The 57,671-nt window shown below is 44.3% G+C and carries 47 protein-coding genes and 1 tRNA gene (1 of these 48 only partly in view); 36 read left to right on the plus strand and 12 right to left on the minus strand.

The features are described from left to right. Together mukB and fdhF are read left to right on the plus strand one after the other, a co-directional pair. On the plus strand, positions 1–3,265 hold the 3' portion of the coding sequence (mukB, locus tag AACT19_RS19015) for a chromosome partition protein MukB (protein WP_076648154.1). The gene continues 1,196 nt to the left of window position 1, outside the view; 3,265 of the gene's 4,461 nt are visible here — the last part of the coding sequence; its start codon lies beyond the left edge, outside the window; it ends in the stop codon at positions 3,263–3,265. A gap of 367 nt (positions 3,266–3,632) precedes the next feature. Beyond that, positions 3,633–7,862, plus strand: coding sequence for a formate dehydrogenase subunit alpha (gene fdhF, locus AACT19_RS19020; RefSeq protein ID WP_076648157.1), 4,230 nt, complete (start codon positions 3,633–3,635; stop codon positions 7,860–7,862). A 128-nt stretch (positions 7,863–7,990) separates the two neighbouring features. Here fdhF and AACT19_RS19025 read toward each other — a convergent pair whose 3' ends face one another. From AACT19_RS19025 to AACT19_RS19050, 6 genes are all read right to left on the minus strand, one after another. Next, positions 7,991–8,971 carry an alpha-L-glutamate ligase-like protein gene (locus tag AACT19_RS19025; protein WP_004736463.1) on the minus strand — a complete coding sequence of 327 codons (981 nt, stop codon included), beginning with the start codon at positions 8,969–8,971 and terminating at the stop codon, positions 7,991–7,993. Between the two features lie 3 nt (positions 8,972–8,974). Next, positions 8,975–10,480: an inactive transglutaminase family protein gene (locus AACT19_RS19030; protein WP_004736464.1), complete on the minus strand. Its 1,506-nt coding sequence runs from the start codon at positions 10,478–10,480 to the stop codon at positions 8,975–8,977. A 17-nt stretch (positions 10,481–10,497) separates the two neighbouring features. Continuing rightward, positions 10,498–11,238 (minus strand): ATP-dependent zinc protease family protein, encoded by a 741-nt coding sequence (locus AACT19_RS19035; protein WP_004736465.1) that lies wholly within the window; start codon positions 11,236–11,238, stop codon positions 10,498–10,500. A 257-nt stretch (positions 11,239–11,495) separates the two neighbouring features. Next, a complete protein-coding gene (gene cmoB / locus AACT19_RS19040; protein WP_004736466.1) occupies positions 11,496–12,467 on the minus strand; it encodes a tRNA 5-methoxyuridine(34)/uridine 5-oxyacetic acid(34) synthase CmoB in 972 nt (323 codons plus the stop codon). Between the two features lie 182 nt (positions 12,468–12,649). Next, positions 12,650–13,378, minus strand: a complete 729-nt coding sequence (cmoA, locus tag AACT19_RS19045; RefSeq protein WP_017078176.1) for a carboxy-S-adenosyl-L-methionine synthase CmoA — start codon at positions 13,376–13,378, stop codon at positions 12,650–12,652. 139 nt (positions 13,379–13,517) lie between these two features. Beyond that, on the minus strand, positions 13,518–14,423 hold the full coding sequence (locus AACT19_RS19050) for a DUF72 domain-containing protein (RefSeq protein WP_076648160.1): 906 nt from the start codon (positions 14,421–14,423) through the stop codon (positions 13,518–13,520). A 314-nt stretch (positions 14,424–14,737) separates the two neighbouring features. On the opposite strand from AACT19_RS19050, the gene aspS reads away from it, so the two are divergent. The 18 genes from aspS to AACT19_RS19140 all read left to right on the plus strand — a co-directional run bounded on the left by aspS (position 14,738) and on the right by AACT19_RS19140 (position 32,575). Further along, entirely contained in the window at positions 14,738–16,510 is a 1,773-nt protein-coding gene (gene aspS, locus AACT19_RS19055) for an aspartate--tRNA ligase (protein WP_004736469.1), read from the plus strand. A gap of 211 nt (positions 16,511–16,721) precedes the next feature. Further along, on the plus strand, positions 16,722–17,243 hold the full coding sequence (gene ruvC, locus AACT19_RS19060; protein ID WP_004736470.1) for a crossover junction endodeoxyribonuclease RuvC: 522 nt from the start codon (positions 16,722–16,724) through the stop codon (positions 17,241–17,243). A 194-nt stretch (positions 17,244–17,437) separates the two neighbouring features. After that, positions 17,438–18,898, plus strand: coding sequence for a methyl-accepting chemotaxis protein (locus tag AACT19_RS19065; RefSeq protein WP_076648163.1), 1,461 nt, complete (start codon positions 17,438–17,440; stop codon positions 18,896–18,898). Positions 18,899–18,990: 92 nt separating this feature from the next. Further along, positions 18,991–19,602, plus strand: a complete 612-nt coding sequence (ruvA, locus tag AACT19_RS19070) for a Holliday junction branch migration protein RuvA (protein ID WP_017076435.1) — start codon at positions 18,991–18,993, stop codon at positions 19,600–19,602. Positions 19,603–19,705: 103 nt separating this feature from the next. Further along, positions 19,706–20,722 carry a Holliday junction branch migration DNA helicase RuvB gene (gene ruvB, locus AACT19_RS19075; protein WP_017083931.1) on the plus strand — a complete coding sequence of 339 codons (1,017 nt, stop codon included), beginning with the start codon at positions 19,706–19,708 and terminating at the stop codon, positions 20,720–20,722. Positions 20,723–21,274: 552 nt separating this feature from the next. Beyond that, on the plus strand, positions 21,275–22,861 hold the full coding sequence (cydA, locus tag AACT19_RS19080; protein WP_076648166.1) for a cytochrome ubiquinol oxidase subunit I: 1,587 nt from the start codon (positions 21,275–21,277) through the stop codon (positions 22,859–22,861). Positions 22,862–22,874: 13 nt separating this feature from the next. Next, the gene (cydB, locus tag AACT19_RS19085) at positions 22,875–24,011 is read left to right on the plus strand and encodes a cytochrome d ubiquinol oxidase subunit II (protein ID WP_017078181.1); all 1,137 of its coding nucleotides are present in this window, start codon (positions 22,875–22,877) and stop codon (positions 24,009–24,011) included. A gap of 31 nt (positions 24,012–24,042) precedes the next feature. Next, entirely contained in the window at positions 24,043–24,150 is a 108-nt protein-coding gene (gene cydX, locus AACT19_RS19090; protein ID WP_000270284.1) for a cytochrome bd-I oxidase subunit CydX, read from the plus strand. Then, positions 24,143–24,445 carry a cyd operon protein YbgE gene (ybgE, locus tag AACT19_RS19095; RefSeq protein ID WP_017055065.1) on the plus strand — a complete coding sequence of 101 codons (303 nt, stop codon included), beginning with the start codon at positions 24,143–24,145 and terminating at the stop codon, positions 24,443–24,445. Before cydX ends, ybgE begins: the two co-directional genes overlap by 8 nt. 172 nt (positions 24,446–24,617) lie before the next feature. Then, positions 24,618–25,055, plus strand: coding sequence for a tol-pal system-associated acyl-CoA thioesterase (gene ybgC / locus AACT19_RS19100; protein WP_017078182.1), 438 nt, complete (start codon positions 24,618–24,620; stop codon positions 25,053–25,055). Beyond that, positions 25,045–25,728, plus strand: coding sequence for a protein TolQ (tolQ, locus tag AACT19_RS19105; protein WP_004736480.1), 684 nt, complete (start codon positions 25,045–25,047; stop codon positions 25,726–25,728). The genes ybgC and tolQ overlap by 11 nt, the downstream gene beginning before the upstream one ends. 3 nt (positions 25,729–25,731) lie before the next feature. After that, on the plus strand, positions 25,732–26,175 hold the full coding sequence (gene tolR, locus AACT19_RS19110; RefSeq protein ID WP_004736481.1) for a protein TolR: 444 nt from the start codon (positions 25,732–25,734) through the stop codon (positions 26,173–26,175). A gap of 13 nt (positions 26,176–26,188) precedes the next feature. Continuing rightward, a complete protein-coding gene (gene tolA / locus AACT19_RS19115; RefSeq protein WP_017089570.1) occupies positions 26,189–27,256 on the plus strand; it encodes a cell envelope integrity protein TolA in 1,068 nt (355 codons plus the stop codon). Between the two features lie 12 nt (positions 27,257–27,268). Further along, entirely contained in the window at positions 27,269–28,621 is a 1,353-nt protein-coding gene (gene tolB, locus AACT19_RS19120) for a Tol-Pal system beta propeller repeat protein TolB (protein ID WP_017078184.1), read from the plus strand. 111 nt (positions 28,622–28,732) lie between these two features. After that, positions 28,733–29,275: a peptidoglycan-associated lipoprotein Pal gene (pal, locus tag AACT19_RS19125; protein ID WP_004736484.1), complete on the plus strand. Its 543-nt coding sequence runs from the start codon at positions 28,733–28,735 to the stop codon at positions 29,273–29,275. A gap of 33 nt (positions 29,276–29,308) precedes the next feature. Continuing rightward, positions 29,309–30,097 carry a tol-pal system protein YbgF gene (gene ybgF, locus AACT19_RS19130; protein ID WP_076648169.1) on the plus strand — a complete coding sequence of 263 codons (789 nt, stop codon included), beginning with the start codon at positions 29,309–29,311 and terminating at the stop codon, positions 30,095–30,097. Positions 30,098–30,307: 210 nt separating this feature from the next. Continuing rightward, a complete protein-coding gene (gene nadA / locus AACT19_RS19135) occupies positions 30,308–31,369 on the plus strand; it encodes a quinolinate synthase NadA (protein ID WP_004736488.1) in 1,062 nt (353 codons plus the stop codon). A gap of 174 nt (positions 31,370–31,543) precedes the next feature. Further along, positions 31,544–32,575 carry a potassium channel protein gene (locus tag AACT19_RS19140; protein ID WP_076648172.1) on the plus strand — a complete coding sequence of 344 codons (1,032 nt, stop codon included), beginning with the start codon at positions 31,544–31,546 and terminating at the stop codon, positions 32,573–32,575. A gap of 77 nt (positions 32,576–32,652) precedes the next feature. On the opposite strand, the gene AACT19_RS19145 is transcribed toward AACT19_RS19140, so the two are convergent. Further along, complete coding sequence (locus AACT19_RS19145; RefSeq protein WP_017083925.1) at positions 32,653–33,222, minus strand: UPF0149 family protein; 570 nt, start codon at positions 33,220–33,222, stop codon at positions 32,653–32,655. 138 nt (positions 33,223–33,360) lie between these two features. On the opposite strand from AACT19_RS19145, the gene AACT19_RS19150 reads away from it, so the two are divergent. The 13 genes from AACT19_RS19150 (at position 33,361) to AACT19_RS19210 (ending at position 47,921) form a co-directional block, all read left to right on the plus strand. Further along, entirely contained in the window at positions 33,361–35,847 is a 2,487-nt protein-coding gene (locus AACT19_RS19150) for an ATP-binding protein (RefSeq protein WP_445286124.1), read from the plus strand. 248 nt (positions 35,848–36,095) lie between these two features. Continuing rightward, on the plus strand, positions 36,096–36,545 hold the full coding sequence (locus AACT19_RS19155; RefSeq protein WP_004736492.1) for an L-alanine exporter AlaE: 450 nt from the start codon (positions 36,096–36,098) through the stop codon (positions 36,543–36,545). A gap of 180 nt (positions 36,546–36,725) precedes the next feature. Then, positions 36,726–36,816: transfer RNA gene (locus AACT19_RS19160), tRNA-Ser, on the plus strand. A gap of 254 nt (positions 36,817–37,070) precedes the next feature. Beyond that, positions 37,071–38,285, plus strand: coding sequence for a sodium/glutamate symporter (gltS, locus tag AACT19_RS19165; RefSeq protein WP_076648178.1), 1,215 nt, complete (start codon positions 37,071–37,073; stop codon positions 38,283–38,285). 715 nt (positions 38,286–39,000) lie between these two features. Continuing rightward, positions 39,001–39,984, plus strand: a complete 984-nt coding sequence (locus tag AACT19_RS19170; protein ID WP_076648181.1) for an LPP20 family lipoprotein — start codon at positions 39,001–39,003, stop codon at positions 39,982–39,984. A 54-nt stretch (positions 39,985–40,038) separates the two neighbouring features. Then, complete coding sequence (locus AACT19_RS19175) at positions 40,039–41,052, plus strand: hypothetical protein (RefSeq protein ID WP_237296718.1); 1,014 nt, start codon at positions 40,039–40,041, stop codon at positions 41,050–41,052. Positions 41,053–41,058: 6 nt separating this feature from the next. Next, positions 41,059–41,670 carry a lipoprotein gene (locus AACT19_RS19180; protein WP_076648187.1) on the plus strand — a complete coding sequence of 204 codons (612 nt, stop codon included), beginning with the start codon at positions 41,059–41,061 and terminating at the stop codon, positions 41,668–41,670. A gap of 99 nt (positions 41,671–41,769) precedes the next feature. After that, positions 41,770–43,275 (plus strand): transglycosylase SLT domain-containing protein, encoded by a 1,506-nt coding sequence (locus AACT19_RS19185; RefSeq protein WP_076648190.1) that lies wholly within the window; start codon positions 41,770–41,772, stop codon positions 43,273–43,275. Between the two features lie 61 nt (positions 43,276–43,336). Continuing rightward, positions 43,337–43,507, plus strand: a complete 171-nt coding sequence (locus AACT19_RS19190; RefSeq protein ID WP_017062056.1) for a hypothetical protein — start codon at positions 43,337–43,339, stop codon at positions 43,505–43,507. 2 nt (positions 43,508–43,509) lie between these two features. Then, positions 43,510–44,316, plus strand: coding sequence for an ETEC_3214 domain-containing protein (locus AACT19_RS19195; protein WP_076648193.1), 807 nt, complete (start codon positions 43,510–43,512; stop codon positions 44,314–44,316). 59 nt (positions 44,317–44,375) lie between these two features. Further along, positions 44,376–45,353, plus strand: a complete 978-nt coding sequence (locus AACT19_RS19200; RefSeq protein WP_076648196.1) for a DHH family phosphoesterase — start codon at positions 44,376–44,378, stop codon at positions 45,351–45,353. A 138-nt stretch (positions 45,354–45,491) separates the two neighbouring features. Continuing rightward, positions 45,492–46,418 (plus strand): LysR family transcriptional regulator, encoded by a 927-nt coding sequence (locus tag AACT19_RS19205; RefSeq protein ID WP_017087671.1) that lies wholly within the window; start codon positions 45,492–45,494, stop codon positions 46,416–46,418. A 249-nt stretch (positions 46,419–46,667) separates the two neighbouring features. Continuing rightward, on the plus strand, positions 46,668–47,921 hold the full coding sequence (locus AACT19_RS19210; protein WP_017087672.1) for a D-amino acid dehydrogenase: 1,254 nt from the start codon (positions 46,668–46,670) through the stop codon (positions 47,919–47,921). A gap of 79 nt (positions 47,922–48,000) precedes the next feature. Here the strand turns inward: AACT19_RS19210 and AACT19_RS19215 are convergent, their stop codons facing one another. The 4 genes from AACT19_RS19215 to AACT19_RS19230 all read right to left on the minus strand — a co-directional run bounded on the left by AACT19_RS19215 (position 48,001) and on the right by AACT19_RS19230 (position 52,023). Further along, the gene (locus AACT19_RS19215) at positions 48,001–48,738 is read right to left on the minus strand and encodes a dienelactone hydrolase family protein (RefSeq protein WP_076648199.1); all 738 of its coding nucleotides are present in this window, start codon (positions 48,736–48,738) and stop codon (positions 48,001–48,003) included. Positions 48,739–48,953: 215 nt separating this feature from the next. Further along, positions 48,954–49,895: a pyridoxal-phosphate dependent enzyme gene (locus tag AACT19_RS19220; protein ID WP_076648202.1), complete on the minus strand. Its 942-nt coding sequence runs from the start codon at positions 49,893–49,895 to the stop codon at positions 48,954–48,956. Between the two features lie 155 nt (positions 49,896–50,050). Then, a complete protein-coding gene (locus AACT19_RS19225) occupies positions 50,051–51,349 on the minus strand; it encodes a sensor histidine kinase (RefSeq protein ID WP_076648205.1) in 1,299 nt (432 codons plus the stop codon). After that, entirely contained in the window at positions 51,346–52,023 is a 678-nt protein-coding gene (locus AACT19_RS19230) for a response regulator transcription factor (protein ID WP_004736501.1), read from the minus strand. Before AACT19_RS19230 ends, AACT19_RS19225 begins: the two co-directional genes overlap by 4 nt. 125 nt (positions 52,024–52,148) lie before the next feature. On the opposite strand from AACT19_RS19230, the gene AACT19_RS19235 reads away from it, so the two are divergent. From AACT19_RS19235 to AACT19_RS19245, 3 genes are read left to right on the plus strand one after another with little or no spacing between them, the layout of a single operon-like run. Beyond that, the gene (locus AACT19_RS19235) at positions 52,149–53,168 is read left to right on the plus strand and encodes a glycosyltransferase family 2 protein (protein WP_004736502.1); all 1,020 of its coding nucleotides are present in this window, start codon (positions 52,149–52,151) and stop codon (positions 53,166–53,168) included. After that, the gene (locus AACT19_RS19240; protein WP_076648208.1) at positions 53,165–54,652 is read left to right on the plus strand and encodes an ArnT family glycosyltransferase; all 1,488 of its coding nucleotides are present in this window, start codon (positions 53,165–53,167) and stop codon (positions 54,650–54,652) included. Before AACT19_RS19235 ends, AACT19_RS19240 begins: the two co-directional genes overlap by 4 nt. Then, positions 54,639–55,103: a GtrA family protein gene (locus AACT19_RS19245; protein ID WP_017093111.1), complete on the plus strand. Its 465-nt coding sequence runs from the start codon at positions 54,639–54,641 to the stop codon at positions 55,101–55,103. The genes AACT19_RS19240 and AACT19_RS19245 overlap by 14 nt, the downstream gene beginning before the upstream one ends. 112 nt (positions 55,104–55,215) lie before the next feature. On the opposite strand, the gene AACT19_RS19250 is transcribed toward AACT19_RS19245, so the two are convergent. Next, complete coding sequence (locus tag AACT19_RS19250) at positions 55,216–57,528, minus strand: YgiQ family radical SAM protein (RefSeq protein WP_241905758.1); 2,313 nt, start codon at positions 57,526–57,528, stop codon at positions 55,216–55,218. Positions 57,529–57,671: the final 143 nt, after the last annotated feature.

Here is a 57,671-nt window from a genome sequence, read left to right on the forward strand (position 1 = left end):
TGCTGATTACCAACAAGCGTTGGATGTTCAGCAGACTCGTGCGCTTCAATACCAACAAGCGGTTCAAGCATTAGAGAAAACTAAGCAGCTACTTGGTGATGAGTCTATTACTGCAGAAAGCGCATTAACTCTGGTTTCTGAGCTAAAAGCACAAGAAGAATCAAGCACTCAAACGTTACTGTCGACTAAGCATAAACTAGACATGTCTTCTGCTGCGTCTGCGCAGTTCGACAAAGCGCTCGCTCTTGTTAAAAGCATCGTTGGTGACGTTGAGCGTAAAGAAGCATCTAACAGTGCTAAGCAAGCTTTAGAAAAAGGCCGTAACGCAAAACACGTTGTTGAAAACGAACAACAGTGGCGTGCTCAGCACCGCGACATGGCTCGTGATGTGGCGCAGCAGCGTCAAGCAAAAGAGCTTGCGACTGAATACCAAAAGCAACACAACATCTCACTGACTGACGAAGCGGTTTTCGATGAAGAACGTGAACGCCATGCAATGCAGATCGAGTCTCTTGAGTACGCTCAAGAAGAGCTGCGTGAAGCGAAGAGTGAGCAGCGTCGTGTGCAACAAAACCACGACCAAGAGATTCAAAAACTTGAATCTATTGCTCCAGCGTGGATCACGGCGAGCGACGCACTTGAAGCCCTAAGAGATCAAACAGACGCTGAGCTAGAAGATAGCCAAGCAGTAATGACTCAGATGCAGCAAGTGCTTGAAGATGAGAAATCTCAAGCGGTTGCTAAAGATCAATTGGCGACGCGCCGAGCTGAACTTGAGCAAGAGATTGAGCGTTTAGCTTCTCCGGGTGGTTCTAACGATCCTCGTTTGAAAGGTTTAGCGGATACGCTTGGTGGCGTTCTGCTTTCTGAGATCTACGATGACATTACCATTGGTGATGCACCGTATTTCAGTGCGATGTACGGCCCGGCTCGTCATGCGATTGTGGTCTCTGATCTTGATGGTATTAAAGAGAAGCTGGTGGATCTTGATGATTGTCCAGATGACCTTTACATCCTTGAAGGCGATGTCGATGCATTTGATGACAGCTCATTCAATGCTGATGAGTTAGAGGGCGCGGTGTGTGTTCAGCTGAACGATCGCCAAATGCGTTATTCTCGTTTCCCTGAGATCCCATTGTTTGGCCGTGCGGCTCGTGAACAACGTTTAGAGAAATTGCGTGAAGAGCGTGATGTTGTTGTGGAAAACCACGCGAAAGCGGCGTTTGATGCACAAAAGCTGAATCGCCTATACCAAGCATTCAATAGCTTTGTTGCTAAGCACTTACACGTTGCATTTAACGCCGACCCTGAACAGGCACTAGTGTCTATTCGTGACAAGCGTAACCAGATTGTACGTTCTTTGGCTGAATTAAATTCTAAAGAGCAACAGCAACGTAGTCAGCTACAACAGAGTAAACAAGCGTTGGGTGCGCTAGACAAATTAGCCCCAATGGTTCGTATTTTAGAAGACGAAACATTGGCTGAACGCCTCGCTGAATTAGAAGCGCAACTAGAGCGCTTGAGCGAAGCTAAGTCGTACTTGAACAACCATGGCAAAGCATTGGCGTCTTTAGAACAGATTGTTTCTGCACTAGACGCAGACCCTGAACAGTTCGAGACACTAGAAGCACAATACCAACAAGCTGACCAAGCTCTACAAAGCCTGAAAGGTAAAGTGTTTGCTCTGTCTGACTTGATTGAACGTCGTCACTACTTTGCCTATGCGGATTCTGTTGATCTTTTAAACAAGAGCAGCGAACTGAGCGAGCAATTAAAAGCGAAATTGGTTCAAGCTGAACAAGCTCGAACTAAAGGTCGTGATGGCTTCAAGCAAGCTCGCGAACAGATGAACCAATACAACCAAGTATTGGCAGCACTGAAGAGCTCACATCAAGCGAAGCAAGAAACGGTTCAAGAGTTCAAGCAAGAGCTACAAGAGTTTGGTGTCAATGCTGATGAAGGCGCTGAAGAACGTGCTGTACGTCGTCGTGACGAACTGCATGAGCGTTTGCATACTTCACGTGGTCGTAAGAGTGAATACGAGCGTACCATTACGTCAACGGAACTTGAGATGAAAGCACTGGCTAAGCGTCTTAAGAAAGTACAGAAAGAGTACACCGAGCTTCGTACCTTCGTTGTTGCAGCGAAAGCGGGTTGGTGTTCAGTACTTCGTTTAGCGCGTGAGAATGATGTTGAACGTCGTCTGCATAAACGTGAACTGGCTTATCTAACGGCAGGCGAGCTTCGCTCTATGTCGGATAAATCACTGGGTGCGCTACGTCTGGCGGTAGCCGACAATGACGACCTGCGTGACTCGCTGCGTTTATCTGAAGACAACGCGCATCCAGAGCGTAAAGTTCTGTTCTACATTGCGGTTTACCAACACCTTCGTGAGCGTATTCGCCAAGACATTATTCACACGGATGATCCGGTTGAAGCAATCGAAGAGATGGAAGTGGAGCTAGCTCGACTAACAGAAGAATTGACGCAGCGTGAAAATCGCCTGGCAATCAGCTCTGAGTCAGTAGCAAGCATCATCAAGAAAACGATTCAGCGCGAGCAGAACCGTATTCGAATGCTGAACCAAGGTTTGTCTAACATTTACTTTGGTCAGGTTAAAGGCGTACGTCTGAACGTTAAGATCCGTGAAAGCCACGAGATCTTGCTATCAGGGCTAGCGACTCAACAAGAGCAACACAAAGACTTGTTTGAATCAACGCGCTTTACCTTCTCAGAAGCGATGGCGAAGTTGTTCCAACGAGTGAACCCGCATATCGATATGGGTCAACGTTCTCCACAAGTTCTTGGTGAAGAGCTACTGGATTACCGTAACTACCTAGAGCTGAGTGTTGAAGTTAACCGTGGTTCAGACGGTTGGTTACAAGCTGAATCGGGCGCATTGTCTACGGGTGAGGCGATCGGTACGGGTCAGTCAATCCTATTGATGGTTATTCAGAGCTGGGAAGAGGAATCTCGTCGACTTCGCAGTAAAGACATCGTTCCATGTCGTTTGTTGTTCCTTGATGAAGCAGCACGTTTGGATTCTAAGTCGATCTCTACGCTGTTTGAACTGTGTGACCGTTTGGGTATGCAACTTCTGATTGCAGCACCTGAAAACATTAGCCCAGAGAAAGGTACAACCTACAAACTGGTTCGTAAGGTCTTCAAAGACCACGAACACGTACATGTTGTTGGCCTGCGCGGTTTTGCTCAAAACAAACCAGCATCTCCGGTGCAAGATCTTATCGAAGAAACTGAGCAATAACTTTGATAGCCGAGTTATAGCCTTGATAGCCGAGCAATAACCTTGTTAGCTTAGCTATAAGCTCGAAAGCGACTCAATGATATTTGTTCAAAGCCCCTAGTCATTAGGGGCTTTTTTGTACCTTGAATCTAATTTCTTATTCCTTACTTCTACAACTGAACACCTTCCGCCTAATCCTCTCGTCGATACTGATAAGACCACTCATACCTTATGGTTATTATCAATGGAACTTGTTTGAGGTCACACGCACAAAACCACAAATAATGTATGGTAATGACATAGATTTAATAATATTAATAATATTGTATTACTTATATTTTAATTATTGATAACTCGCGTGTGCGAAAGGTAAAGGTAGGACTTAGGTATGATTCAAATCGTTATTGATGGGAAATATCGAATCGTCGAGCAAGGACAAACCGTTCTTGAAGCGGCAAAAACATGTGGCTTAGAGATCCCATCTTTATGTGGTTTGAACAAAACAGCGGATAAAGTACCGTGTGACTTGTGTGTTGTTGAAGTTGATGGCGTTGGTGTCACTCGTTCTTGTGAGCTTGAAGTGTCTAATGGGCTGAATATTACCACCCAGTCAAAACAGTTAACGACTCATCGGCAAGACGCGTTGAACCGCATCATGACCGATCATTACGCCGATTGTGAAGCGCCATGCCAAACGGCGTGTCCTGCTGGGGTCGATATCCAATCTTACCTACATCATATTGCTCAAAATGATCACATCAAAGCGATAGAGGTCATCAAAAAAACACTACCAATGCCCCTTTCGATTGGTCGAGTATGTCCTGCTTTCTGTGAAACGGAATGTCGTCGCAACTTGGTCGATGAATCCATCGCGATTCGTCAACTCAAACGACACGCTGCCGACGCAGATTTAGCCGCTCAAGAGAGCTACATGCCAACTAAGAAACCAATCAAAGGCAAGAGTATTGCGATTGTTGGTAGTGGCCCCGGTGGTCTTACAGCAGGTTATTACCTATCTAACGAAGGCTACGATGTCAGTGTTTATGAGTCGATGCCCAAAGCGGGAGGTTGGTTGCGTTACGGTATCCCTGAATATCGCTTACCTAAGTCGATTCTAGATAAAGAAATCGAACTGATGTGTCGTAATGGGATGTCGGTAGAGTGTGATAAAAAACTCGGTGTTGATTTTACACTGTCTGATTTGAGTAACGATTTTGATGCGGTTTGCTTAGCGGTTGGTGCATCGCAAGCAGTTGAAATGAATTATCCGGGCAGCGATCTTGGCGGTTGTTATCTAGGCGTCGATTACTTGAAAGATTACGTGACCGATCAGCAGTATGTCACTGGTAAAAAGGTTGCAGTGATCGGTGGCGGTAATACCGCGATTGACTGTGCTCGAACCGCGGTGCGTGATGGTGCGGATACCACGCTGATTTATCGTCGTACTCGAGATGAGATGCCGGCAGAAGATTACGAAATCGAAGAAGCTGAGCATGAAGGTGTGAAGTTCCATTTCTTAACCAACCCGGCAGAAAACATAGCCGGTGAAAATGGTCATGTATCAGAAATACGATTAGAGCGTATGGCTTTGGGTCCGGCTGATGCGTCAGGTCGTCGCAGCCCTAAACCAACGGGCGAGTTCTTTGTTGAAGCGTTTGATACCGTTATTGCTGCCGTGTCGCAAAAGCCGGATCTGAGCTTTATGGACAATGAAGCGATTGATATTCCTCTTACTCGTTGGAATACCGCTGATGCCGATCCGCAAACCATGCATACAGGTACCGGCAATATCTTTAGTATCGGTGATTTCCGACGCGGCCCTGCAACTGCAGTGGAAGCGGTGGGGGATGGGCGCATTGCTGCACAGGCGATTGATCGGTTCTTTCATGGCGACATGGATAACATTCCGGCCAAACCGTTTAATTCAAGAAAGCACAAGCAGCTCAAAGCGGTGGATCCTGAGCAATACAAATCCATACAGCGTATGGCGCGTAAGATCATGCCAGAGCTAACACCCGAGCAGCGTGAACAAAGCTTCGACGAAGTAGAAACAGGATTTGATAATGCCGATGCCATTGCGGAAGCAGCAAGATGTCTAGAATGTGGCTGCCAAGCCAATACCGATTGCGACCTACGAGACTACTCGACTGAATACAAGGCAACGCAAACACATCCAGAGTACAAAATCGATGTGGCTTCGAATGAGAGTTGGCAGGCGATTCGTGCAGAAGAAGCGAAGGTCGGTTTAACAAGACAAAAATTTGCTGTTGATGACAGTTCAGAATTTATTATCTTTGATGCCAACCGCTGCATCAGTTGCGGGCAGTGTATCCAAGCGTGCCGCGAACAGAATGTCCATGGCGTTCTAAGCTTCATGAATCAATTTGATGGCAAGCCTGCATCAAGACCCGAATGTCGTCCTAATTTTGGGGCAGACAAGACCTTAATGGGTGACTCAAACTGCGTTCAATGTGGATCTTGTATTCAGGCGTGTCCAACCGGTGCAATGGTGGATGCTCGTGATAGAAAGCAGGGAGACACAGACCTACTCAAGAAAGTCGATACCATCTGCACCTATTGTGGTGTGGGCTGTAAGCTAACCATGCATATCGATGAGCAGAAAAACAAAATCCGTTATATCGAAGGCGGTGACTCTCCGGTCAATGAAGGCATGTTGTGTGTTAAGGGGCGATTCGGCTTCGATTTTGTGGGCAGTGATGCGCGTTTAACCACACCATTAATTCGTAAAGATGGCTGGTTGCAACCTGCAAGTTGGGAAGAAGCGATTAAACTCATTGCTGATAAATTTACCGCAATTAAACAGGGCTTTGGTAGCAATGCTTTGGCGGGCTTCTCGTCGGCGAAAACCACCAATGAAGACAACTATGCCTTCCAAAAATTCATACGCCGTGAATTAGGCACTAATAACGTCGATCACTGTGCACGTCTTTGTCATGCTTCTACTGTTACCGGTTTAGAGGCTTCGCTGGGTAGCGGGGCGATGACCAATGATATTCCAAGTATCAAGCATTCAGATGTGATCTTTATTATCGGTTCAGACACGACTTCAGCACACCCAATTATTGGCTCGCACATCAAGCAAGCGGTGAGGCATGGTGGAGCACGATTGATCGTTGCTGATCCAAAACGAATCGATATTGCTGACCACGCTGAGCTTTACTTAGCGCACCGACCGGGCACCGATGTGATGCTGATTAATGGTGTGATGCAGCAGATCATCAAACACGGTTGGTACGATCAAGATTATATTGATGATCGTGTTGACGGCTTTGATACCTTATTGCAAGAAGTCATGTCACCAAGCTACTCACTTGATAAAGTCGAATTGGTGACTGGCGTGAAAGCGGAAGATATCTTCGCGATGGCTCGCTTGATTGGTACTGCAGAACGCACCGCAGTGTATTATTCGATGGGTATTACGCAACACACCACTGGCCACGACAACGTACGTTCAATCGCTAATCTACAACTATTGTGTGGCAACATTGGTATCGAAGGCGGTGGTATCAACCCATTACGTGGTCAATCCAATGTTCAGGGCGCGTGTGATATGGGGGCATTGCCGAACAACCTTCCAGGTTATCAGAAAGTGTATAACCCGATAGTTCGTCAAAAATTCGCGATGGAGTGGGGTGTTGCTGACTTACCAGCGGAAGCGGGGTTAACGCTCACCGAAATTATTGATGGAGCGTGCCATCGAGATGTTCGCGGTCTGTATGTCATGGGTGAGAACCCAGTGTTGAGCGACCCAAATCAAGCGCATGTGATTGAAGGCCTTGAAGCGTTAGATTTCCTAGTGGTTCAAGATATTTTCTTAACCGAAACCGCTCAGTATGCCGATGTGGTTTTGCCGTCTTGTTCGTTTGCTGAAAAGTCTGGCCACTTCACCAATACAGAGCGCCGAGTCCAACGTATTAATCCTGCTGTTAATCCGCCCGGTGACGCGAAAGAAGATTGGGTGATTATTCAAATGCTAGCCAATGCAATGGGCGGCGGTTGGGACTACAAAACCGTTGCTGATATCACCAATGAGATAGCACGTGTAACGCCGCAGTATGGTGGTTTACGTTGGGAGAATATTACGGTGAACGGCGTCCAATGGCCAAGTAATAAGAATAATCCTGACGGTACACGCATCATGCACCAGACTCAATTCACTCGCGGGCGTGGTCAAATGGAAGCGATTCCGTTTAGATACGCAGCAGAACTACCTGATGCGGAATACCCGCTAGTATTAACGACAGGTCGCATCCTAGAACAGTTCCACACCGGGACCATGACACGTAAAACCAAAGGGCTTGATAACTTGGCAGGACCACGTGCGATGGTGAGTGTTCATGATGCCGAAGCGTTAGGGATCTCGAATGGCCAGATGCTCAAAGTATCAACCCGTCGTGGAGAAATTGAAATCGCGGCATTTGTCACTAAGCGAATGCAAAAGGGGGTGGTATTTATTCCCTTCCATTTTGTCGAATCTCCAGTTAACCGCTTAACTACGACGGCAACCGATCCGCACGCTAAGATCCCAGAGTTTAAGGTGGCGGCAGTCCGCATTGACCCAATTCGTGAGTCTGAAGCAGAAACAACAGAAGTTTAGTTCCGAGCGTTAAGCTAATTAACGATAGGCATTAAAAAGCCGCGTAACTCTCAGAGTTATGCGGCTTAATTTATTGAGCTAGATTCAGTATCAATGACTGAGTCGTTTCGCTTTTAATTTAGATGAGCTTAGTTTGAAGCGAGTTCGTTACCGTGAACACCGAATTGCTTTGCGGCGTATGCCACGCGCTCGGCAGGTTTTGGATATTCAGCTGGCGTGCCTAGGTTTTCAATATGATGCAAGCGAGGCAATAAACCTGCGCCGTTTGCAATCTGTATTGCTAATCCTGGACGAGCGTTTAGCTCTAGTACCATTGGGCCTTCTTCTTGGTCTAAAACCATGTCAGTGCCCATGTAACCAAGGCCTGTCATTTCCCACGCGCTTGATGCTAGCGTAAGCAGCTTTTCCCAATGCGGTACTTGAAGTTGTGCCAACTCTTTGTCCGTGTCCGGGTGGTGAGTCACAGGGTGGTCAAATTGAACCGCACGAACGGCTTTACCCGTAGCGATACAGATGCCCACACCCACAGCGCCTTGGTGCAAGTTTGCCTTGCCGTCAGAAGCTGAAGTAGAAAGACGCATCATCGCCATCACAGGGTAGCCTTTGAATACGATAATTCGTACATCTGGCACACCTTCATAACTGAAGCCATCAAAACACTCGTCAAACTTGATGAGGTTTTCAACCACGGCTACGTCGTTCTTACCACCCAGTGAGAAAAGACCCGCGAGAGCGTTACTGATGTGACGCTCCACGTCTTCTTCATTGATAGTCGAACCCGATGGCTTGGTATAAACACCATCCTTGTGAGAAATAACAACAAGGATACCTTTACCACCACTACCTTGAGCGGGCTTGATTACAAACCCCGGCCACTCTTTAACCATCTTGTGGATTGTTTTTACTTCAGCTTGGTGACCAATAACGCCAATCAGTGTTGGTACGGTTGCACCAGCTTGTTCAGCAATAATCTTAGTCTTAAGCTTGTCATCAACGAGTGGATACTTGGAACGATCATTGTAGCGACCAATATAGCTATGGTTACGCTTGTTCATTCCCATTATGCCTTTGTCTTTCAACTTAAACGGTGAAGTAAATTGATCAAACATAACTTAGTCCTCCGCTAGCGGTTTAAAGCGACGAAGCTCGGTTAGACGGTAGCCTGTGTAGTTACCTAGTAGCAAGATGGTCGCTAGAATAACAAGCTGTAAACCAATAAAGTTAAACGTTAAATGCTGGATGAACGGGTTAGTCATGCCTAAGTAAACAAGAACAGCGGTAAATAGAGAACCACCACCTTGTAGCACCACCTCTTTCGCCCCTTCTTCTTCCCAAAGGATAGACATACGTTCGATAGTCCAAGATAGGATAATCATTGGGAAGAACGTAATCGATAAACCTTCAGTCAGACCGACTTTAAACGCCACTACAGTAAACACAGAGATAATCATGATTACCGTAATGATTACGGCGGATATCCTGGCGACCAGTAGCAAGTTGAGCTTGGATAAGTAACTTCGAATAATAAGACCTGTACCTACGATAAGTAGGAAGCCGACAATACCCGTTACCAATTGTGTTTGTACAAAGGCTACCGCAATCAGTACAGGCATGAACGTACCAGACGTTTTCAGACCGATGATGACACGTAGGAACACAACAATCAGAGCACCGATAGGAATCAGCATGATGGTTTTAAACATCGCTTGCTCTTCTAGCGGCAGACTATGAATGGAAAGGTTTAACAGTTGATCCGCAGAGACTTTACTGTTGGTTGCTTCAGTGGGAGTCACCTCCTGAGCAATCATAGAGAAGTGAACTTTACTGTTCTGACCGCCAACCACGTCTAATAGAGATACATTTGATTCATCCCAAATTAGCAGGTTTGGCTGAACTTGCTGTTCGCTTGATTCAGGAGAGAATAAAACCCATTGGTCGTTATCCCAGATCTGGTTCATTTGCTGGATAGATTGACGACGACGTCCATCTTCTAGCTCGATAACACCAACCACTTTATTGTGGATATTGGCTGCTGAAAGTAGCTTGTGTGTTGCTTCAACTTTGCTCATGTTATTCAGAATCAGTGCAGAGTTTTGGCTGTCTGGATCATTAAGCGTTTTGATAAGTTCACGAGTGAAGGTGATGTTGTCTGCTGAGCGCTTGGTTGCTCGGTCAATCAGTGCCAACGCTGCCGCTTCTTCTGGACCATCAAAGCTTGGTTGCGTAATTTCACCTTCTGGTGGTATCGCATCAATTTTTGCTTGGTTATCAACTAGGAATTGAGTCTTGTAGTAGATAGTTTGCGGGCCATCAGCGTGGCGAATAGACCATTCTGCACGACGACCTGACTCGGTGTTCAAGTAAGAGATGCCGTAACCTGGAGATGAAGCTGACTCACCAATAAGTGTGTAATTAGATTGAGTGTGAGGAGCAGCTAATGAAACTTTTGCTTCTTTACCAACCGCATTGAACTCGATACGAGCTTCAACGTCCCAAACCTGCCTGGTTTCCCCTGGAGTCCAAGGTACACCGTAGGTCGTATGTCTGAACATACTCAGTGTTATACCTGCCACGATGAGCAGGAAAATAGAGATATAAAATGGAATTCTTGACGTCATAGCTTACCCTACTATTGTTATTTAACTTCCGTTTGTACGTACTTTTTACTTACATCTACTAGCGCTATGTCTTTGATAAATTCGCGCCCTAGTAATACAGGGTGACTCATTTGAGAGCGATCCGCCAATGTAAATTGCGCTTTTTCATGGATATTTCCAACTTTTACCCATAATTCGATCACAGCTCGACGTTCTGTCTGGTCATTCGTTGACTGACGGATTTTTACATACCGCACAACGGGCGCTTCAATCCATTTTTGATCTTCTACAGCTTGTGCTTTATCGGCCAAATGGAATCTAACCCAGTCTTTACCGTTACGTTCGAATTCTTTGATGTCGACAGCATTTAAAGAAGAGGTGGTTGCGCCAGTATCAACACGCGCATCAAAGCTTTGTTTGATCGAGTCGATAGACACTTTTTCGATTCCGCCAAGGATGGTCGGTTGTAACGTAGTAGTGACAGGAGTAGCGGCAACGACGACGGGTTCTTCTTGCTCTAGTTCTTCAATTACCTTGTGTTCCATACTGGTCAGGTGAACATCTAATTGACTAGAAAGAGTGGTGATTTCGTCTTCTAAGCTTTCAATATAATCGCTTTGATTACTTAGTTGCAGTTCAAGATTTTGAACCTTATTTGCGATGTTTGTCTCTGAGCGGGCAATAGCGTCGAGAGTTTCTTGGTGGTAGGTAGCACCGTTCGTGAGGGTACAACCAGAGAGCAAACCAACCGCCACGATAGGCGATAATCGCTTAAACATATAAAAAACCTTTGAGAATTAGAGAATAGTTCAGACTATTTAGTAGTTTATCCCACAAAAAAGGACGCGTGAAGCATCCTATTGTAAGAGTCTGGTCATATTGAATCGCTATGTGAGCGCTACGAAAATTATTGTGATCTGAGTTCGTTCATTTGTTAAGCATGAGCGCGAATTTTATATAATTCATGCTCATGCTATTCAAAACTTACACATATAAATAACTAAGACTGAGTGACCACAGAGTGGTCCTATAGAAGTTACGGTTTCGTCGCGACAAGAACGGCACGTCTTGGTGCAGGGTGACCCTCAACCGTTTTACTTGGATCGTTCGGATCGAGGTAATCTGGAAGGGAGTTGTGTGTCATCCATTCTGTTGTGCGTTGTTCGCCAATCGTCGTGACATTTTCGTCAACGATACGCACGTCTTCAAAGCCAACCTGTTCGAGCCAGCGTTTCAGTGCGCGAGCAGAAGGGAAGAAGTACACATTTCTCATTTGCGCGTAACGGTCAACAGGGACCAATACCGCATTCTCGTCACCTTCAATCACCAAGGTTTCAAGAACCAGCTCACCGCCAGATGCCAATTGGTCTTTTAGCTGAATCAAGTGATCCAGTGGTGAACGACGGTGGTACAGCACACCCATGCTAAATACAGTATCGTAGGCTTCTAGTTTTGGCAGTTGCTCAATACCTAAAGGTAATAGGTGAGCACGTTGGTCATCGCCCATTAACTTACGAATTGCTTCAAACTGAACCAAGAATAGATGAGAAGGGTCGATACCCACCGTTAGGCGTGCGCCTTCACCTAGCATGCGCCACATGTGGTAACCATTGCCACAACCTACATCGAGTACTGAACGGTTTTTAAGCGGTGAGATATGTGGAAGGACACGGTCCCATTTCCAGTCACTGCGCCACTCCGTATCGATATGAATATCGTGAACGGTGTAAGGACCCTTCCTCCACGGGTGGAAGGTCTTTAGTAAGCTTTCTAACTTCTTAAGTTCACCTGTGTGAAATGGTGTCGAGCTACCAATGGTTACTGAGTTTTTCAGATCAACTTGGTCAGGCACGCCTTGAGGGATTTTATTCAGTGCACGTAACCAGCGGTCGAAGTCACCGTGCTCTGCATTTTGCCAATCCGTCAGCTGTTGAGGAAGAACATTGAGCCACGGCTGTAGGCGAGTGTCTTGGGCAATGAGTTGATAAAAATTGGCAAAATTAAACATAGTTTTTCACTGAGTTAATAGGGTCAATAAACCCTAAAATAAAAATTAAATTTGTCATTCCCTACAGTGAGGGACGAACATGATAGGGAATCTCGGTTTATCGTACTTGATAGAGATCCCCAACTCGCTCGTTCCTCGCTCTTGAGGATGACGTTTTAGTTCGAGCTGACTGGGTATGTGCGCTATTTAATCGCGAACATCGAACCAAAGTTGAAGCATTGGAACCACACTTCGCTGCTTGAGAAGCCTATCTTATCAAAGCGTTCCTTGTGGACAGGGATCGAGTCTGGACGCATCACGTTTTCGATTGCACTGCGTTTTTGGCTTACTTCAAGCTCACTGTATCCATTGGCACGTTTGAAATCATGGTGCAGATCGATAAGCAGTTCATTTGAACTTTCATCTTCGAATACGTATTTTTCTGACAGAATTAAGATCCCGCCCGGGCGCAAGCCTGCATAAATTCTCTCAAGCAGAGCGTATCGGTCGTCGGGAGACAGAAATTGCAGCGTAAAGTTAAGAACCACAACAGAGGCGTCTTTAATTTCTACTTCACGGATGTCGGCTTCAATGACTTCTACTGGCGTGTCACTGCGGTAAGCATTAACGTGCAACTTACAGCGTTCAACCATCGCTTGTGAATTATCAACAGCGAAAATGGTGCAGCCTTCTTGCTGAATATGGCGACGCATAGAAAGTGTCGCCGCGCCAAGAGAGCAGCCTAGGTCATAAATATTTGAATGTGGCTTTACAAAGCGCTCAGCCAGCATGCCGATTGCAGAGATGATATTGCTATAGCCAGGCACCGAGCGTTGAATCATATCCGGAAATACTTCAGCAACCCTTGCATCAAAGGTGAAATCACCAATTTTATCAATAGGAGCGGAAAAGATATTGTCTGTGTTGCTCATGGCATTTTCTCTCGACAGTCAGCGTAATTGGCACAAAATTCATACCAAATAAAAGGGGACGTATTTTACGTAAAAAAAGCGCGGCTGTCACGAAAACTGAGATTTAGCTCAAGGTTCGAAGTTACTGATAGGTGATGGGCTAAAACATCGAGATTTGATGATTGCCTTTCTGTGCTGGAAATTGAGCGAGATCAGGCAATATAAGTGATGTATTTTCAGACACTTGCTTTTGTAGCTGCTTATAAATAGCTATCGCAAGTTCAGGTGCGTGATTATTGTCTGGGGTGTGGATCATTAAATAGGGTTGTTTGCCTTCATTAAGCCAGTTTGGAATTTTGGCAAACCAAGGCCTAAAAAATTCAATATTAGGTTCTTGATCTGGGTGGCCAATAAATCGAATCATCGGGTTATTGGCGGTCGCAATCGCATGCACGGGAACGCGTGGTTTTTTCTGATGAGCATCGATAACGGCTTCCGTTGTTGGTGGTGCGGAGAAAACGGGACGGCTATCCATAATAATGCGATTGATCCCTTCTTCTATTAACCAATGATTGAAGCGCTTTTCCGCATCACCCTTATCAAAAAAACCAAGGTGACGAACCTCTACGCCAAGCTGCATATTTTTGGGGAACAAGGTACAAAACTTTTGCAGGGCAGGGAGCATACTAGGTTCAAAACTGTGTGGTAGCTGAATCGTCCATTGGCCAATACGGTCGTGCAGTGGCGACATGGTCATTAAAAACTCTTTGAGCTCGGCTTGGCAGTGCCTAAGTTGTTGCTGGTGGGTGATGAACTTTGGCAGCTTGAAGGTGAACCTAAAATCATCGTGACTGGCGGCTTTCCAGTTGTTAACGGTCGACATACTCGGTGTGGCGTAGAAGGTCGTGTTGCCTTCAACCGTATGAAAAACTTGTGTGTACTTTTCTAGGCGTTCGGCTGGCTTGGTTCCCTTGCCATAGAACTGACTTTGCCACTCAGAATGAGACCACATGGTTAATCCAAGTCTTAAAGGTAAAGTTTCTGTTGTTATTACACGATCATCCATCTATTACACCGTTATTCATCACGCGATCAGTCATTACAAAAAGTTTTTGGTTTGAAACGAAAATCTACTGTACGAGAGTTTTGCTGATTAAGGTACTTTCGAGATATAATTAGCGCAATTTTTTCGGTTTTGATGAATCTTTGCGCACTTGATGGGCTAAAAAGCAGCAAAGCCAGATAAAACACAATAAATTCGAATGTGGAAGGTCGATTTTAAACGAGTTTCCGCGTATAAATGTTCCTTTGCTCTGTTGTGTGGAATGACCACTGACAGCTTGGAAACTAGTAAATAATTAAGAGATTGGGAAATTCATTATGCGTACCCATTACTGTGGTAACCTGAACAAGTCCCTGGCGGGACAAACTGTAGAATTGTGCGGCTGGGTAAACCGTCGCCGTGATTTAGGCGGTCTTATCTTTATCGATATGCGAGATCGTGAAGGCGTCGTTCAGGTTGTTGTCGATCCAGATATGAAAGATATCTTTCCGATCGCTAACCAACTGCGTAATGAATTCTGTATCAAGTTTACTGGTGAGGTACGTGTTCGTCCTGACAGCCAAGTAAATAAAGATATGGCGACAGGTGAAGTTGAGCTTTACGCGACTGGCCTAGAGATCATCAACCGTTCAGAAGCGCTTCCACTAGATTTCAACCAAACGAACTCTGAAGAACAGCGTCTAAAGTACCGTTACATCGATCTTCGTCGTCCAGAAATGAGCGATCGTATTAAGCTTCGTGCACGTGCTTCTAGCTTCGTTCGTCGTTTCCTAGATGAGAACCTATTCCTAGACATCGAAACACCAGTACTAACGAAAGCGACACCTGAAGGCGCTCGTGATTACCTAGTACCAAGCCGTGTTCACAAAGGTAGCTTCTACGCACTTCCTCAATCTCCTCAGCTGTTCAAACAATTGCTGATGATGTCTGGTTTTGACCGTTACTACCAAATCGTTAAATGTTTCCGTGATGAAGATTTACGTGCTGACCGTCAGCCTGAATTTACTCAAATCGATATCGAAACATCGTTCATGTCTTCTCAAGAAGTACGTAACATCACTGAAAAGCTCGTTCACGATATGTGGAAAGAGCTTCTAGATGTTGAACTGGGCCAATTCCCAGTAATGCCTTTCTCTGAAGCGATTCGTCGTTTCGGTTCTGATAAGCCAGATCTACGTAACCCACTAGAATTAGTAGATGTTGCTGACTTGGTTAAAGACGTTGAGTTCAAAGTATTCTCAGGCCCTGCGAACGACGAAAAAGGTCGCGTAGCGGTTATCCGTGTACCAGGTGGCGCTAAGCTAACTCGTAAGCAAATCGACGGTTACGCAGAGCATGTAGGTATCTACGGCGCGAAAGGTCTAGCTTGGATGAAGGTTAACGACCGTGCTGCTGGCATGGAAGGTATCCAATCTCCAGTTGCTAAGTTCCTAAACGAAGACGTGATCAACGGTCTTCTTGAGCGCACTCAAGCTGAATCTGGCGATATCATCCTATTTGGTGCAGATAAAGCGAACATCGTTGCTGAAGCAATGGGCGCACTTCGTATCAAGCTAGGTGATGACCTAGAGCTAACAGATAAGAAAGCGTGGGCTCCACTTTGGGTTATTGATTTCCCAATGTTCGAAGAAGATGGCGAAGGCAATCTTCACGCTATGCACCACCCATTCACATCACCACTTGGTGTGAACGCGGAAGAGCTAAAATCGAACCCAGCAGCAGCTAACTCTGATGCCTACGACATGGTAATCAACGGCTACGAAGTCGGCGGCGGTTCTGTACGTATTCACAGCGCAGAAATGCAAACGGCTGTATTCGGTATCTTAGGTATTGAAGCTAAAGAGCAACAAGAGAAGTTCGGTTTCCTACTTGAAGCACTTAAGTACGGTACGCCACCACACGCAGGTCTAGCATTCGGTCTTGACCGTTTAGCAATGCTTCTTTGTGGTACAGAGAACATCCGTGACGTTATCGCATTCCCGAAAACAACAGCAGCAGCATGTCTGTTAACAGACGCGCCAAGCCTAGCAAACCCAGCATCACTGGAAGAGCTAGCAATCGCTGTTAACTTAGCGAAGAAAGAAGACTAATCAAACGATTAAGCTCAACTTTCTAATCAAGCAGTGAGTTTTCGATAGAGCTTAAGTCATAGATAGCACTTAAGCTTTCAACAAAACTTAGTTTTTGATAGAACTTTTTCTTTCGCAGAACAACGAAATGCCCGTTAATTTGACGGGCATTTTTTTTTGCGTTCGATATACTAAGCTCATAAAGCATGTATAAATAATCAGTATTGAAGTTATGTCTATTATCTTAGGGATTGACCCTGGCTCTCGCATTACCGGCTATGGCGTGATTCGTCAAAATGGTCGCCATCTATATTACTTAGGTAGTGGTTGTATTCGCACTTCCGAGAAAGAATTGCCAGGTCGCTTAAAGCAAATCTATGCGGGCGTTAGTGAGATCATTACTCAGTTTCAGCCTGACGTATTCGCGATCGAACAAGTGTTCATGGCGAAGAATGCCGACTCAGCACTTAAGCTTGGACAAGCTCGTGGTAGTGCAATTGTAGCAGCGGTGAATGCTGATTTGCCTGTACATGAATATGCGGCTCGTTTGATCAAACAAGCGGTGACAGGTAATGGTGGTGCTGATAAGTCGATGGTTCAGAACATGGTGATGAGCATGCTCAAGCTACCTGCCAAACCACAGGCTGATGCTGCTGATGCTCTCGGCGTAGCGATCACTCACGCTAACACCAATAAAACCTTGGTTGCACTGGCAGGTAAAGCGACAGGTGCGAGAAAAGGACGCTACCGTTAATCCCCCCATCGCTTTCTAGAAGTTTTCTTTCGATGAGCCTTACGCCCCGTTTGGCTCATATCAAAACAATACGCACCTAAATCCTTGATGAAATGAGATCTTTCGAACAGAACCCAGATAATAACATTGCGTATCATTTAACATGTTATTAACATTGGTCGGAGGTCTTACAAGTTAATCAAGGATGATCACTGATGAACCCAATCAAGCTGTGGCGCGCGCTGTTTCTCCCTAAAAGCAATGGGTGGAGTAACAACGAAGTCAGACAAGCCGATATCTTATTACTCTTCACTTTTATCGCATTCTTCGTGGGTGTCTATAGCTTAATCAAGTGGACTAAGCACGAAGAGCAACTTCTGATCGCCACATCTGTATTTCTTATCGTATTCGAACTGATTTCTGCACTGCTACTTCGTGTGACGAGTAAGCCGAGCCTTGCACTTAACTTTGGTTTTGTCGGCATGGCTGTCCACGCGTTGAACATCATTTACCAAAGCGGTGGGGTTGTGGCTTCCACTCAAGCTTATTGGGTGCCTTTGTTAGTGGTCGCTTTCTTCTTATCAGGAACACGAATTGTGGCTTTGGTGTGGAGTGGACTGGTTATCGGTGTTTCATTAGTGATGACCTCAGCACATCTCAATGGATTTGCATTTCCCCAGCTTGAGTTAACCCCTGATGCGGTAGTGGTAGAAACTTGGTCCGGTGTGATTATGCCGCTGGTGGTGATCTGCATTGCCCAAGCATTTACTGCGAAACAAAAAGAGGTGGCAATCGAAATGGCAGAGGATGCGATTTCAGAAAGCCAACATGTTGCCAACCAAGCGACGCAAAGTGAAGGTCAGCTCTCTATCGTGCTCGACCAAGCCAATTCGAATTCGGAGAGTCTTCAAGGTGTTTCGGTTCATTTAGATCAGCAATCACAAGACTTGCGTGCTCAAGTTGAGGTGTTGAATGTCAATTGTGAATCTCAAGCGAGCGCTGCAGAAGAGATGAGCCAACAACTCCATCAAATGACTCAAGGTATCGAAGAATCCAATTCATTTGTGGGTGAACTGAAAGAGCGCAGTGAAGCGGTTGGAACCAAAGCGCAAAAGAGCTCCGAGTCATTAGAAGCCTCAACCAGTGCAATCAGCCAGATCATTCAAAGTAATCAAGAGATCATGAAAGTCGCTGATTTGATTACTTCCGTAGCCGAACAAACCAACCTATTAGCACTTAACGCAGCAATTGAAGCCGCTCGAGCCGGTGAACAAGGACGAGGTTTTGCTGTGGTGGCCGATCAAGTGAGAGAGCTATCGGCGAAAAGCAGTCATTCAGCAATAGAAATTCGAACCTTGTTAGATCGCAGTAAAGAAGAAGTAGAAAACGGTCGAGCCATTATTGAAACTACGGCGAATGAAATGAACGGCATCATCTCTGAGGTGCAAACCATTTCTACTGATGTTAATCAACTGACCAATATTATGGCGATGCAGATGAGCTCATTGAAAGAGCTCGACCTTGCCAGTTCAGAAGTGGCACAGAGCGTTGCAGAAACCAAATCCGTGTCAGGTTTAGTCGCTAATTATGGTTCTGAACTGACCGGGCATGTCACCTCAGTAAAAGAACTGGTCGAAAGCCTGAATAGCGTGGTTTCCCAAGCTAAGCAAGCTTAAATAAATCACCTTAATAAACACAAAGAACTGGATAAGCATCCAGTTCTTTTATATTCTGTCCCTCAAATAATATTCCATCAAGAGAGTGAATTGTGATCGGACGCCTACGCGGTACATTAATAGAAAAACAGCCACCAGAGTTGCTAATCGAAGTCAGTGGTGTTGGTTATGAAGTACAAATGCCAATGAGCTGTTTTTATGAATTACCAAACGTTGGCGAAGAGGCAATTATCTACACTCACTTTGTCGTACGTGAAGATGCGCAGCTACTTTATGGTTTCAATACGGTAAAAGAGCGTGCTCTGTTCCGTGAAGTCATCAAAGCAAATGGTGTCGGTCCTAAGCTAGGCCTTGGCATACTTTCAGGCATGACCGCTAGCCAGTTTGTTCAGAGTGTTGAACGTGAAGATATCTCTACGCTAGTTAAACTTCCGGGTGTGGGTAAGAAAACCGCTGAGCGTCTTGTCGTTGAAATGAAAGACCGCTTGAAAGGGTGGGGAGCAGGTGATCTGTTTACGCCTGCAACGGATGCAGCGCCTATGGACTCTATGCCAACGGTTCACGATGCTGAAGAAGAAGCAGTAAGCGCACTACTTGCACTGGGTTATAAACCAACTCAAGCCTCTAAAGTTGTTGCTCAAGTGGCTAAAGATGGCATGACAAGTGAACAATTGATTCGCGAAGCACTAAAGTCGATGGTTTAATACCTCATATACTTGTTCTACAAAATAGACTCATTCACTTTGCCTTTACACTGAGTCAAGAAGCGCAGAGTCAGGAAGAGCAGAGTTAGGAATAACAGAATTTATGATTGAAGCCGATCGCCTGATTGCACCGGATAATCCGGTCTTTAAAGATGAAGATGTCATTGATCGCGCAATACGCCCTAAAGCACTTGCCGACTATCAAGGTCAGGACCACGTTCGTAACCAGATGGAGATTTTCATTCAAGCCGCTCAAATGCGAAATGAAGCTCTGGATCATCTGTTGATTTTTGGCCCTCCCGGTTTAGGTAAGACCACGTTGGCAAACATTGTTGCCAATGAAATGGATGTGAGCATCCGTACCACTTCAGGCCCTGTTCTTGAGAAAGCCGGTGACCTTGCGGCGCTACTGACTAACCTTGAAGAAAATGATGTGCTGTTCATTGATGAGATCCACCGTCTAAGCCCAGTGGTTGAAGAGGTGTTGTATCCCGCAATGGAAGATTACCAATTGGATATTATGATTGGTGAAGGCCCTGCGGCTCGCTCTATCAAGATTGACCTTCCTCCTTTTACTTTGATTGGCGCAACCACTCGTGCTGGCTCACTGACGTCTCCGTTACGTGACCGTTTCGGCATTACCCAGCGTCTTGAATACTACAAAGTAGAAGATCTTCAAAATATCGTTCAACGCAGCGCGGATTGCCTTGGCCTATCTCTGGAGTCTGAAGGTGCATTAGAAATTGCTCGCCGTGCGCGTGGTACACCACGTATTGCTAACCGTCTACTACGTCGTGTTCGTGACTATGCGGAAGTGAAAGGCGATGGACATATCTGCCCAGACGTTGCAGATAAAGCACTCAACATGCTGGACGTTGACGCCAAAGGCTTTGACTACATGGATAGAAAGCTTCTGCTTGCGATCATGGAGAAGTTTGGTGGTGGTCCGGTTGGTATCGACAACATGGCAGCTGCGATTGGTGAAGAGAGAGACACCATTGAAGATGTGTTGGAACCTTACTTGATTCAGCAAGGTTACTTACAAAGAACGCCAAGAGGTCGAATCGCGACCGACAGAGCGTATTTACACTTTGGAATAGATAAACCGTCTAATCGTTAAATTATTCATTTTCAAAGATCCCAGTTGCATAAGCGCTGGGATTTTTTGCTTTTTATTGAATAACAACTCTTTGAGCGATTCGATAAAAAGGCTGAATAGCCTCTGTCAAAAATGAAAACTTTGATTGCAGGTTTGATTTAGCTAGCAAAAAATGAAATAAGTTGTCATATTTTTTGTTAATACTTTATAGGTAGTTGTAATTTGTATGTTGAAGTGGTGCTGAGCTTTTGTCACAGATATCATGCGCTGTTATTAACAGAGGCTAAATTGGTGTGATTTTAATCATGATTGTACAAAAATAACTCTAATTTGCTCGAATAAAATTGATACAAATCAACGCAAGGTTCTCCTATAAACCTTTTGAAACATACTGATTTTACCAGTAATATTAGCGCCAGCTATATTAGCTCATGCTTAACAATAATCTAACTATAACGGTACGTTTTTGCTACAAATTTCAATTTGTAATAACAATTACACAAATTGTTTTAACATGGATTTTTGCGGTGAATAATCACACAAGTGTCATTCAGCCGACACAAAGGAGTTACCATGATTGATGTTGTTGATCTGTCGCGATTGCAATTTGCATTTACAGCGATGTATCACTTCCTATTTGTTCCACTGACTTTAGGTATGGCATTTCTACTTGCCATTATGGAGTCAGTTTATGTAATGACTGGCAAGCAAATTTACAAGGACATGACTAAGTTCTGGGGTAAATTGTTTGGTATTAACTTTGCTCTTGGTGTAGCGACAGGCTTAACCATGGAGTTCCAGTTCGGTACTAACTGGTCTTACTATTCTCACTATGTTGGCGACATCTTTGGTGCTCCGCTGGCTATCGAAGCGCTTGTTGCATTCTTCCTAGAGTCTACTTTTGTTGGTCTTTTCTTCTTCGGTTGGGACAGATTGTCGAAGCGTCAGCACTTAGCGGTAACGTGGTTAGTAGCTCTTGGCTCTAACTTCTCAGCGCTTTGGATCTTGGTAGCGAACGGCTGGATGCAAAACCCAGTGGGTGCGGAATTTAACTTTGAAACCATGCGTATGGAAATGGTGAGCTTCGCTGAAGTTGTCCTAAACCCAGTAGCGCAGGTTAAATTCGTACACACAGTAGCGTCTGGTTACACTACGGGTGCAATGTTCATCCTTGGTATCAGCTCATACTACATTCTTAAAGGTCGTGACCTTGCCTTTGCTCGTCGTTCTTTTGCGATTGCAGCATCTTTCGGTATGGCGGCGATCTTGTCAGTAATCGTACTAGGTGATGAATCTGGTTACGAGCTTGGTGAAGTTCAAAAAGTGAAGCTCGCTGCGGTAGAAGCCGAGTGGCACACTGAAGAAGCACCAGCCGCATTTACTGTTTTTGGTATTCCAAACCAAGAAACAATGAATACTGACTACGCAATTAAAATCCCATACGTAATGGGCATCATCGCAACGCGTTCGCTTGATACTGAAGTAACGGGCCTACGTGACTTACGTGATGATCACGTTGATCGTATCCGTACTGGTATGTACGCATACGAGCTACTTGAAAAGCTACGTTCAGGCGATAAGTCTGAAGAAAACATCGCAGCGTTCGACGAAGTGAAAGGTGACCTAGGTTACGGTCTGCTTCTTAAGCGCTACACAGACGACGTTGTTGATGCAACAGAAGACCAAATCCAAATGGCTGCGGATGATTCTATCCCAACTGTTTGGCCTCTATTCTGGTCATTCCGTCTGATGGTTGCTTGTGGCTTCATCATGCTGTTTGTATTCGGTGCGGCGTTTGCTCAAACGTGTCGTCAGAAGATCGAACAGAAACCATGGGTACTTAAAGCGGCGCTATTCTCAATCCCACTACCTTGGATTGCAATTGAAGCAGGTTGGTTTGTTGCTGAGTTTGGTCGTCAGCCATGGGCGGTTGGTGAAATCCTACCGGTTAACGTGGCTGCATCAGCACTGACTATTGAACAGCTTTGGACTTCTCTATTCGCGATTCTTGCACTGTACACAGTGTTCTTGATTGCTGAAGTTTACCTAATGCTGAAATTCGCACGTAAAGGTCCAAGTAGCTTAAAGACAGGCCGTTACCACTTCGAACAAAACGATAACTCTGTTGAAGACAAAGTTAGCCGTTCAGTCGAAGTATAAGTGAGGGAATATTATGTTTGATTACGAAAGCTTACGACTTATTTGGTGGGTATTGATCGGTGTTCTACTGGTTGGTTTCGCCGTAACTGATGGTTTCGATATGGGTGTTGCAGCTCTTTCACCTGTTATCGGTAAGAGCGACACTGAACGCCGTATTATGCTAAACACGATTGCCCCTCACTGGGATGGTAACCAAGTTTGGCTTATCACTGCGGGTGGTGCATTGTTTGCTGCATGGCCACTGGTTTACGCAACGTCGTTTTCTGGTTTCTACTTCGCAATGTACGCGACGTTAGCAGCGCTTTGGTTACGACCACTCGCTCTTGATTACCGCTCTAAGATTGAAGATCCAAAATGGCGTAAAACTTGGGACTACGCACTTTGCTTTAGTGGCACAGTACCACCAATCATTTTCGGTGTGGCATTTGGTAACCTACTACAAGGTGTTCCATTTGAACTGAACGAATTTATGATGTCTAAGTACCATGGTACGTTCTTCGCTCTGCTTAACCCATTTGCATTGCTTTGTGGTGTGTTGGCTCTGATGTTGTTCGTGATGCAAGGTGCAACATGGCTTCAAATGAAGACAACAGAAGAACTGCACAGTCGCGCTCGTAATGTTGCTCAGATCACTGGCCTAATTGCTATTGCTCTGTTCATTATTGGTGGCTTCTGGGTTCAGTCTATTGAAGGCTACGTAATCACTAGCACGATGGACACGTTTGCTGATTCAAACCCACTAAACAAAGAAGTATCACTTCAAGTTGGTGCTTGGATGACAAACTTCGAAACGTATCCAGCAATGTGGGCTGCACCGATTCTTGGTGTAGTAATGCCACTGCTTGCTGTGATTGCATCTCGCTTTGAGCGTGGTGGTTTCGCATTCTTGTTCTCAAGCCTATCTAACGCTGGTGTTATTTTAACGGCTGGTTTTGCAATGTTCCCATTCGTAATGCCATCAAGCCTGAACCCTAGCCATAGTTTGACTATGTGGGATTCAACAGCGAGTGAGCTAACGCTTGGTCTTATGACCGGAGTTGCGGCGGTAATGGTTCCTGTGATTCTTGGCTACACAACTTGGACATACTACAAAATGTTCGGTCGTCTAGATAAGAAACACATCGAAGATAACGACGTTTCAGCTTACTAAGCTAGAAGTTAAATAACTTAGGAGAAATTTTATGTGGTATTTCGCATGGATTTTGGGTGTACTTCTAGCATGTGCATTCGGCATCATCAATGCTCTATGGTTAGAGCATTCAGAAATGATGGATAAAGACAGTGAGTAATCTCGCGGAGCAAATCGCTAAACTGCATCAACCAATGGATAAGACTCTGTTAAGAGCTTTATCCCTCGTATTGGGTTTCATGCATGTTGGTTTAGTGATGTGGGATCCTGAAGCGTATGCGACAAGCATCGGTGGCTTTAACGCGATCATCGGGCCAATGTTTATTTGGGCAGTGTGCTCAAGCATGGTTTACGGTATCGGGTTTAAGCCTAGAGCTTGGATGTGGCAGCTACTGTTTAGCCCATACGTTTCACTCACAATTTTGCTCTACCTAACGGTGTTGCGCCTTTTATAAAAGGCAGAAGATTTAGGTTCATAACGACGTGAACCTTTATACTTGTTGGGTTTTTAGCCAAAAAGAGGTCATCTTATACAGATGGCCTTTTTTTTCGTCTATTAAATCAAAAAATTCACAGCGATATACTATTAATGATAAGGAGTTAGGTTATAGTGAGATCTTTATCGTTTTGGATTGTGGTATCAAATTGCAGGGAATATCTAAGCCATTTACGTGGCCAGTGACAGTGTATTACGAAGACACCGATGCAGGTGGTGTTGTATACCATTCAAACTATCTTAAGTTTTTCGAACGCGCTCGAACTGAGATGTTGCGCTCAATTGGCGTCTCTCAGCAAGTCTTGTTAGAACAAAATATCGGTTTCGTAGTCCGACATATGGACATTGATTTTATTCAAGGTGCGCGACTTGATGATTCTTTACAAGTCATTACAAATATTTACGAGTTGAAGCGAGCTACCTTGGTCTTCTGTCAAGAGATCGTAAATCCTGATGGCAAGGCATTGTGTAAAGCAATGGTTAAGGTAGCATGTATCGATAATCAAAAAATGAAACCCAAAGCAATGCCAACATTTATTCTCACGGAGCTAACGAATAGTGACTGCTGAAATCTCAATCTTAGGCCTAATTTTAGAAGCTAGCTTACTAGTTAAGATGGTCATGCTGATTCTTATGGGCATGTCTGTTGTTTCTTGGGCAATGATCATAAAAAGAAGTAAAGTATTATCTCAAGCTTCTAAACAAACTGACGTATTTGAAGATAAGTTCTGGTCAGGCGTTGATCTCGCAAAACTGTACCAAGAGAGCAATAAGCGCAAAGACGAGCTTTCTGGTACTGAAGAAATTTTCTACGCAGGCTTTACTGAGTTTGCTCGCCTTCGTAAATCGAATGCAACATCTCCTGACTTCATTATGGAAGGTACTGGCCGTGCAATGCGCGTAGCGGTTGCCCGTGAAGTAGACGAGCTAGAAACCAACTTACCTTTCCTAGCAACGGTCGGTTCTATCAGTCCATACATCGGCCTATTTGGTACGGTTTGGGGCATCATGCACTCATTCATCGCATTAGGTGAAGTGAAGCAAGCGACATTAGCAATGGTTGCTCCTGGTATTGCAGAGGCACTGATCGCGACAGCAATGGGCCTATTTGCAGCAATTCCTGCTGTTATGGCTTACAACCGCTTTAGCAGTCGAGTCGGTAAGCTAGAGCACAACTATGCGACTTTCTCTGAAGAGTTCCACAGTATTCTTCACCGTCAAGCGATGGCTGGCAGGGAATAATAGATGGCCGGATACCAACCTAAAAAACGCAAAATGACAGCAGAGATTAACGTTGTACCTTACATCGACGTTATGCTTGTTTTGCTGATTATTTTTATGGTGACTTCGCCATTCGTTACTCAAGGCGTCGACGTTGAATTGCCTAAGGCTTCAACGGCCCAGTCTGCACAAGATCTATTGGGTGACGACAATGCGAGCTTTATTATCGTTGAAGTGAACAAAGACGGTGAGCTTGGTTTGAGTGTGAACAACGAAGAAGTACAGCGTGGCTTATCAATGGAAGACATTATCGTCCGAGTGAAAGCCGAGCTGTCTCTTAAGCCAAACTCTCCAGTGGCGGTTGGTGGTGATGCCGCAACGCCTTACGCTGAAGTGGTTTTATTACTTGATGAATTAAGCCGTGCAGGTGTGCCAAAGGTTGGCCTATTAACGGATATAAGGGAATAGCTCCGTAGCATTCATGAAAGCGAATAATAAGAAATCCAATAATTTTAGATCACCGCTTCTTATCTCTCTTGGGCTGCACGTCATCTTATTCGTTGCGCTTATTTGGGGGGCGGATTTCACAATGTCGGAACCAAAGCCTACTGGGCAGATGGTTCAAGCCGTGGTGATTGATCCTCAGTTGGTTCGCCAACAAGCTCAACAGATTCGTCAACAAAGAGAAGCGGCGAGTAAGAAAGAGCAAGAGCGTCTAGACAAACTAAGACGCGAAAGCGAACGACTTGAAAAAAATCGTAAAGCTGAAGAAGAGAACATTCGAAAGCTGAAAGAAAAGCAAGCTAAAGAAGCGAAAGCCGCTCGCGAAGCGGAAAAGCGTCGAGTTGAAAATGAAAAACAACGTAAAGTTGAAGAGGCTCGTTTAAAGCAAGAACAAAAGAAAGCCGCTAAAGCAGAAGCTGATCGTAAATTGAAAGAAGCAGCGGTTGTGAAAGCGGAAAAAGAGCGCAAAGCCAAAGAAGTGGCGATAGCTAAAGCTGAACAAGAACGCGTGGCAAAAGAAAAGGCCGCGAAAGAAGCTGCAGATAAAGCTCGTAAAGAAAAAGAAGCCGCTGAACGTGCTGAAAAGCAACGTATAGCGAAAGAGAAAGAAGCGGCAGCCGCAGCGGAGAAAGCGCGCAAAGCAAAAGAAGCTGCAGCAAAAGCTGAAAAAGAGCGTAAACAGCAAGAAGCAGCATTGAACGACATCTTTGCTGGGTTGGAGACTGAATCGACTCAAAACTCTTCAGCAAGACAACAGTTTATTAGTGATGAAGCACAGCGTTACGGCGCTATTTATACCCAACTGATTCAGCAGAACCTGTTGTTAGAAGACAGCTATAGAGGGCGGTCATGTCGAGTGAACCTTAAGCTGATTCCAACGGGCTCTAACGCAATATTGGGTAGCTTAAGTATCTTAGATGGCGATAGCCGTTTATGTGCAGCAACCAAGCGTGCTGTGGCGCAAGTGCAATCTTACCCGTTGCCGAAAGACCCAGACATTGTGAAATCACTGAAAGACATTAACTTAACTGTATCACCAGAGTAAAAGGACGAACTTGTGTTAAAGAAACTATTACTGAGTTTTGTTTTCTTAATAGCTACAAGCAGCCAGTTTGCACACGCGGCACTGGAGCTGGTTATTACAGACGGTATTAACTCCGCAAGACCTATCGCTATTGTCCCTTTCCGTTGGGAAGGTGCAGAGCCATTGCCACACGATGTATCAGCGGTTATTGCTTCTGACTTACAACGCAGTGGTAAATTCAGCCCAGTAGCAACAAGCAAAATGCCCCAGACGCCTTACAGCGAAAGTGAGGTGGATTTTGATGCTTGGACTAACTTAGGCGTTGATTCATTGCTAACAGGTAGCATCACTAAAAATGCCGAAGGGCAATATGTAGTCAACTATCAACTGATCGACATCGTTCGTGGTCAACTGACCAAAGGACAAAGCCGTGCGTTAAGTGATGAGGGCCAACTGGTACTTTCTAAAGACCACGTGTTGTTCAATAAGAAAGCGACAGTTCCTGGTAAACGCTTGAGAGAGTACGCACACCGTATTTCTGATTTAGTTTATGAAGAACTGACTGGCGAGAAAGGTGCGTTCTTAACACGTATCTCTTATGTGGTAGTGAACGACAAAGATAAATACCCATACCAACTTCGTGTTGCTGACTACGATGGTTTTAACGAGCGCTTGGTACTTCGTTCTAAGCAACCTCTAATGTCACCGGCATGGTCACCAGACGGCAAAAAGCTTGCTTATGTGAGTTTCCAAAATGGCCAAGCTGAAATATTCATCATGAATATTTACACGGGTGAGCGTGAGAAAGTCACGTCATACCCTCGTCATAATGGTGCGCCAAGATTCTCGCCAGATGGTAAAACATTGGCATTGGTATTGTCTAAAACAGGCAGCCTTCAGGTGTACACACTTGACCTTGCTAGCCGTAAGCTGACTCAAATTACCCGCGGCCGTTCTAATAACACGGAACCATTCTGGTACCCAGATGGCAAGTCTCTTATTTTCACATCGGATCGTGGTGGTAAACCACAGATTTATAATGTAAATTTGTCCAATAATTCGACATCTCGTATTACTTGGCAAGGTAGCCAAAACTTAGGTGGCCAGATCACCCCTGATGGTCGATTCCTAATCATGGTTAATCGTAGCAACTCAGGTTTTAACTTGGCTAAGCAAGATTTGGAAACCGGTGCGGTTCAGGTGCTAACAAAGACATTGTTAGATGAATCTCCAAGTATTGCACCAAATGGAGGTATGGTTATCTATAGCTCTATTTACAACAAAACTAACGTACTATCGATGGTTTCTATCGATGGCCGTTTTAAAGCTAGATTACCGGCAACCAACGGACGTGTAAGAGCGCCTGCATGGTCACCGTTCCTCTAGGTAAAGTGATACATTCTTTTAGCTATTGATAGTGTTAACTATTGTGGCAATTAACTATCTATAGCACTTAGTCGCTGTAGAAACTAAGTTTGATAACGTAAGGAAAAAAAGATGCAACTTAACAAAGTTCTTAAAGGCTTGATGATTGCACTACCAGTGATGGCAGTAACGGCATGTAGCTCAACTGATGAAGCAACATCTGCAACTTCAGGTACTGAAAGCAACCAAACAACTTCAGGTTCAGAAGGCAACGTAGACACAACTGTTGTAACGCCAATTGATGCTAACGCTCAACTGTCTGAGCAAGAGCTTAAAGAGCAAGCGCTACGCGAAACTCAAACAATCTACTTTGCATTCGATAACTCTACTATCGCTGGCGACTACGAAGAAATTCTAGCAGCTCACGCAGCTTACCTAAGCAACAACGTTGACATGAACGTTACTATTGAAGGTCACGCTGACGAACGCGGTACTCCTGAGTACAACATCGCACTTGGCGAGCGTCGTGCACAAGCTGTAGCGAAATACCTACAAGCTCTAGGTGTTCAAGCAGACCAAATCTCTATCGTAAGCTACGGTGAAGAGAAGCCACTTCTTCTAGGTCAATCTGAAGATGTGTACGCTAAAAACCGTCGCGCAGTACTAGTTTACTAATTTTAGTCGACTATATAATTGAGGAATTGCCTCATGTTCAGTAACACAAAGCGAGTCATTTTGCTTTCGTTACTGGCAAGTGCAGCGAACACTACGTTCGCTGCACCAGCTCCAGTATCCGATCTCAATAGCACCGCAACCAATTCATCATCTTCCTCTCGAGCAGCGTCTGCATCTAACGAATCAGATATTGAGCGCTTAGAGCGCCTGCTTCAAAATCGCAATCTCGTTCAGCTTCAAATGCAACAGCAAATCGACGACATGGCACTGGAAATCAGTGAACTTCGTGGTGAGCTGGAACGAAACAGCTACGATATGAAGCAAATGCTAGAGCGCCAACGCGAACTGTTCATTGAACTGGACCGTGTGAGAGGCGAGGTGAAAGCAGCAGGAACGGCAACGATAGCAGTAGCGGCGAGCGAAGGCTCTAAAGACGCTTCTGGTACGTTCAGTACTGATGTGGATGAGCAAACCGCTTATCAAAACGCTGTAGATATGATTCTAAAGCAACGAGACTACACGGGTGCTATCGCAGCATTTCAAAAGTTTCAAAAAGACTTCCCAGATTCAACCTTTACACCTAACTCACACTACTGGTTAGGTCAGCTTTATTTTGCTAAGAAGCAAGATAAAGAAGCAGTGAAGAGCTTTGCCGCTGTTGTGTCATACAAAGACTCAAATAAGCGAGCAGATGCACTGGTTAAGCTTGGTGACATAGCTGCACGCAACAACAATGCGGCGCAAGCTAAGAAATATTACCAACAAGTCGTTACCGAGTACCCAAACAGTGCTTCGGCTAAAGTGGCTAAAACCCACTTGTAAAACAAAATAGGGGTGCTCAGGTACCTCTTTTTTATACCTGTTCACTCCCGTTTAGTGTCTACTTATCTTCTTTATGATGCCAACACATCGCCTTGTTTATGCGTTTTAGGCATTAGCTATTCACTGCTTGCAACCAATCCTTTTTGATCCCAATCGCTGTCCTGTGTAGAATACTCTAATCCTCGGAAGAAGTTGCGTAGAGCAAGAGCAATGAGTCATATACTAGATAAAATCGATACAGTTTACCCGTTTCCGCCTAAGCCAGTTCCATTGAGCGACGCTCAGAAACAGGCCCACATCGCAAACATCAAAAAACTACTTCAAGAAAAAGATGCAGTTCTAATTGCACACTACTACACCGATCCTGAAATTCAGGCTCTGGCAGAAGAAACTGGTGGTTTCGTTGGCGATTCATTAGAAATGGCTAAGTTTGGTAACCGTCATTCAGCAAGCACTTTGATCATCGCTGGTGTTCGTTTTATGGGTGAGTCTGCAAAGATCCTTACCCCTGAAAAACGTATTTTAATGCCAACGCTTGAAGCTGAATGTTCACTTGATCTTGGCTGTCCTGCGGATAAGTTTACAGAATTTTGTGATGCTCACCCCGACCACACAGTGGTTGTATACGCGAACACCTCTGCGGCTGTTAAAGCACGTGCAGATTGGGTCGTTACGTCGAGCATCGCTTTAGAAATTGTTGAAAGCCTAGACGCTGAAGGCAAACCCATTATTTGGGGGCCAGACCGCCACCTAGGTTCTTACATTGCAAATCAAACTGGCGCTGACATGTTGCTTTGGCAAGGTGAGTGTATCGTTCATGATGAGTTTTCAGCTGATGCTCTGAAGAAAATGAAATCGGTCTACCCAGAAGCGGCTATTTTGGTTCACCCAGAATCACCAGCAAGCGTGGTTGAGCTGGCTGATGCTGTGGGTTCAACAAGCCAACTGATCAAGAAAGCGAAAGAGCTGCCTCATCCACAGATGATTGTCGCGACAGACAAAGGTATCTTCTTTAAGATGCAGCAATTGGTTCCTGAAAAAGAGCTGATTGAAGCGCCGACTGCGGGTGCTGGTGCAACTTGTCGCAGCTGCGCACACTGTCCTTGGATGGCTATGAATGGCCTTGAAGCGATTGAAAATGCACTTGAGCATGGTGGTGAGCAACACGAAATCTTCGTTTCTGACGAATTACGCGTTAAGTCTCTTATTCCATTGAACCGTATGCTAGATTTTGCAGAGCAGTTAAATGTGCAGGTAAAAGGTAACGCGTAAGCCGTTCTTTTATCTAACGTACGAAAAACCAGCCAATAGTGCTGGTTTTTTTGTACCTGAGTATAGGGCGACCATATCAATCTTGTGGTCATGTATCTTTTTCTGATGATACATCTTGTTGATATCGCGTATTTTTTCTAGCATGTAACTAAGAGAAATGGATTAGAGGCTCGAATGATAATCTGGTTACAACTCAAACGCTGGATCAAAGCAAACATCTTTGTTTTGAATGGCAAAAACTTACTGTTCACTTTTCTTGGCTACATAGTTCTATCGTGGTCGATGCTGTATTTGGCGGGTGAAACAGATTTAACCAGTTCGGTTACCGTATTTGCTTACTACTTGGTGGTGACGGCTTCTACAGTTGGTTATGGTGATTTGTCACCGACCACGGCTGCGGGGCAGTGGATAGTCATTCTATTTGTGATTCCGGGTGGACTCAGCCTTTTTGCCGCATTACTCGGTAAAGTGGCAACAGAAGGTGTTGAATATTGGCGAGCGGGCTTGCTAGGGAAAAGGAGAGTTAGAGTGGACAACCACATTTTGATGTTGGGATGGAATGAACAAAGAACTATTCACCTCATCCGCATGCTGCAACACGAAGAAACGGGTAAGCGACCAATCGTATTATGTACTCGTTCAGATATCGAAAACCCGTTACCCGGTGAAATCAATTTCGTCAAAGTAAACAGCTACACCGATGGAAAAGAGATGGAGAAAACGGGTATTGAGTCTGCGAGTTGTATCCTGATTGATAACCCAGAAGACGACATTACCCTGTCTGCGGCACTTTACTGTGCTAACCGAAATCCGAAGGCTCACTTACTGGTTTATTTTAAAGATGAAGCGTTGAGCGACCTGCTACACAAACATTGTCCAAACTCTGAATGTATTCCGGCTGTGGGTGCAGAGATGCTAGCAAAGGCTGCGGTAGACCCAGGTTCAAGTGCGCTTCATCAAGAGCTATTGAGCTCAACAAGAGGTATGACACAATATTCAACGTATTTCCCTGAAGACGCTGAGCCTGTCACCGTCGCGCCTATTTTCTCTGTGTTTAAAGAGAAGTACAAAGCAACGCTGATCGCGATTGATACGGGGGATGGTATTGAACTTAACCCAGAACTAGACCAAGTTGTCAGCAGCGGTACTAAACTATTTTATATCTCCGACGAGCGAATTGATGACTTCGATTGGAAAGGCTTCTAGATCTATTATTTTAATCTCGTCCAAAAACGAAAAAAGGCCTCATTGTGAGGCCTTTTGGGTATGTATAAAGCTAACTTTTATTGAGCTTCAGCCAGGGCAATACCACGCTGCGTTAATCCGCAAAGCATGACAGGAACAGCGTTGAAGATCTCTTCGAATTGCTCTAGGCCTTCGATGCCTTGCTCTGCAAGTGTCGCAATTGACGTTTCTGGATCGTAAAGCATGCTCAGTGAAAGCAACACACCGCCCACGAGTGCGTTGTCTTCGCTCTCTTCAGGCATCAATGTTTCCCAGTCATCACGGGCGATCTGCCAGCCTTGAAGTAAGCCTTCACAGAAATCGCGAGCAGCGGTATTCACCACTTCTGCATCATCCAATTGGCAAGCTTCAGGCCAAACCCACGTTCCTTCAATTAGCTCAGGACGTGTTTTATTCCAAAGCGTGATGATAACTTCAATGTAGCTCTCTAGCTGCTCACCATCCGTAAAAGGCGCGACTTCTTCGCCACCCCATAAGAACGGTAGCCACTCATGAGGGGTTAACACATTAGGTGCCGCAGCCATTGCAGTGACAAATCCCATTGTTTTGTGTTCTGTGATTAGCTTTCCTTCCAACTCTGGAAGCGCAAGAATATCTTGTAAAGTCAAAGTGAGGTACCGTAAAAGGGAACATATTTGCGCTTATAGTACCAATGAACTTGTGCCAATCAAGCTTCAATCTAAAAAGGCTTGATGTCATGGATGATAAACACTAGGTTTAACAGAAAAGAAAACAATAAAAGAATTATGCAGATACGGTCGTCTTTAAAGAAAAAAAGTATGGTAGCGCTTGGGTTATACCTTGCGATGTTTATTGCCATTGTCGGTAGTGTGACGTATTACGTCGTAGAATCCCCTGTGCGCGCCAAATTACAACAAAACCTCGACTTGCGTACGCAACTTTTATCCGCATTGATTACAGAGCCGCTCAGCAGCTCTCAAGGCTTTGTTGATAGTCTAGTTGGCTTTGCTCAAGCGCATCGTAACGGTGATGATGTTATTCCGCTCTTTAAATTCATGTTGGCGGCGAGCGACGATACGATCGTCAGTGCTGGAATTTGGCCTGAACCTTATGCGCTTGACCCTAAAAAGCTTCTTAACAGCCACTTTTTCAATAAAGCCGACGATGGGAAAATTGATCAGCTGTTTTCTTACAACAACCCTAAAAACACCCCTTATCAAGAAGAGTATTGGTACACCTCTGTAGTCAACAAAAAACAAGGAACGATCTCTTGGAGCGATGTCTATATCGACCCATACACACACGTTCGAATGATTACGGCTTCTTCCCCTTATTATTACGACGGTACTTTTGCCGGTGTTGCGACGGTGGATCTCTCACTTGAAGAGTTGCTAGGCTTTATCAAGAACCACGCCGAAGAATACAATCTTGGCATTATGCTCAGAGATAAGCTCAATCAAGTGTTGGTTTCGCATAACTTCAATCTCGTTGAAGGGATCTACATCAGTAGCAATCAATTTGGTGATTTCGGTTGGCAAGTGGATGTAGTTAATTCTAAGTCACGTGTAGCAGACGAAGTATTTCGTCAGGTGATGAGTATTGAGGGCGGTATTGTTCCGCTATTGCTACTTTGTGTGATGGCGGGCTATTACTTATTGAACCGTTATTTGATTAGTCCAATTACAACGATTGCCGCACAGCTAGATAGCTCGAAAGCAGGCGAAATCATAGATGTTGACTACTCAAGTGAAGACGAAATTGGTCACTTGATTAAAACGTTCAACGAAAAGACCATTTATCTTGAAGCGGAAAAGGTTAAAGCTCAGGCATCCACCAATGCAAAAACCGCTTTCCTTGCGACCCTGTCACATGAAATTCGTACCCCTATGAATGGGGTATTGGGTACTGCTCAGATCCTATTAAAAACGCCTCTAAATTCTGAACAAGAGAAGCATCTTAAGAGTTTGTATGAGTCTGGTGATCACATGATGACCTTACTTAACGAGATCTTAGACTTTTCGAAGATCGAGCAGGGAAGGTTGGATCTTGATGAGACTCGCTTCCCACTCGATTCGATCATCGGCAGTATCAACAGTGTCTACTACACACTCTCTTCAGAGAAAGGGCTGCAATTCAAAGTGTATTCTGAGGTGCCTTCTGGTCGTTGGTACTTCTCAGATAAAGCACGTCTACGACAAATCTTGTTTAATCTTTTGAACAACGCGGTCAAGTTTACTTCCAGAGGCTTTGTCGAGGTGTACTTGAAAGAAGTCATAGAGGGGAGTGACACCTATCTTAGTATTCGAGTTCGCGACACCGGAATTGGTATTTCTAAGGAAGCTCAAAAGCGTATTTTCAAACCTTTCGAACAAGCGGAGTCTTCCACAACAAGGCGTTTTGGCGGCACAGGCCTTGGCTTAGCGATAGTGAAGAAAATTGCCCAACTCATGGATGGCAGTATTACCGTCACCAGTGAAGAAGGGATAGGCACGAGCTTTGATGTTCGCTTGAAGATTCAGCCATGCCAGCCTGGCGAGATAGAGAGCTTGCCACATAAGAAGTTGGACTACTCAGGCTTAAAAGTATTGATTGTCGAGGATAACCGAACGAATACGGTGATCATTGAAACCTTCATGAGCAGCAAAGGTTTCACTTGTAAGAGCGTCGAAAATGGTGAACTTGCAATACAAGCCGTGGTTGCCGAGCGCTTTGATTTGGTACTCATGGATAACCATATGCCTGTGATGGATGGCGTTGAATCAACCACTGCGATTCGTGCTTTGATAGGTGATGTGTCATCGGTACTGGTATTTGGTTGTACGGCTGATGTCTTTAAAGAGACTCGCGAACGTATGCTGGGGGCGGGTGTGGATTACATTATCGCTAAGCCGATTGATGAGCGTGAACTGGATGACGCCTTGTTCCGCTATTCAAATAAGCTTTACCAATACCATGAAGTAAAAGCGGATTCTCTCGAAAGCCAAGATGTAAAAAAACACGACTCGATAAGTAAAAGCGAGTCACTGCCTAAACCTGATCTGCGAAATAAAGATAACACCGAAGAGCTATTGGTGACGCTGTATGTGGCGCTAGAAGACAACAACCTAGAACTGATTCAATTTGCACTAGAGAGTCTACGTGCCCACGTTGAACCTATGAACAACGCTGAACTTACTGAACAAGTCGATAAAGCGCTAGAGCAGGTTTCTTTAGGAGCACCACCTACACAAGATGTCATTAATATCATTACCGTAAATCTACCGATGGCCTAAATGTTGTTTAATTACGGTAAGTAAATGACGAATTGTCTAATATTTGACCTTGGTTTGATTTTTTGGTGGAAGCCACTGCTTTTTAAGAGGTTTTTGGTTGTTAATTTACAACTTGATTTTTAATTTGGAATATATGACTGCTAATCTTATGATTTAATAGCGACATTATCTGGTAGGGTGTAAATACACCTTGTTTATATGTTACTAATTCACTCAATAGGCAGTGATATATTTTAGGTTTGGCGTCGATGAAGTCTCGTGGTCCATTTTGTATTCGAAACGCAGCTGCGGATACATTTGCTATGGTCGTTTTCTGTTTTATTTCAGGCATGATCGTAGAAGTGTTTATTTCTGGTATGACATTTGAGCAGTCTCTCGCTTCTCGAACGTTATCTATCCCAGTGAACATTGCTATTGCTTGGCCTTATGGTCTTTTTCGTGATTGGTTTTTACGTAATGGTGCAAAGCTTTCACAAAGTTCGTTGATGAAGAATATTTCTGACCTTTTAGCTTACGTGTTGTTCCAGTCGCCTGTGTATGCCGGTATTTTATTGGCGGTGGGTGCTTCAAGCGACCAGATCGTTACGGCTGTAACCAGTAATGCGGTTATCTCGTGTGGTATGGGCGTACTTTATGGCTACTTCCTAGATATGTGCCGTAAATGGTTTCGAGTTCCGGGCTACTACCAACAAGCTTAAGAAAAGCAACAAGCGTAAGTGCAGCGAAAGAATGAAATTTGGTTTGTTTTTGATCTAATGAGTTAATTTGTAATCGAACAAACTGAAAAAGACACTTTTTTTGACAAAGCCCCTTGACCAAAGCAAGTAGAATCAATAAAGTAGCGCCTCGTTGAGTGACAAGCTCAACACACAATCTGTGGAAGGATGGCTGAGTGGCTTAAGGCGCTCGCCTGGAAAGCGAGTATACGTTTATAGCGTATCTGGGGTTCAAATCCCCATCCTTCCACCACTATTCAAAACCCTAGCAGAAATGCTGGGGTTTTCTCGTTTTAGAGCCCCTATATTTCACGTCATCTACATCCATCCCTAGTATCAGTTCCTTTAATCATTTCTTTATAGTTATTTCCTCTATCAATGCCGTCGCAGATTGAACCATATTTGGTGTTTTTATCATCGATAAACGCTTGATCTTTTGGCATGAATCTAGATTATTAATAGTACGAAATATTATTAATAATCTAACTATTAGGAATCCATTACCCCATGACAGAAACCCTAGTTTCTCCAATGCTCTCTTTTACTATCGCGATTTCGTTACTGTTTATCGGTAAAGGTTTGATTGAACGATCTGAAGTATTAAGAAAGTATTCACTACCAGAGCCTGTGATTGGTGGCTTTGTTTGTGCTGCGACCGTAGCGGCGCTTTACTATATTTTTGAAATCCAAATCACCTTTAGCCTAGATGTCAGAGACTTTTTACTTCTCTACTTTTTTGCTGGTATCGGACTCCAAGCGGATATTAAGACACTGATTAAGGGTGGGCGTCCGTTGTTCATTCTATTGTTTCTTGCTGCCGTCTTTATCGTTCTGCAAAACGTGGTCGGGATGGCTGTAGCTTCTGGCTTTGGAATGGATGCGAAAGCAGGCTTGCTGTCCGGCTCTGTTAGCTTAATAGGCGGCGTAGGTACAACGTTAGCGTGGGCGCCAATGTTTGTGGAAGAGTTTGGTATCGCTAATGCGCTAGAGCTAGGTGTGGCGTCAAATACGGTTGGTTTAATTGCTGCGTGTGTGATTGGTGGTCCAATTGCCAACTACCTACTAAACAAGCACAAAGTGAGCCCATCCAATGAAGAAGAAGTGACAGTTGGTGCATACCAAGAAAGTGAAACTCGCACTGAATTGAGCCATTACGGTGTCTTGTGGGCGTGGTTGATTCTCAACTTAACGCTGATGCTCGGTTACAGCTTGAGCGAAGTTATCGATTCGATGGGCTTAAAACTGCCGTTATTCGTAAGCTGCTTAATTGCCGGTATCCTCATAGGAAATATTGGTCGAGCATTGTTCAAGAAGCGCCGTACACAAGAGAAAATTGCTCAAGGCCGCAAAGGCTTAGCGATGATCTCTGACATCTGTTTAGGTATGTTCTTGACCATGGCCTTGATGGGGCTGCGTATCTGGGATCTCGATGGACTGTTTGGCTATATCTCTGTTGTCATGAGTATCCAGATCCTGCTTTCACTGCTGTTTACGATATTTGCCGTTTATTACCTAATGGGGCGAAACTATGATTCTGTGGTGATATGTTCAGGCTTCGGTGGTATCACTCTTGGCTCGACAGCAACTGCAATTGTTAACATGACCGCGGTAACTCACCGCTATGGCGCAAGCCCACAAGCATTCATTGTGGTGCCATTAGTGTGTGGATTCTTTGTTGATTTGATTAACGCGTTAGTGATCAGTTTCTTTGTTGGTCTGTAGTGACTTCCTAGTACTTTCTTGTCATTAACTAGAGACAACTCTCAGTAGCTTGCTCGATTGAGTGAGCGCTTTGATTCTTGGGTGACTAGCTCGAAAATACGCCATATTTTTCTATCAATCTGTATCTTTTGTCTACTAATTTTTGAGAATATCGTATTTATTAAACCTTATATTTTCATGCTGACCGCTTCTTCCTCTCTATTCTTTTTTGTAGTTGTAATATTATAAATAAGGTTGACTTTTCGTGAGGGAAATCTCTTACGATCATATTTATAATATCTTCGATTTTTGTTTTTTATTCTAAATTAATTAAAAACTTTGATTGTTTTCAGTGTAAATAATAAACACAAATTAAGCTTTTAGTATAAAAATTTCAATTAGTTTATTGTTATGGTTTCTTTGTGATGGGCGTTGAAATAGTTTATTTTTCAACCGTACATCTACTTATTATGATTTTTATCACACTTATAAAAAATATAATAAATTAAATTTTACGGTTTTTTTTGTTTTCTGATTAAAAGATTAAGTCAATTTAAACAGTTGGTTATATTGTTGCTTTTGTCATTTGCGTTTCTTGGTGAGTGTTAATTGAACAGAGAAAAAATTAACATCATAAATTTTTGATCGAAAATTAACCATTCTGCTGGTGTGGTAATTTGAATGTTATTAAATGAAGATATAACATGCCGGCAAATTTATTAGACCTTGATGCCATATGTTTACAAATATAAAAAAAATCCTTGTACTTTTTGTGTTTTTTGGGATCGCTTTTACCACTGGCTGTCAGTCAACTAAGCCAACTTGGTATTCGAAACCTCAAGCAGATACTAGCGAGTATATCTATGCGGTGGCACAGGCAAGAACTCTGTCTCACGCAAAAAAAATTGCAGTGAACAATATTAATGAGAAGCTTTGGACTCAAGTTGAATCTTCTTTTTATATGCGTGAAACCGCGCGTGACACGAATGGTACCGGGTTTTCAAATAGCTTAGTAGACAACAAAGTAAATACGAAAACCGAATCATTGACCCTTAATGGTATTGAATATGTACAGATGGAAGAGAACGCTCTCGGGGCATTTGTCGAAGTTAAAATAAAGAAGAATTTAGTGACTCAGCAGTTAATACGTGAAATTCAAGATATTAACCGCAAAGCACAGAGAGAAATCGCAGCCCTAAAACATGAAGATAAACTGCTTTGGTGGCTGGATAACCGTAACGCACATCAAACGCAGCAGGATGCATCAGTGCGTATTGCGATGTTGTCGCCTTTAAACCCGACCTATCAAGCTGACATCAGTTCAATTGAACAACTGGTTGTTACTCATCAAAAAGTAAGCAGTGAGATCAATATTCGCCTTTCGTCTGATCGAGAGTCGAGCAAGGCCGTCCAGTTATTAGGCAACCAACTTTCTGTATTTAATATTGCCACATCGACATCTAAGAAAAAGAACCAAACACATATTCTGAAGGTGGATTCAGAGCGACGAAGAAATAAAGTAGGTGATGCATTTATTTCAACACTGGTTTCGAATATCAAAGTTGTCAACATGAATTCGAAAACAGTATCTCGCAGTGAAATTATTTCTACGGGTAATTCTGTCACTAATTACACATATGCCGACGAAGGGGCTGCTCGCCATTTCGATGAGCAAGTAAAAGAAAAAGGGATTTGGGCAGCGCTAGGTTTAATCAAATAGCAAACTCCAGATTCTAAAAAAATAAAATAAAACAAACATGTTCGGAGCGAATAAATGTTAAAGAAAACGTTAATGGCTAGCGCTGTACTGGCAACTTTGTCTGGTTGTGCGTCAGTGAGTGAAGTATGTACGCCTGATACACGCGTAGAAATCGAAGCCGCTGACATTCAGTTGCCTTCTTCAGACGATACTAAGGTGGTTGTTCTTCCAGTTGACCTTGAGTTCAAAAATTCGGCATCGAAAAAGATGCAGGCAGCAATGCGAAATGCATTAGAAACTCAAATCGATGAAACCGGTGCAAACCTTGTTGACCGTAAAATTGCCAACAAAGCAAAAAGCGAAATTAAACTAGCAGAGCAGAGTGGTCGCCTAAGCAGCAAAGGCGTTCCAATTGCTGATTATGCAATCATCACGGAAATTACCAGTGCCGACCTAAGCACGTCATTCAGTGAGCGTCGTACTTACGAGAATGATGAAGGTGAAACTAAGGTTGTTCCAGCGTCATGCAGTTATGATTTTGATGTAGAAGCGATTGCGAAAGTAGTGGCGTTACCAAGCATGGAAGTGATGAAGCGTATTAAACTTGAAGGCGATTTTTACTCGTCTTCAGAGACCAGCAATTCTCGTTGCCCGGTAAGTGAATCAGGTTACGGCGCAATGGCTGCGAAAGCGGCTGCAGAAGCCGTAAAGTATTCTACTGACTTGGGCAAAATGTTGGCGGCAAGTGCTCCGGTTTTAGAGATGCGCCAGTGTGCAGCTGGGACTCAAGTACGTGTTGCAATGGGCAAACAAAAGAAAATTAAACCGGGTACAGATATTCTGTTTTCAAATGCAATGAAATCGATGGAAGGCGAAACTGAAATTTTCCCAATCGGTGAAGGCTACGTTGTAAACAACGAAGTTAATGCGGTGACCGACAAGTACTCTTGGGTTGTGATTGACGAAGAAGTCTCACTAAAAATGAAAAAAGGCACAATGGGTAAAGTCGACGCATCAAGTATAGAGTGCGCAATTACTGATATTCCATGCCAACTGGAAAAAGCTGAAAGAGCCGTTAAGGAAATCTAATAACTTATGAAAAAATTACTTATTGCTATCTCATTGGTAACAGTTTTAGCTGGCTGTCAAAGCAACAATGCGACCGTTAAAGAGACGCAAAACTTTGCGCCTTGTACTTTCCCTGATGCACCTACTGTATCAGCTCCGGGTTGGATCTGCGATGTGATTCCTACTGATATCGCTACTGCTGCCAAGGGCTACGCAAAGAAAAGCGCTGCGGGTATGAGTGTTATGCGCAAGATTGCTGTAAATGATGCGCGTGTAAACCTTGCTGCTGAATTCGAAACTGACGTAAGCAACTTATTCCAAGCTGCGACAGAGGGCGTAACATCAACCTCTTCTGCTGAAGGTTTAACGTTAGTAACAGAAGAAGTTAAAGAGACGTTTGAAAATATCACTAAGTCCGTAGTGAACAAAACGCTCACAAACAGCCGTGTCATTGTAAGTCAAGCTAGCCCTACTGGTGGCTTGTACGTTCTAGTTGGCATGGACCAAGCGGCTTATGATGCGAACATGAATAAGGTTATCGACGAAGTCGGTGGTGAAGATTCTGCACTTTGGGATCAATTCAACAACGAGAAAGCAGCTACAGATCTTGCAGCGGCATTCGATGCTTTGAAAAAATAATCGTGGTATGACGATTAGTTAAAGTGAAAAGGCCGCCGATTGAGTGGCCTTTTGTTTCTATGTATTTTAGGACGAGACAATGCAATCTCGGAGTTAGTTATGTATAAAACGATCACCAAAACAGGGTTAGCGATAGCAATCTCTATGGCAATTAGTTTCCCTACGCTTGCTGTGTCAGATAACCAAAAACAGCAGTTAAACAATGCAGTGGTTAATGCCAGTCAATCCCAAGAAGAAAGGCTCAAAGAGTTCCATGCTTATGTAAATGCGTATTTGGATGAGTATGAACAATGGCGTGACGAATACACCAATCAGCTTGATGAACGTCGTACAGACCTTATTAAAACGTGGGGTGAAGGGGAGGTTTCTTCTCAAACCACACAAGTTGAATACTCCCAAGGTGATCAAGTTAAAACCGCTGTGGATTATGAAAATAATACGGCGACCGTTTCTGTTTTAGTTGATAAAGACAGTAGTGCAGAAGAGATTGATGATCTTGTAAAGGGAATCCCGGTAGAAGTTGCAGGGCAAGTGGTAGAGCTATCAGACTTTAAAGCTCAAGACCACGAGGTTTTGTACTCTTGGGAAAAAGAGCAAGAAGAAAAGGACTTTGTAATCGAACAGACGCAAAGTCAAATGAATGAGCTTGATGTTCAAGCTGAGCGTCTTATTCAATCAAACACGGGCATTCCAGATTCATTCATTTATCAGCGTGCTCACAACAAAAAACTGGCACTCCTGAGCAAAGCGCAACAGCGTATTGCAGCACAGACTAAGCTGTACGATGAAATGCGTGCTAAACACGGAATTGAAGTAACACGACTAGAACCTCAGGTTGAAATCGTTGAACTGGTTGAAAAAGTAGAATCCCCTAAGGAAGTCGTGAAATCAGAGCCAGTTGCAGAACCAAAGCAACCTTCGAAAGTGGTTCAAATGACCGTAGAGGACGCAGCTGAAAAAGCACCTGAAACTCACGCTGTGAAACCTAAGCCTGTAGTGGAAGTGGCTGCTACGCCAGTGAAACCTAAAAAGGTGGTCACCTACAAAGTTAAACTTCCTGAAAACAGCTTAAAAGCGCGTGCAAGCAAGTACAGTTCTTTAGCTGAGAAAGAAAGTAAAAACTGGGAAATAGATGCAGCACTGATTATGGCAATTATGCATTCTGAATCCGCTTTTCGCCCTGATGCTAAATCACACGTACCGGCGTTTGGTTTGATGCAAGTGGTACCAACCAGTGCGGGGCATGACGTGAACAAACAAGTTCGCAATATCGATGCGCCAATGAAGGTTTCGGACTTGTATCAGCCTGTCATCAATGTTGAAACCGGTACCGCTTATTTGGATATCCTAAACAGTAAGTATCTGCGTAAGATTGAGAATGATGAAAGTCGTTTGTACTGTGTGATTGCGGCTTATAACACTGGCGCTGGTAACGTTGCCCGGGCATTCAACAAAGATCGCTCAACGAGTATCGGCAAAGCATCCAAAGTGATCAACAAAATGACTCCACAAGAGGTGTATAACCACCTAGTTGCGAAGTTGCCATACGATGAAACGAAAAATTACTTGAAGAAAGTGAACAGCCGTATTGCATTATATAAGTAAAGCTTTTTGAAGCACTTGCGAAAAGCATGTGCTTTAACTTTTTGAAGAGGTGAGATTAAATATGTTTAAGATTTTCGCTTTATTTTTCATCGCTATTGGTATTTACCTAGGCCTTAATTACAGCGACGAAATTGAAGATATCATGGACACTGATGCTTTTGAGCGAGTGCAGGAACGTGCTGAAGACGGCAAAGATGCATTGATGGATACAATTGATGAGATTAAAGGTTAAAAATGTCGGAAGAACAGAGTGCTGATATTTCTAAAGATATTCAAGAGGAATTACAAGAACTCCAAGATGCACAAGAATCACTGCTAGAAGAGCAAAAGAAAGGCGGCCTAGCTCGTACTATAGGTTTGGTCTCGGTTATTTCTATTGCTTTGGGTGGCTTTAATGACAGCTTTGATGCATTGGAAAAGATGTTCGACTTTGGCCTTTCTCAAATGACGGATATTCCATCTCATAGAAAGCTAGAGAGAATATATATTCGTTCATCCGCTGAAGCTTTGGATCAAACGTTTGGCGCACCGGTATATATAAAACGCTCAAGTAGTGATGATGTGATCAAATATTATCAAGATGATAATTTCATACTGTCTGCGATTACTAGAGATAACGCTATTGTCGCTTACCTTGTCTTCCCTGATGAAGGTTTTGTACCTCAAACGCTTGAACATTCAGGTGGTTCAGAGTTTTTTAATCAGCCTTTTAATGCCATTGAAAGTGTCAATGAAATCCGAGCGTCGTTCGCTAGAACCGGTAATTATTACATTGAAGAAAACAACGGCGGGGAATTCGGATATCTCTATTCTTCAATCAGTGGCGTCAGTGAATTTATTACGCCAATGACAAAAAGCAATAGGAATTTGCTGGCTGCTGTAGTTGACTCGTTAACGATGGACGAAGATGTCGTTTCTAGCGTCCAATCTTTGAGATTGAGCGCCAAACCAAACTTCTATGGTTACAGTACATTAGGTGTAGACGCTCTCGAAGAAGCGATTTTATCGAACACAGAGTATCGTTTGATTCATAAGAGTTAAGCATTAACACATCAGCTCTAGCTTCTTACACAGCTAGAGCTTTTATTAGCAGTTGGATTATGGCAAATTCAAAGTTCGATACCTTTCTAGAAAGACTCAAAGGCAATAAACGAATCATTGTCCAAGCTCATGACTTCCCAGACCATGATGCATTGTCTTCGGCGTACGCTCTGGCTTACTTATTAAAAAAGAAAGGATTTCAAACATTTATTACCTTTCATGGCTACATCGATAGAGTGTCACTTAGGAATTTGATCGATTGGTTAGAGATTCCAATCTATGAGCCAAAAGACTTGAAACTACAACCAGACGACAAGATTATTGTTGTTGATGGTTGTATTGGTGAAAAGAACGTTACTGACGTTCCTGGCTTAGAAGTCGCAGTGATTGATCACCACCAAGTCAAAGTACCTGATTTTGTATGGTATTCCGATGTGCGAGCAAATTATGGCGCAACAGCAACCATGATGGTCGAGTATTACCGCTATTTTTCTTTGCCGATGCCACAAAAAATTGCAACAGCACTATTGGTCGGTTTGAGCTTTGATACCACTAACTTTACTCGAGCTGTGGGAGCTGCTGACCTAAAAGCACTGTTGTATCTTCAGGCGAAGGCCGACAATAGTATGGTCAACAAGATTTGTCGTAATCAGGTCGAGTTCCATGAGTTGCAACTTTTCAATTCGATGCTGACAAACTTACGCCGTGAAAAAAATGCAGCATTTGCGGTGCTTCCTGAAGGTTGTCCTAAAAATATGCTCGGTGTATTAGGTGATTTTCTATTAAGTGTTGATGAGCTTGATATCGTAGTGCTCACTGCGAAGAGTCATGAGAAAACCTTTATCTCTCTTCGTTCAGAGTGTTCCAATAACAATGTCGCAAATATAGTTAAAAGGGCACTGAACGATAAAGGGATCGGTTTTGGAGGTGGGCATTCTCACATGGCTGGTGGCATCATCAACAATCAGTTTCAACTCAATGATGACCTTGATTATGTCTATGACTTGATTCGACCGAACCTAGTACTCAGCGTTTAAACGGTTGATGTGCAGGCTTGAAGTGACTCGGTGCACAAGTTAGTAAGTGCAAACACGATCTTGATAAATTGGGATACATGTTCGCAGCAAATTTGTGAGAGGCTTGATTCAGTGTCAGTTGAATCACAAGGAAGTTGAATGCACCACTTTAATATCCGAGCGCTGGAATACCTTAATGCTTTATCGAAATACGGGTCATTGCGTAAGGCATCTAAGATGATGAACGTTGACCCTGCCGCGATGAGTAGAATGCTGACACAGTTAGAAGCGCAAGCGGAAATGAAAGTATGGGAGCGCAACAACCGCCAATCACTGTTAACTGAAGCGGGTAATGAACTGCTGAATTACTACCGTTCCATTGTTCGTGGAGAGGCTGCAGTGCTTGCTCGACTAACTAAGCTTAAAAACCTCAAAGGAGGCAATGTCAGTATTGCCATCGGTGAAGGGTTTATTACCAACTTGGTGTCAAAGCCGATGCAAACCTTCATGGCTCGATACCCTGATATCAACTTATCAATTGAGATTGCTGGGGCATTGGACGCCGTAAAAATGTTGGAAGATCAACAGATCGATTTCGCGATTACCTATGCTTCTGCACCGCACCCTAAACTGCACTCTCACGTTGAACGCAGCCATCCGCTCGAATTGATTGCTCCGAAAGGGCACTTCCTTACGATGAAAGAATCGCCTGTGGTAATGCAAGATATTCAAGACGCTTCTCTCGCCTTAATCGATAATTCGACCGGCATGGGGAGGTTGGTAAAGCAGGCCGAACAAATTTCCCATCTTACCTTGCAGCCCAAGCTTCAAACTAACTCGGTCACTGCACTGACTAACTTTGTTTCAGCAGGGCTGGGCGTAACCTTTATGCCCAAACTCACCGTGATCGATGAGATAAAGTCAGGGCAGATCGAAGTGGTTGCGACCGAGTTGGAGATGCTATCAAAGGCGACGGTTAAGGTTCAATCTTTGAAAGGTCGCGCACTCACGCTGCAAGCCGAGACCTTGTTAGATTTCTTACTTGAAAACGCCACTTTCTTGAGTCATGACGCTTACAATATCTAGGCATAGTAGATTCATGTAACGATCCCTCCTAAGCTCCCAAGTTCCCAAGTTCCCAAGCTCCCAAATACCGCCAATATCACAGTTCCAAACTGCCGAATTCGTTTTTAAGTTGAATTGAGTTTTTGTCAACACTCTCTCTATTGTTAAGTCAACATGAGCGGAATAAGTTACAAATCATTAACGAAACGAGTTTTAGACTGACAGCTGTGTTCGACAGGTTTTGGCTTTGTCGGGCATTAGGAGAAGAGAATGGAAGTTATTGTAATTGGCAGCGGTGTTATTGGGTTGACTAGCGCATGGTATTTGGCTAAAGAAGGTCACTCGGTCACGGTTATTGATCGTCAAGATGGCAGTGGTAAAGAAACCAGCTTTGCGAATGCTGGGCAAATTTCTTACGGCTATTCTTCACCATGGGCGGCGCCTGGTATCCCTTTGAAAGCGATGAAATGGTTAACCCAAGAACATGCCCCTCTCAAAGTAAAGCCTTCGCTTTCTCCCGAGTTAGTTTCTTGGGCAACGAAGATGCTCGCCAACTGCAACGAAGCTAAATATGCACAGAACAAATCGCGGATGTTGAGAGTCGCGAACTACAGCCGAGATTGCCTGACTGAGCTAAGAACCAGTGAGCAATTGGCTTATGAAGGTAGGCAGAAAGGGACGCTACAAGTGTTTCGAAGCGAGAAGCAATTGGATTTCATTCAGCAAGACATGAAGTTGCTACAAGAAAGCGGGATAGAGCACTCGTTGTTTGACGTTGAGCAATGCCTATCCATTGAACCAGGTTTAGCGGACGTGAAAGATAAGCTGGTGGGTGGCCTGTATTTACCACATGATGAAACCGGTGATTGCCATCAGTTCTGTTTAACCTTGACTGAGAAAGCCAAGCAACTCGGTGTTAGGTTCGTGTTTGATACTGAAGTGGTCAAGCTCAATCATCAGAATCAAACCATTGAGAGTATTACCACGACTCAAGGTGAATTCAAAGCGGACGCTTACGTGGTCGCTTCAGGCAGTTATTCTCGAGACTTGTTGAAGCAAGTTGACCTGTCTATTCCTGTCTATCCAGTGAAAGGGTATTCGCTAACACTACCGATCGTGAATGCAGATAAGTCACCAACCTCTACTGTAATGGATGAAACCTACAAGGTGGCGATGACGCGTTTTGATGACCGAATTCGTATTGCGGGTACGGCAGAGCTCGCTGGTTTTGACTACCTAATCCCAGAAAAACGCAAAGCCACGATTGATATGGTGATCAAAGATCTCTTTCCACAAGCGGGTGATTTTTCAAAGGCTGAATACTGGACTGGGCTAAGACCAATGACGCCAGATGGCACGCCTATTATCGGCAAGACTCCGATTAAGAACTTATTTACCAATACGGGCCATGGAACATTAGGTTGGACGATGGCGTGTGGTTCAGGGAAGATCTTGGCAGGCATAGTCAGTGGTTCTTCAAGTGATATCAAAACAGATGACTTGAGTATTCATCGTTATTTGTAACAACATGATGTAATGATGGTGAAAGTAACCCCATTCTAAGTTTTAGAATGGGGTTACTTTTCTGAGTGGATGTCGAAGGTTATCTGGTGGTGGTTTCTAGCACATGGGTAAATCTATCCCACGATTTTTGGTCAGCTTCTTGTTGATAGTTGTTTGAGCCGAATACGGTAAAGGCATGTGGCGCACCACTGTAGGTGATCATTTCATGCGGAACCTTGGTTGTTTCAAGCTGAGCGGCAAGGCTGCTAAAATCTTCCATTGTAATCATAGAATCTGCTGTGCCATGGAACACGACAACCGGAGCTTTTGTCTCAGAGTAGTCTTGTCCTTTAGGTGTCGATAAACCGCCATGGAAGGTGACATAAGCTTTCGATGGGATGCCCGCACGAGCGGCTTCTAAAACGGCTGCGCCACCAAAACAGTAACCCATCATCACGTTGTTATCTAAGTTACCACCAAGTCGTTTGGCTTCCATCGCTCCCGCATTAAGTAGTGCACGCATTTTTTCTCTGTCTTTATACAACTCGCCTGTGTGTTGTTTTTTGTCTTTCACTTCGGTCGGGCGAATGCCTTTACCAAATAGGTCGATGGCGAACACATTGTAACCGAGTTCGTTGAGCATCTCAGAACGTTTCTTTTCGTAATCAGTTAAGCCATCCCAATCGTGAATTAGCAGCACCAAAGGTGCTTGGTCACTGGCCTCACTCCAATAACCTTCGTAATCCATACCATCGACTTGGTAAGTGATGTTTTCTCCTGAAATCGCAGAGAAGGGCAGTAAAACTGAAAACAGGCCGAGCGTATTGATTGTTCGCATGCGTGATTCCTTTCGATGACAATTGACGTTCCAATCGAAAGTATAGATAACGCGATGATTCTCGCCAGATTTCTGTTTTTAACTTGAAATGTATGGCAGGGATAGCAGGAGGCTATTGCTGATGAATAGCCATCGAGAGGGAGTACGATGGCTGTTTTGTGATGTTCTCAGCTTACCAAAACTTGAATAGCTAAACTGGGGAATAAAGAAAACAATTACCAAGATGCGTTGGTTTTGGTTTTGGTTTTGCTAATGCTCATCTCTGGATACTTACGTTGATAGCGCGGCAACATCGACTCATTACCTAAGATGCCACCTTGATGGATATAGATGACGGTTTTGGTTGGGTTGTCTTCTTGCCATCGCTCTAGGCATTGCCACATCAATGGGTCGTAGAGTAGGTCGAATTCAATATCCGTTTGTTCTTGTAGACCCAACCAGGTTTGATAGTCCTGTTGATACAACTTACCAAAGTGGTGTTTGGTTTTGAGCGGTAAGATCTGTGGGTGATCGGATTCGCCAAGTTCATTGAATTGCTGCGTTAAATAGTCGCTGCCGCCAACACACGCACAGGTTAACACCGGGATGTTGTGCACTTTTAAATGCTTATGCAGATATAGAGCCGTACTGCCGGTGCCTGCTGGTAGTGCGACCACGAAATCGTGTTTGTTTTCGAAACGCGTCCAGCTGAGTATTTCCATCGCCAGTTGCTTCACGCCGTATTCAGAAAGCTGAGAGCGTCCACCTTCAGGCAATACAATGCACTGAGAATCTGGCTGTCTTATTTGCTCAATATACTCCTGAGGATGAAGCTCAGAGCCCGTCTCTTTGACTGAAATAACCTTAGCGCCCAAGTCTACAGCGCCACGGTAATTGCCGATTGGACGTTCTTGTAGCCATTGAGGAAGGTGGTCAACGTAAAACTCAAGCGTCCAGCCTTTAATTTTTGCAAGTGCAGCGAGTGAGAATAGAGAGTTAGCTTGCGCAGAACCGTAGCTGATTAAGGTTGTCGTATTCGGGTGTTCGTCTTCGAGTAGCTTCATGAACTTTCGTGCTTTATTGCCGCAAAAGTGAGAGTGGAGTTGATCGTCACGCTTTAAGAAAAAGGTGTGGTCGTTGTATTGATGTTGAGTTACGGGGCTATTATTTAGTTTCATCGCGCTTAGACAAAATGCTGACTAAGAAGCCAGCATTTTTAGTTCAAATAGGACTAACAAGTATCTAGTAGCCTGCAAGTGCTGTAAACCAACTAAATCAAGTTTTCGTCGGATATTGAGTACAGCTCTAAGAGTTTATTTGGTGCTGATCTAGTTTATGTTTTTGTAGATGTTTGTTTAGATGAGGTTGAATCTGTCTGAAAGGCGATTCTGGCAGTGCACCCTCCAGAGTTGCGATTGACCAACTCAAAGCCCCAATGGAAGCGTTGGCACAAGTCGTCGACAATCAATAAACCTAATCCATGACCATTCGGATTGTATTGTTCCTGAAGGCCTTCACCTTGGTCCTCAATCACAATACTCTGTTCGGACAGGGTAACCGTGACAGTGCCACTATTGGTTGCTGCAATCGCATTTCTCAACAAGTTGCCGACCAACATATTCATGATCGCGCTGGTGGCTTGAATGGTGGGTTCTGATTGAACTTGTAAGGTTATCTCGACTTGCTTCTCGTCTGCCTGTAACGAGTTTTTCGAAACGATTGTCTCTAACTCTTGCTGACTAAACAAGCGCAGCGGTGCATCGTCACTGTTTCTTTCATAACGAACTAAACCGAGTAGGGCATCGACCATTTCTGACATCTGGATAATGGCTTCATCAATGCGCTCAACCTGACGAGATTGAAATTCCGTTGTTTCGCTTCTTAATAGCAATTTATTTGCACCACGAGCGACCGTTAGTGGGGTTCTTAATTCATGACTTGAATAACGAGCAAACGCCTGTTCACGTTTGATCAAGGAATTGATTTCTCTACGGTATTGATTGAGTTGGTCTGTTAACTGACGAAACTCAACAGCTGCACCTTCACTGACATCAAACTCTTCATTAAGGTTGAGCTTATTCGACTCAAGCTGTTCAGAAAGAGAGTTGAAGGGCTCAATCAGTCGTTTGGAAAGGCGAGAGAGTAAGGTGCCAAAGCTAAATATCAAAATGGATAACAGCACCAACACGAACGAGATGGCGTATACCAATTCATAGGTATCAAATTCGACGCGATCTATCTCAGACATAAGGATGATCGGGTAAGTTTTACCTTCATGAGAGTATTCTCCCACATAGATCATTCGCGACTCCGGCTCGTCGCCGACTTCACCAAGGAAGTTATCCTTACCTTCTATGTAAGGTGTGTACTCTTTTGGTACAAATGACAGGTCATTGTACGCCATGGTGAGACCGTCAATACGTATTGCGCCGCTCTCGCCAGCTTGAAAGAGTTCGACAGCATAGTTTCGGTCAATCAGGATGCGTCTTTCACCGACCCGGTCTTCTGACATATACAACCCGGCAACAAAAACGACATAGACGAATGCAGACACAATCACGGCCATCAACCCAAAGAAAAGCGCTAGGCGGCCTGTGAGGGTTTTGGTGCTTGTCAGAACATTTGAAATCAATTCGATGGCTCCAGACGGAATCCAACTTTAGGAACGGTAATCAACATTGGGGTGTCAAAAGGCTTGTCGAGTTGATTACGCAGTTGATAGATATGGCTACGTAACACATCGTTGTTGGGTTCGTCTTCTTGCCATAGCTTGTAGGAAATATCTTCACGAGTCACTACTTCAGGTGCTTTTTGGCACAGCATCTCAAGGATGGTGTAAGTCGTTGGGTTAAGCGCGAGCAGTTTGTCTTTACGGTAGGCTTTACGGGTTTTTTGATCAATGGTGAGTTCATCAAACTGAAGCTTAGAAGAAGCCACTTTTCCTCGGTAACGACGAACAAGCGCGTTCATTCTGGCTTCCAAAATATCCAAATCAAAAGGTTTGGTTAGATAGTCATCGGCACCATGCTCAAACCCTTTTAACATATCATCGCGGCTATCTAACGCAGTCAACATCAAAATAGGTGTCGCGTTGCCTTGGTCTCGCAGTTTATTACAAACCGTGAGGCCGTCCATTCTTGGCAACATCAGATCCAATATGATGATATCAAATGAGTTTTCCAACGCGAGTTGCAGGCCGAGTTCGCCGTTGTCCGCATAATCGAGTTCCATGCCAATACACTCAAAATAATCAAATAAGACACCTGCGATTTCACGGTTATCTTCGACTAATAGAACTCGTTTCATTTTGATTCTCATACAGAAATAGACGGTAACATTATCCTGAGTGAGCGTGAAAAATATGTCAATAACATAACTTTCACTTATGGGAGGGTAGATTGGATTCAGATTAAAAAATAGAAGAACGTATTATGTCTGAACTTCATATAAGCCGCCCTAAGATATCTACATCGCAGATCAACCCTGCGGTTTCTCTGTCTATCATTGTGCCTTTTTACGATGAACAAGAGGTATTGGAAGAGTTCCACTCTCGCCTTACCAAGGTACTTGATAGCTTGCCCATCAAGAGTGAAATCGTTTATGTCGATGACGGTAGCAAAGACAGCAGCTTGGAGTTGGTGAGTTCATTCACTTCAATCAATAGCTCAATTTCTGTTATCGGTTTAAGCCGTAATTTCGGCAAAGAGTCAGCGATGAGCGCAGGCCTTGAGCACTGTCGTGGACAAGCGGTGATTTTGCTAGACGCTGACTTACAAGATCCACCTGAGCTGATTCCGCAAATGATTGCCAAGTGGCGCGAAGGTTATGACGTAGTCAATATGCAGCGTAGCCAGCGCGACGGTGAAACATGGTTTAAGAAGTTTTCAGCAGCGAGCTTTTACAAAGTAATGAACGTGGCTGCGAAGATTGATGTTCCTGAGAATGTGGGTGATTTCCGACTGTTAAGCCGAGAAGTTGTCGACCATATCAATCAGCTTCCAGAACGTAACCGCTACATGAAAGGCATTTTTTCATGGCCGGGTTTCCGACAAGCGACGCTCCAATTTAAGCGTGATGCTCGCTTCTGTGGTGAGACCAAGTGGAACTACCTCAAGTTAATCGGTTTGGCGATGGATGGGATTACCTCGTTCTCTATCCGACCTCTGCGTATTGCGACGGCCGTTGGTGGTTTAGTGGCGCTTACTGCTTTTGTGTATGGCGTCTTCATCGTATTCAAAACCATTATGTTTGGTGAGCCTATCACGGGTTACCCGTCAATGATGGTCGTGCAACTTGCCCTTGGCGGTATTCAACTCCTGAGTATTGGTTTAATGGGGGAATACATAGGTCGTATTTTCATTGAAACCAAGAATCGTCCTTTGTATCTGATCCAATCGGTGGTCGATACACCTGCATTAAAAACACATTTCAAATTAGAGGAGTCAGCATGAGTCTGAACAGAACGCACCTATGGTATTTGTTGGCTTTTGCACTGGTTCTAAGACTCCTATCTTTGGCGACTTATCCGTTAATGGATACTACGGAGGCGCGCTACGGAGAAATGGCTCGCTTAATGGTGGAAACCGGCAATTGGTTAACACCTCAGTTTGATTACGGCATTCCTTTTTGGGGCAAGCCACCGTTGTTCACATGGATGAGTGCTGCGGGGATTGAGCTGTTTGGTTTGAGTGAGTTTGCTGTTCGTGCACCTCACTGGTTAGCGGGAGTAGCGACAATTTTGTTAACCGCTTACATGGCGAAGCGAACTGGGCAAAGTGCGTTGGTTGCCGCGGTAGTGTTGGCGACATGCGGTATTTTCTCTATTGCCGCGGGCGCTGTGATGACAGACATAGCATTAACCTTAGCGATGACCATTGCCATGTTAGGCTTCTACTTGTGTTGGCTAGGAGGAGAGGGTTGGAAAGGTGAAGGCAGTGCGAAGACTAATCGATCTTGGGGTTATGTTGGTTTCATTGGCTTAGCACTAGGCTTGCTTGCAAAAGGGCCAGTAGCGATTGTGATCATGGGTATCGCAGTTTTCCCTTGGTTAGTATTACAACATGGCTTCTTTGGCGCTTTCAAAGTGCTTTGGCAACGCTTTCCATTGTTGTCTGGCTTGGGTGTGATGCTAGCGATTGCTTTGCCTTGGTACATCATGGCTGAAATGGCAACACCGGGCTTTATTGATTACTTTATTGTTGGCGAGCACTTTAAGCGCTTTGTTGTGAGTGGCTGGGAGGGCGATTTATACGGTTCTGCCCATGACCAAGCTAGAGGCATGATCTGGCTGTTTTGGCTTCAAGCGGCTGCGCCGTGGTCGATTGTATTACCTATATTGGCATTTGCTCGACGTAAGAAAATTGCAGAAATTAATATTGAAAATCGCGGCTTGTTTTCATTTCTTGTCTGTTGGTTGATTTCACCTCTGATTCTTTTCACTATGGCGGGCAATATTCTCCCTGCTTACGTCCTGCCAGGTATTCCGGCTCTTGGCTTGTTGATTGCTATACTCGTAGTGGAAAAAGATAAGAAGTGGTTCTCGAGCGTGGCTTTGGTTCTTCCTGTGTTGCTAATGATTGCGATGGTCTACCTGAATCTCGGCAAGGCGAACGAGAAAAGTGACCGTATTATTTTCGAACAGATTACGGATTCTGCGCCAAGCTTTTACGTGGGTAAACGACCATTCTCTGGGCAATTTTACAGTCATGGTCAAGCGAAAAAACTTCTCGATATCGAGCAGCTAGATGGCATTGATAAGTTCTATCTGATTGGTAAAAGATCTGAAGTGGAAACCAAGATTAAAGAGAACGCATTAACGTGTATTCTAGAGCCAACGGTGAAAATAAAGCGTGCTTTATTCAGCTGTCATAGCTCAAGCATCAAGCCAAATCTATCGTTGAGTCATATTCAAAGTGGCAGCGATGTTCAGCGTTAACTCGGGGTTACGAATGTTCAACAACAAGCTTCAAACGCACAGTCAGAGGTTACAGTCCCACCACAAGGTGGTTCGATTTGCTGTGGTTGGGGTTGGTGGGTTTGTTGTTGATTGCTTAGTTTTTGCGTTATTGCATTATGCCGTTGGGCTGCCTTTGATGAGTGCACGGATAGGATCTTTCATTGCAGCCGCCACGACAACGTGGTTTGGTAATCGAGTGCTAACTTTTGACTTCAAAGGGCAGGGTAGTTGGTCAGAGAAGTTGATTCAGTGGCAAAAGTTCATGTTTTCCGCATCGATATCGGCGATACCTAATTTGCTGTGCTTTAAGCTGATGACGGAATTGCTTCCTGCATTTACTGGGGCTGTATTTATCGCAATGGCCGTTGGTATCTTGGTGGGTATGGTCACTAACTATTTGTTTAGTCAGTATTGGGTCTTCACCCGTTAAGCTCCCTTGTAATCAATTAGCCAAGTAAAAATATTGGTAACAGACACAAAAAAGCGCAGCTAAATAGCTGCGCTTTGTGTTTTATTATCGTGAATTGTATCGGTTCGCTATATTAACGCTGTGTTGCGCGCTGGCGATTCTTTCCGTTACTTGCAGGTTTACCACCTTGACCATTACCCGCTTTGCTGCGGTTTGGCTTGCCATTCCCGCCGCCATTGCCTTGAGATTGCTGACTAGCAGGGGCTTTTTTGATGAAGCCAGTCGCTGGTTTATTCGCGTTACCATTACCGTTCTGCTTTCCGTTGCCCTGATTGCCGTTACCTTGGCTACCTGTTGGCTTCTTACCACCCGGTTTAGGCTTATTGCCACCAGGCTTAGAATGGTTACGTGGGCTTTCGCCGCCAAGACCCGGTTGAGCTTTACTGTGCTTAGTTGCAAAACGTTGCGAGCCGTGACGACCAGACTTACGACGCTGTGCCGGTGTCTGAGCCTCAAAGTCTTCTTCTGGCACTAAGCAGTTCGCTTTGTCACCAATTAGGTGCTTTTTACCCATGCTGATCAGTGCTTCACGGATGATCTTCCAGTTTTCTGGATCGTGGTAACGAAGCAATGCTTTATGCAGACGACGTTGACGATCGCCTTTAGGCACTGGAACATCTTCACGTTTTTTGTATTTCACGCGCTTCAGAGGGTTAGTCTCTGAGTAGTACATCGACGTAGCATTACACATTGGCGATGGGTAGAAGTTCTGTACTTGGTCACACTCGTAGTTGTGTTTTTTCAGCCACAACGCAAGGTTAAGCATGTCTTCATCTTCCGTGCCCGGGTGAGCAGAGATGAAGTAAGGAATTAGATACTGTTTCTTACCGGCTTCAGCGCTGTACTTCTCGAACATCTCTTTGAAACGATCGTAAGTGCCCATGCCCGGTTTCATCATCAGATCCAGAGGGCCTTTTTCAGTGTGCTCTGGAGCAATCTTCAAGTAACCACCAACGTGGTGAGTCACAAGCTCACGTACGTATTCTGGAGACTCAATCGCAAGGTCATAACGAACGCCTGATGCGATCATTACTTTCTTGATGCCCGGAACCTTTCTCGCTGAGCGGTAAAGGTCAATGGTGTGCTGGTGGTCTGTGTTCAGTTTTTCACAGATTTTAGGGAACACACATGATGGGCGACGACAGTTAATTTCAGCTTTAGGATCAGAACAACCTAGACGATACATGTTCGCCGTTGGGCCACCCAAGTCAGAAATGGTACCGGTAAAGCCAGGGACTTTATCTTTAATGTCTTCGATTTCATCCAAGATCGATTCTTTCGAACGGTTCTGAATGATACGACCTTCGTGCTCTGTGATTGAACAGAAAGAACAACCACCGAAACAACCACGCATGATGTTAACCGAAGTTTTGATCATGTCGTATGCAGGAATTTTCGCTTTGCCATACATAGGGTGCGGAACACGCTTGTACGCAAGGCCAAACACGTAATCCATCTCTTCAGTTGCAAGAGGAATTGGCGCTTGGTTTACCCATAGCTCGCGGTCACCGTGACGTTGAATAAGAGCGCGACCTGAATACGGGTTGGTCTCTAGGTGCAGAATTCGGCTAGCGTGAGCGTAAAGAATACGGTCGTTATTGAGCTTTTCGAAACCAGGGATACGAACCGCAGTTGTTTTTGCATCGTGACGAGAAGGACGAATAGTAATTGGCTGCGCCTTTACTTCTTCTTTTTCATCTTTCTTGGTATCACATTGCGTTTCTACTTCGTACGGGTTAACCGGAACGTAGGCTTTGTTCGGTTTTTCGATACGAGAAGAATCGATAATTTTGTAACCTTCAGGCGCTGCAGGCAGGTTGATAGCAGTACCGCGTATATTGGTCAGCGTCGACATATCTTCGCCGTCAGCAATGCGATGTGCCACTTCAACCAGTGCACGCTCGGCGTTACCGAAAAGAAGGATGTCTGCTTTTGCATCAAACAATACAGAGCGACGAACTTTATCAGACCAGTAGTCGTAGTGTGCAACGCGACGTAAGCTCGCTTCAATACCACCAAGAACGATTGGCGTGCCTTTGTAGGCTTCACGACAACGTTGAGAATAAATCAGAGTTGCACGGTCAGGACGCTTACCACCTTCATTGTTTGGTGTGTAGGCATCGTCGTGACGAAGTTTGCGATCAGAGGTGTAGCGGTTGATCATGGAATCCATGTTACCCGCAGTGATGCCGAAGAATAGGTTAGGTCGACCCAGTTCCATAAAGGCATCTTTACTGTCCCACTTTGGTTGGGCAATGATGCCCACGCGGAAACCTTGAGCTTCAAGCAAACGGCCAATGATAGCCATACCAAAGCTCGGGTGATCGACATAAGCGTCACCAGTTACAATAATAATGTCACAGCTATCCCATCCAAGAGCATCCATCTCCTTTCTACTGGTAGGCAAAAAGGGTGCTGTTCCGTAGCACTCGGCCCAGTATTTTTTGTGTTCGTGAATAGGAGTGATATCGCTGTACATATTTCAACCTCTGATTTTTGAGGCGGGAATTATAGCGGCATGAGCCTAGA

Source organism: Vibrio sp. 10N.222.47.A9, assembly GCF_963872585.1.
Taxonomy (GTDB): Bacteria; Pseudomonadota; Gammaproteobacteria; order Enterobacterales; family Vibrionaceae; genus Vibrio; species Vibrio splendidus.

What these genes read in the sequence shown, in the direction of transcription:
- fdhF (WP_076648157.1), top strand. Translation starts at nt 3,633, where the DNA reads ATGATTCAAATCGTTATTGATGGGAAATATCGAATCGTCGAGCAAGGA.
- AACT19_RS19025 (WP_004736463.1), bottom strand. Translation starts at nt 8,971, where the DNA reads ATGTTTGATCAATTTACTTCACCGTTTAAGTTGAAAGACAAAGGCATA.
- AACT19_RS19030 (WP_004736464.1), bottom strand. Translation starts at nt 10,480, where the DNA reads ATGACGTCAAGAATTCCATTTTATATCTCTATTTTCCTGCTCATCGTG.
- AACT19_RS19035 (WP_004736465.1), bottom strand. Translation starts at nt 11,238, where the DNA reads ATGTTTAAGCGATTATCGCCTATCGTGGCGGTTGGTTTGCTCTCTGGT.
- cmoB (WP_004736466.1), bottom strand. Translation starts at nt 12,467, where the DNA reads ATGTTTAATTTTGCCAATTTTTATCAACTCATTGCCCAAGACACTCGC.
- cmoA (WP_017078176.1), bottom strand. Translation starts at nt 13,378, where the DNA reads ATGAGCAACACAGACAATATCTTTTCCGCTCCTATTGATAAAATTGGT.
- AACT19_RS19050 (WP_076648160.1), bottom strand. Translation starts at nt 14,423, where the DNA reads ATGGATGATCGTGTAATAACAACAGAAACTTTACCTTTAAGACTTGGA.
- aspS (WP_004736469.1), top strand. Translation starts at nt 14,738, where the DNA reads ATGCGTACCCATTACTGTGGTAACCTGAACAAGTCCCTGGCGGGACAA.
- ruvC (WP_004736470.1), top strand. Translation starts at nt 16,722, where the DNA reads ATGTCTATTATCTTAGGGATTGACCCTGGCTCTCGCATTACCGGCTAT.
- AACT19_RS19065 (WP_076648163.1), top strand. Translation starts at nt 17,438, where the DNA reads ATGAACCCAATCAAGCTGTGGCGCGCGCTGTTTCTCCCTAAAAGCAAT.
- ruvB (WP_017083931.1), top strand. Translation starts at nt 19,706, where the DNA reads ATGATTGAAGCCGATCGCCTGATTGCACCGGATAATCCGGTCTTTAAA.
- cydA (WP_076648166.1), top strand. Translation starts at nt 21,275, where the DNA reads ATGATTGATGTTGTTGATCTGTCGCGATTGCAATTTGCATTTACAGCG.
- cydB (WP_017078181.1), top strand. Translation starts at nt 22,875, where the DNA reads ATGTTTGATTACGAAAGCTTACGACTTATTTGGTGGGTATTGATCGGT.
- cydX (WP_000270284.1), top strand. Translation starts at nt 24,043, where the DNA reads ATGTGGTATTTCGCATGGATTTTGGGTGTACTTCTAGCATGTGCATTC.
- tolR (WP_004736481.1), top strand. Translation starts at nt 25,732, where the DNA reads ATGGCCGGATACCAACCTAAAAAACGCAAAATGACAGCAGAGATTAAC.
- tolA (WP_017089570.1), top strand. Translation starts at nt 26,189, where the DNA reads ATGAAAGCGAATAATAAGAAATCCAATAATTTTAGATCACCGCTTCTT.
- pal (WP_004736484.1), top strand. Translation starts at nt 28,733, where the DNA reads ATGCAACTTAACAAAGTTCTTAAAGGCTTGATGATTGCACTACCAGTG.
- ybgF (WP_076648169.1), top strand. Translation starts at nt 29,309, where the DNA reads ATGTTCAGTAACACAAAGCGAGTCATTTTGCTTTCGTTACTGGCAAGT.
- nadA (WP_004736488.1), top strand. Translation starts at nt 30,308, where the DNA reads ATGAGTCATATACTAGATAAAATCGATACAGTTTACCCGTTTCCGCCT.
- AACT19_RS19140 (WP_076648172.1), top strand. Translation starts at nt 31,544, where the DNA reads ATGATAATCTGGTTACAACTCAAACGCTGGATCAAAGCAAACATCTTT.
- AACT19_RS19150 (WP_445286124.1), top strand. Translation starts at nt 33,361, where the DNA reads ATGCAGATACGGTCGTCTTTAAAGAAAAAAAGTATGGTAGCGCTTGGG.
- AACT19_RS19155 (WP_004736492.1), top strand. Translation starts at nt 36,096, where the DNA reads ATGAAGTCTCGTGGTCCATTTTGTATTCGAAACGCAGCTGCGGATACA.
- gltS (WP_076648178.1), top strand. Translation starts at nt 37,071, where the DNA reads ATGACAGAAACCCTAGTTTCTCCAATGCTCTCTTTTACTATCGCGATT.
- AACT19_RS19170 (WP_076648181.1), top strand. Translation starts at nt 39,001, where the DNA reads ATGTTTACAAATATAAAAAAAATCCTTGTACTTTTTGTGTTTTTTGGG.
- AACT19_RS19175 (WP_237296718.1), top strand. Translation starts at nt 40,039, where the DNA reads ATGTTAAAGAAAACGTTAATGGCTAGCGCTGTACTGGCAACTTTGTCT.
- AACT19_RS19180 (WP_076648187.1), top strand. Translation starts at nt 41,059, where the DNA reads ATGAAAAAATTACTTATTGCTATCTCATTGGTAACAGTTTTAGCTGGC.
- AACT19_RS19185 (WP_076648190.1), top strand. Translation starts at nt 41,770, where the DNA reads ATGTATAAAACGATCACCAAAACAGGGTTAGCGATAGCAATCTCTATG.
- AACT19_RS19190 (WP_017062056.1), top strand. Translation starts at nt 43,337, where the DNA reads ATGTTTAAGATTTTCGCTTTATTTTTCATCGCTATTGGTATTTACCTA.
- AACT19_RS19195 (WP_076648193.1), top strand. Translation starts at nt 43,510, where the DNA reads ATGTCGGAAGAACAGAGTGCTGATATTTCTAAAGATATTCAAGAGGAA.
- AACT19_RS19200 (WP_076648196.1), top strand. Translation starts at nt 44,376, where the DNA reads ATGGCAAATTCAAAGTTCGATACCTTTCTAGAAAGACTCAAAGGCAAT.
- AACT19_RS19205 (WP_017087671.1), top strand. Translation starts at nt 45,492, where the DNA reads ATGCACCACTTTAATATCCGAGCGCTGGAATACCTTAATGCTTTATCG.
- AACT19_RS19210 (WP_017087672.1), top strand. Translation starts at nt 46,668, where the DNA reads ATGGAAGTTATTGTAATTGGCAGCGGTGTTATTGGGTTGACTAGCGCA.
- AACT19_RS19215 (WP_076648199.1), bottom strand. Translation starts at nt 48,738, where the DNA reads ATGCGAACAATCAATACGCTCGGCCTGTTTTCAGTTTTACTGCCCTTC.
- AACT19_RS19220 (WP_076648202.1), bottom strand. Translation starts at nt 49,895, where the DNA reads ATGAAACTAAATAATAGCCCCGTAACTCAACATCAATACAACGACCAC.
- AACT19_RS19230 (WP_004736501.1), bottom strand. Translation starts at nt 52,023, where the DNA reads ATGAAACGAGTTCTATTAGTCGAAGATAACCGTGAAATCGCAGGTGTC.
- AACT19_RS19235 (WP_004736502.1), top strand. Translation starts at nt 52,149, where the DNA reads ATGTCTGAACTTCATATAAGCCGCCCTAAGATATCTACATCGCAGATC.
- AACT19_RS19240 (WP_076648208.1), top strand. Translation starts at nt 53,165, where the DNA reads ATGAGTCTGAACAGAACGCACCTATGGTATTTGTTGGCTTTTGCACTG.
- AACT19_RS19245 (WP_017093111.1), top strand. Translation starts at nt 54,639, where the DNA reads ATGTTCAGCGTTAACTCGGGGTTACGAATGTTCAACAACAAGCTTCAA.
- AACT19_RS19250 (WP_241905758.1), bottom strand. Translation starts at nt 57,528, where the DNA reads ATGGATGCTCTTGGATGGGATAGCTGTGACATTATTATTGTAACTGGT.